This is a genomic window from Chitinophaga sp. 01L420 (genome assembly GCF_056399985.1).
Map to the genome: position 1 here is coordinate 1 of NZ_JBFTSK010000056.1, position 54122 is coordinate 54122.

A 54122-nucleotide genomic window follows, 5' to 3' on the forward strand; every position below is an offset into this window, starting at 1 on the left:
AATTCCTCTCCATTCCAGATCACTTTCTCAGGGGCTTTCCTGTTATAAGCATCAAAAAGTTCAAAAGCCTGCTCTTGTCCGGACGCACTCATTTTAGCCCAGGTTTTTTGCAGAATAACTGTCATCTTCTCTTCGGACTGCTTTTCAATAAGATCGTCATACTGGAATTCAAGAAACACCAGGCAAAGTGCATCTTCCATAGCCTGTACTTCGTTGTCTGTTTTAAGCCTCTTCTTCAGTATAATTTCACATACGCGGTCAATGGTATCCGCATGATATCCCACCGACAGTAATATTTCCGTTGCTTTATGTGCGTGGAATTTGGAAAGGTCGTTTCTCCATGTAAGATACCCCACCCTTCCTTCAGGATAATTACTCCTGGCAATCTCCCATCGTCCAATATGCTGGCACCTGGAGGCGAGCAATAAGGATTCACTGGCATCCGGATGAAGTCTTTTTACCCATTCATGTAATTTGATGGCATAAAAATATTCAGATGGAAATTCCTCTCCATTCCAGATCACTTTCTCAGGGGCTTTCCTGTTATAAGCATCAAAAAGTTCAAAAGCCTGCTCCAGATGGGTCATAAGGATTAATATTTAGTCCGTAATTATATGGTAGGTTCCTATTGACGTCCAAGATACTTAAAAATGAATGGGATAGCAATATATGATCACCAGGAGCCGCGACTATTGTCCTTGCATCAATAATGTTGAGGGTATGCGCTAGCTTTCTTTACATGTATCTATACGCCGTTGCAAGAAATTACGTTCCATAGGATTGCGTGCCAACGAAAGCGCTGTGGAAAAGTGCGTTTTCGCAACCGGGTAATTTCCCCGACGGAGTTCAAGTTCACCAAGCGTAGCCGGGTAAAACGGGTAAGAAGAAAGGCGATGAAGATCATGGATGATACATATCTCCTGCAATCCCCGTTCCGGGCCATCCAGCTGTGCGATGGCAATCGCACGGTTAAGTGCAATGACCGGAGAAGGATGGATGGTCATGAGCATATCATAAAGCGATACTATCTGTTTCCAATCGGTATCCTCGCTTCTGGCGACACTGGTATGCATTGAAGCAATAGCCGCTTCAATATGATATTTTGTCAGTTCTGTACCAGTCGCAGAAAGGTTAAGAAGCGCTTCTCCTTCTGCTATGAGGTTATGATTCCATAAAGACCGGTCCTGCTCAAAGAACGAAACAAGATTACCCGAACCATCTAAACGAGTTGGCAGACGGGCTGCGTTGAAATACATCAATGCAGCAAGCGCATAGGATTGGGGGGTTACTAAAGCAGGCTGTTCGATGAGTAAATTCATAAGCAGCATTGCTTCCTGACAAAGCTCCATGCGCACTGCCGCCTCACGTGAGGATCCATGATACCCTTCGTTGAAAAGCAAATATAATGCTTGCAGAACGGAAGAGAGCCTGGAGGGGAAATCCGAATCAGCGAGATCAAAAAGCTTCGTAGATTCCGCCAATATTTTCTTTGCCCGGGTGATGCGTTTTTCAATAGCGGCATGGCTGCTCACGAAGGCCTGTGCAATCTCCTTTACATTGAACCCGCATAATATGTGCAATATAAGGGCAATTTGCGCCTCTTCAGAGAGGCAGGGATGGCAGCAGGAAAACATCATACGCAGCTGGGAATCTTTCACAGCATGCGCGCTAAACGCCTCCTCTACCGTTGGAACCAGTGTCCACTCCGACTCAAGAAACCGCGTTAGTGCTGGCTCAGACACTCTGGCCGTGTGTTCCCTGCGCAAGATATCCAAGGCACGGTTCTTAGCAGTGGCCATCAACCATGCAGAAGGGTTTTTCGGTAGACCGCGTAATTTCCACGTCTCCATAGCACGGCAGAAGGCATCCTGAGTGACGTCTTCTGCCAATGCGAAGTTACGAACTCCGAAAAGCCGCGTAAGTGTGGCAACAATTCTTCCGAATTCATGCCGGAAAAAATGTTCCTCAATTTCCATCACCTAATTCTAGATGTCCGATTGGACGTACCTCTACAGAACCGCCATCCTCGAAAATAGGGCATCCCAGGGAAAACTCCACAGCCTGTTCAATATCCCTGGCCACAATGATGCTATAACCTCCAACCACGTCTTTAGCTTCGGCATAGGGGCCGTCAATGACCTGCTTTTTTGTGCCTTTGACTACCTTGCCACCAGGGACCAAAGGCTCTCCGAGTGATTTCACATGACCTTTGTCACTGAGATCCTTAAGCCAGATCATCCACTTGGCCGTTTTTTGCTGCATTTCCTCAGGAGATGCAGGTTGTTCATAACCTCGATAGAGGTATACAAATTCAGTCATAGTAGTTTTTTTTATGTTGATGTTTATATAGTTTTTTGTCAACGGATACTAGTCGTCCAGGGCTCCCATGGTCAGATTGACGGTCGTTCCCATCACCCCGCTAGCCTTATCGGAAGCCACAAAGGCCGCTACATTTGCCACCTCTGCGAGTGTCATGAAGCGTTTGGGATGGTTCATACCTGCAAGATAACGGGTGAACTGTTCCCAGGTTAGCCCCGCTGGCTTTGCCTTACTTTCAAATATTTCCCTTATTGTTTCTGTCTCCGGCATGCCGTGCGGCTGCAGACAGACCACACGGATGCCCTGAGGCGCGAGTTCAACTGACAGGTATCGGGTAAGCGCCTCCTTGGCAGCCTGTGATGGACCATACCCTCCGTTTGGCGTGCCTATTTTTGCGGGAGGTGCAGTAACGGTCATGATCACCCCGGATTTATTCGGGAGCATGTACCTTGCCGCTAAACGCGCAGTCAGAAAGTAGGATGTGGTATAGCTCGTGATCGGCATGGAAAATTGTTTAAGATCCATATCGACCAGCGATGCCCCCAGATACTTGGTTGGCGAGTTCCCCATTGCATTGAACGAAATATCGATACGGCCTGCCTTAGCCACTACAGCATGCAGATGCTTATCTATAGCCTGCTCATCAAGGGCATCAACTTCCGCTACCTCGGCAACGCCACCAGCAGACACAATGTCCCTGGCAACCGCTTCCACAGGCGCCAAGCGGCGCCCGGTAAGAAAAAGCCTGGCTCCTTCCCGTGCGAAAGCACGTGCAACAGCGCCGCCGATTTCGCCGCCTGCCCCATAGATCACGGCCACTTTGTCTATCAATTCATTCATAATTTTTTTTTAAACGTTGAGAAATTATACGTGAATACTTCACGCTGCATAACTAAGACGTTTGGAGTTAACGTTTCCGGACATTTTCCGGACATTTTATTTCCTGATTAAGAAAGGAGCAAATGTTTCACAGCTCTTGACTTAGTGGACCAGGTGGCTGAGATAAATGTCATCGCAAAATTATCTTTTTATTTCCAGGTGCTGTGGACACCCATTAAGTAGTAGTTAAGTGGAAAATTTGATCAGCGATTCAAGTGTATGGATGTATGTTTTTGGAAGTTGAATTTCATGTTGAATAAATAACATGACAATTAGATAGGATAGAATGGTAATCGTTGATTGGAAGTTAAGGCCAACAGTCTTCAACATTTCTTTATCTTCCTCTTAGTGATGCAAACGAATTTAATGTAGAATAAAAAATGTCTTTGGGTGATCACCCAATAAATCGTTTACGGATAGTTAAACAAATACAAATGTTTGAGTTTTTTTATGGGGTAATAAACTATTTTTCTCCTAATTTTATCACCTTATTGGTTATTATTATATAATGAAGCATAGAAAGCTTCCAAATTAAAATTACTATGGCTATTAAAATTACAGATGAATGTATTTTCTGTGGAGTTTGTGAATCGGAATGTCCGAATAACGCGATCTATGAGGGTGGCGTAGAATGGGCAATAGCTGATGGCACAACGGTTAAAGGTGACTTTGTGTTGATGGACGGATCTATTATTGATGCCAGCCAGCGCAATGCTCCCCTGGCTACCGATCTGTTTTATATTGTTTCAGATAAATGTACAGAGTGTCAGGGATTTCATGAGGAACCTCAATGTGCAGTTGCATGTCCGATAGACTGTTGTGTACCAGACGAAATGTACCAGGAGTCTGAAGAAGAACTGCTGGCGAAGAAAGATAAATTACATCTTTAATCAGAGAGCATAAAAAATTATCGGTATTGGTCTTACCGAAAATAAAAATGGACAAACCTAAGTTTGTCCATTTTTGTGCCCGGAACTGGAATAATATCGAACCAAATAGTATTGATATTAAAGCACTTACCCATTTCAATGCACCTGTAATTATCCTACATATATGACGGAGATAGGGAATCATCTGGTAGGGTAAGAGCGCTATATTCTATAAAAAGTCCACTCCGAAAAGCTTTACCAGGTCTTTCCATTTCTTCATCTCTTCAGGAGTCTGTTGCTGTGGAGCTAATGTTTTTTCTGTACCACATGGAGCAGACAGATACCAGAAGTATTGATCAAATGCACCAGGTGTCATCACGATCAGGTTTTTCACGTAGTCGCTTTTTACCACAAAATGATGTGGCACCTTCCTGGGGGCAAATACTATATCTCCGGCTTTAGCGTGTATAACCTGGTCTCCAATGTAAAAATCCATTTCTCCTTCTTTGATAATAAATGTTTCATCTTCATGTTCGTGCACATGCCTGGGAGGTTCGCTGCCTTTCACGGCTGTACCATCCATAATGGAGAGGGCATTATTGGTTTCCTTTGAAGTCAGCAGGAAGTTAACAACGGCAGTACTGCCGCGGTATACTCTGCGTCTGTCTGTAGGGGCAAAGGTATCTGGCATCGGGTCCTTAGCCAGAAGTGCTTTTAATTCTTCTGTGATCATTGCTGTATTAATAATTATTATGGCATGGTTACCTGTATCAACTCCCGAAAGCAATTGCAGTTATGCAGTTGTATTTCGAGTAGCAAAGCAATTATATTTTAATAAGAATTAAAAGCCGCAGAACAGATTTCTTACAAGAATCAGTATAAATACGTATCTATGAGTAGAAACTCGTATGGCAATAGTATTGTTGACAAGTGCCTGCTGGTACTAAAAATATTCATCTACCCCGTAGCCGCCTTTTACTATTTTATTCTGACTTGTTTTTTCAATAAGTACTGACATCTTTACGAAATAAATACTGTCAAAATCATAGCTACTTATTTCCTTAAATAAAGCACTTCTTATTTGTTTTTTAGTGATTCTCCCAATGGCTTTTGCTGATCGAATACCAGCAATTAGGGGTATCATTTGATGTGTCAATTATGTGTCAACAATAGTGGGAGAAAGCGGTAAAAAGCGTGATTTTTCGACACTCGCGGAATTAAAAAAGCCTTGTAAGTAATGACTTACAAGGCTTAAACGTGCCCAGAACTGGATTCGAACCAGCACACCCTTGCGAGCGCTGCGACCTGAACACAGTGCGTCTACCAATTTCGCCATCTGGGCAACTGATATCGTGTCAGGGGTTGCAAATATACATACCCATTTTATTTTTCCAAAATTTTACTGCCCTATTTTTTCACCCGGCATATTCATTGCTATTGAATACCAATAGCATAAACAATAACGACCAACTGGTGTTAGTTAGAACAAAACCGCCCTCCTTATGGCTTCCATCATCATTATACTCGTACTCATTGCGCTCAACTTCTACTTCTCCATTGCGGAGATTGGCCTGATATCCGTAGACAAAAATATGCTGCAGCAACAGGCGGATAACGGCAACAGGAAGGCCTTGAACGTACTGAATCTGATAAAAGAACCCGATGAATTCCTAAGTGCGGTGCAGGTAGGTATTACGCTGGTAGGCATTCTGGAAGGGCTTTACGGAGGCGATCTGATGGCGGCATGGCTGGAACCGGTTTTCTCCAAATGGGGGATGCATCCCTATGGGGCGCATTTAACAGCGTTGCTGGTGGGCGTGGGCGGTATTACTTACCTGACCATTGTGATCGGGGAACTGATACCTAAAACCCTTGCACTACTGGACCCGCTCAAAACCTCCTACCTGATCACGCCGTCTATGGTCATCTTCTCCAAAGTAACTTATCCGTTTATTAAACTGCTCACGGCGAGTACCAAGCTTATACTGGGCCTCTTTTCCATTAATACCATCCGGGAAGAGAAACTCACGGAGAACGATATACGTAGTATGCTTACGGCAGCTTATAAACAAGGATTAATCGACAAAGGCGAATTGACGTTACATAAAAATCTCTTTTCTGCCTATGACCTCATGGCGGAAAACATTATGACGCCTGCTTCCATGATCACCTATGTGAAAGAAAGCATGAGCCGGGAGGAAGTAACGGAAACGATTAAACGTAGTATCCACCGCACCTTCCCGGTATTAAACGATAAAAAGGAAGTATTAGGCGCACTGGGTGCAAAGGATTTTCTCCTGTATCCGGATAAAGCATTGACGGATATCCTCGCACCTATTTCTTTTCTGGCGCCCAACCAGGCAGTATATGATATCTTCCAGCAACTGAGGCGGGAAGGCACCAATATGGGAATTGTGCTCAATGAATTCGGGGAATGCCAGGGTCTTCTCTCCTATCATGATATTGTGGCCGGTTTGCTGGGTGGCAGTCTGCCCGGATTCAATGCAACGGAACGCTTCCTGGTACAACAACCGGATAAAAGCTGGCTGACCTATGGCTATACGAAACTGAGCTACATCCGGGAAACACTCAATTATGAGTGGCTGCGGGAATATGAAAAAGAAGATATCACCATCGCAGGTTTGCTGATCGGTAAACTAAGACATATCCCAAAGGCGGGTGAAAAAGTAATGCTGAACCAGGTCACTTTTGAAATCAGGAAAATGGATCACCACCGGATCGATGAAGTGATTATCCGTACGCAAACGCTTGCGCAATAAATGCTGCTCCCATAGTTATTCTACCATAACGTGTTTATCTTAACACAAATATTTTGATTGTTATGGTAAGAAGAATCCTCCTGCTAACTTTGGCTGTCCTGCCAGGCGTGATGGTCGTGGCACAAGACAAAAAAGCAACAACGGCCAGGCAAAAACCCAATATCATATTTATTTATGCCGACGACCTGGGCTATGCAGAAACAGGACCTTATGGTCAGCAGAAAATAAAGACGCCCAACCTTGACCGCCTGTCTGCAGAAGGTATTCACTTCAACCAGTTTTATACCAGTACTCCGGTTTGTGCACCTGCCCGTTGCATGTTGCTTACAGGCCGCCATGGCGGGCATTCCTATATCAGGGGGAATTACGAAATGGGCGGTTTTCCTGATTCACTGGAAGGCGGACAAATGCCTTTACCTGAAGGTACCGTAACCATCGGCCGCATGTTACAACAGGCCGGATATACTACTGCTGCCATCGGCAAATGGGGACTGGGCATGCAGTATAGCAGTGGTGATCCCAACAAACAAGGGTTCAACTATTTCTACGGCTACCTGGATCAAAAGCAGGCACATAACTACTACCCTACTCACCTCTGGGAAAATGGTAAAGCCGACAGTCTGCACAATACCTTCATCAACGTACATAAATCATTGCAGCCCGCAACGGCCACCGACAGCGATTTTGATTACTACAAAGGAAAAGATTATGCGGTAGATGAGCTGACGAAAAAAGCCACTCAGTTTATTAAATCAAATCATTCGGCGCCCTTCTTCCTCTATCTGCCCTATACCATACCACACGTTTCCCTGCAGGTACCTGATAGTGCATTGAAGCAATACATCGGGCAGTTCAATGAAAAACCTTATTACGGACAACAGGGATATACGCCGCATAAATATCCATTGTCGGCCTACGCTGCCATGATCACCTACCTCGATACACAAATAGGTATTATCATGAACCTGGTGGCCAGCATGGGATTGGACGACAATACCATTATCCTGTTTTCCAGCGATAACGGCACTACTTTTAACGGCGGTGTGGATGCTGCCTTCTTCAATAGTGTTGGCGGCCTTAAAGGGCTTAAAATGGACCTTTATGAAGGTGGTATCCGGGAGCCGCTCATTGCCAGGTGGCCAGGGAAAATTCCTGCCGGCAAAACATCGGAGCTGCCAGGCGTACAATATGATATGATGGCTACGTTTGCAGACATTGCCGGCATCTCCGCTCCCGCCAATGACGGCATATCCCTCCTTCCGGAAATGACCGGCAAACACGGGCAACAAGCCAGCAGAAAATATATCTACTTTGAATATCCGGAGAAAGGCGGCGCAGTGGCCATCCGCATGGGCCAATGGAAAGCCATTAAAAACGGATTGAAGAAAAACCCGGACGCAGCCTGGGAATTATATGATCTCAACACCGACAAATCAGAAGAACATAATGTGGCTGCCGCTCACCGGGACCTGTTAGCCGGCTTTGACGCTATTGTAAAAAAGGAACACCGGAATGCCCACATCAACGAATGGGAATTCCTCAACTCAAAAATGACAGGGACAAAGTAAATGTTATAGCTATTACAGGGAGATGGAGCAGGCATCCATCTCCCTGTAAATACAATACCCGTTACTTACTCTCCCACTTAAACCACTTCACTCCCAGTACCACAAAAATGATGGTATAGCCAATGGAAGCCAGCAGCGCATAAGTTGTTTCCAGCTTCCAGGTGGCCGGATCCAGGCTCGCCGCCAGTATTTTTCTTACCACTCCATATGGCGACCAGATCACAACTTTTTCTATGACATCTCCCAACACCCCAAATTCTCCAAACATCCCGATCATAATAAAAACAAAATAAACCAGCCGCGTAGTGGAATTTACGGTATCCGGATTTTTAATGCGGCCTACGATCGCCTGTCCCAAACCCAGGTACACAGCACCTCCCAGTACGGCCATTAATAGGCCGGCTACATAACCGGCAGGCGATATCTTTATATGATCTACAAAATATCCGACTATAAAAACCAATATCGTCATCAGCACAATCATCGCTATCTGTACTGATATGCGGCTGATCATAATTGTCCAGGCGGAAACGGGACCTACCCGTAACCGCTGAAATACGCCCCTGTCGCGATCACGCGCAATGCTGTTGGAATATCCCATCAGTCCGATACTGGTAAGCCCGATGGTAATACAGGCAGAGAGTACAAATACGCCGCCCAGTTTATCGATCAGTCCTTTCCAGGAAACCAATATAATCAATGGTACGATCAGCACCAGGCGAAAAGAGCGGCGGTTGCGCCAGAGTGTGGTGAAATCGGCCCGCAGCAGGGCGGACATCACGGCAGAATTTTTAGGTATTCTTGTTTCCATGTTAAGCGCGTTTAATTATGGGCGAACTGCGGTACCGGTTAAACCAATAAATACATCTTCCAGGGTCACTTTCCCCTTCCTTACTACTTTCAGTACTTCCGGATCATGACGATGCTTTTCTATTAATGCCTCCGGCGTATCAATCGCAATGATATGTCCGTGGTCGATGATAGCGATGCGGTCGCAGATGGCTTCCGCCTCTTCCATGGAATGCGTGGTGAGTAATACAGCGTGGCCGTTGTTACGGAAGTGTTCTATCCTTTCCCACAACTGCCGCCTCGACTGTGGATCCAGCCCTGTGGTGGGTTCATCGAGGAGTACCAGTTGCGGATCGTGAATGGTGGATATCACCAGCGATACCCGTTGTTGCTGACCTCCGGAGAGTTCCGATATCTTTTTACCGGCCGCATCTTCCAGGCTGATCTCAGACAGCTTTTGCTTTACCTTCTCATCATTCAGATCTACCCCATAAATGCTGGCAAAGAGCCGGATAATTTCGGCGATGGTCAGCTCCGGCTGAAAGCTGGTAGCCTGTAACTGCACGCCCATGTTGGCGCGGGCATGCAAGGGCTTTTCCTGCGTATTGAAGCCGGCTACGGAAACACTTCCGGAAACAGGGCGTAACAATCCTTCGATGGCACTGAGTGTGCTCGTTTTGCCGGCACCGTTAGGTCCCAGCAAACCGAATATTTCGCCACCATGTACCGCGAAGGAAACTTCTTTTACCGCCTGGAAAGTGCCATAGCGGACATTCAGCTGACTCACTTCCAGAATGGGGTCAGGCGACTGTTGTTGATTGTTCATCTAAAGCAGATTTGGTTTTAATTGACGATCGAAAATACAACAACACTGCTGACAGCCGGTGACAAAAAGGCGAACGCCTTGGAAAAAGCGGTAAACGGAGGAGTTATAGCGGTAAAACCGGAAGCCATAGCGCAAAAAAGGAACGGGGATCATATGGTATGATCCCCGTTCCTTGTTGATAGTAACACATCTCTACAGCGTTACCAACTGACGGCGTAAAGCTTCCAGCACCATGCCGGTGCGGCTCTGCACGTTCAGCTTATTAAATAATATTTCCCGGTACCCGTCTACTGTTCTTTCTGTTACATTCATTTTAGCGGCAATCGCCTTATAGGTAAGGTCGCTGCAGGCCAGGCTGAGAAACTCCCGTTCCCGGTCGGTAAGCGTTTGTTTTTGCTCTGATTGTAACAGCAGGCGGCGGTAGTTGACATTGGAAGCATCGTTGTAATAGACGCCGGTAGTAAAAATTTCACGTAATGCTTTTTCCAGTTCCGTTGGATGAATATCTTTCAGGAGATAGGCGCAGCAACCTGCTTTCAGCATTTCGATGATCGTAGCATCATTGTCTTTCATAGACAGGGCCACTACTTTAACGGTGGGATATAACTTAAGTACGGCTTCGGTGGTTTTGGCGCCATCCATCACCGGCATGTTTACATCCAGTAACAGAATATCCGGTGCTGCCGGCAGGTGACTTAATTTATCCAGCATTTCCTTTCCATTCATAGCTTCTGCTACTATCTGGAATCCACTAAAGCCACTGATCAGCAAACTGAGTGATTTAAGGAATAGCTGATGATCGTCTGCAATGCCAATGTTGATGTTCATAAAAATTATTCAAGGGGTAATGTGATCAATACTGCAGTGCCACCGGCGGTAGTAACTTCCCAGCGGATATCGCCGCCAAGTAAACTGGTACGGTGCTGCATATTACGGATACCCATACCGATAGATGACATACTGGCTTTATCAAAACCGGAACCGTCATCAGCGATAAGGAGGATGAGTTGTTGATCTGCCGTTCTGATACTGATATCAATCACCTGTGGGCGGGCATGTTTGATACAGTTTTGCATGGCTTCCTGTATAATACGAAACAAAATGATCTGAGGTTCCGCCTGTAGTGGCAGTACCATCAGTTCATGGGTAAACTTCACTTGTATAGCCCTGCTGGAATTGATCCGTTCCACTTCCGCTTTCAGGTTTTCGATCAGACTGAACTGGTCGAGCCATTGCCGGCTGAAAGATTTGGAAAGCGCCCGCAGATGCTGAATAGCCGTACTCAGGGTATCTTCTGCTATTTGCAGGGTGTCCGGAATTTCCTTCATGCTCCGTTGGGTAACATTAATCAGGAGCTTGGTGCTGCTCAGTAGTTGGCCTATATCGTCATGCAGTTCCTGTCCAAGGTGGGCAAAGGCTTCTTCCTGCATTTCAATCTGGGACCACATTAACTGTTTGTCGTAATCTTCCTTCATTAACTTAAGCTGATGTAAGTAAGCATCTTGCTTCTTTTTATAACTAATCACTGCAGATACAACCACCAGTCCCATGATGGTAACCAACAGTGAAATAAAAATCACAGCTACAAAGAGATCCTGTTTGACCGGAAGCATACGACGCCTTTTATCAGCATAATATACAACAGGTAATTGGATAATGAGTTCAATACTGCGAAAAAATGCCTTGCCCTGGCGGTATCATTCTCCAGCAACAGGTTGTAAAAAGCATTTACGCTGACAGAAGCCGCGAAATAAATAAAAAAAGCAAGGGTTAGCCAAAAAACAGGGTGCCGGAATATAGAAGCTTCACTATCCGGGGTTATAGAAAAAAAGGATAAAAGGCACCAGCAGATGACCAGGAAGCTCTCTATCGTGATATTGATGCCAGGAAAGGCATGCCACCCACCTAATACAAAGCTGTAAAAAAGGGACACTATTCCGAATATAAAAATAGAAACGCCCATTAATAACCGCCATCGGTAATCCTTGATTCCTGATCGGAGAATAATTGTTATCAGACTATATTCCAGCACCACAAAGAAATGATATACTATAAAGAAACCTAAACCTTCTGTGCCGATCAACTCAACTATTACTTCTGTAATAATAGATACCCCCAGCAGCACGCTCAATATCTTTACCTCCCTGTGTTCCAGGTGAAATAGGCTGATAATAAAGCAGGCTACAAGTAATACATAATAAGCATACACCCATCCGTTCATCGGCACAAAAGTTTAAATTCTATATCGGTTGAAATAAAGTATCCAGATCCGCAGTAGCCAATGGAGAGCCCTGCGCTTTTAACAAATCAAACAAATGTTTCAATTCAGGAGGTGGCGGATTCTTTCCGTTTCCTCTTTCTTCAATTTTAGGATCACCGGTGAAGTGTACCATGTTGTTGGTAGTGGCTTTGTCGAGTAACGCCGCATAACCTACCTGCGCCATGTTCGCAGTGAGCCCTTCTGCCGAAAGACTGATTTTCTTATTTGCTTCAGGCACAGCAAAATGGAAACGGATGAATTCACATCCTTCCTGGCTGAGAATACGTAACAGCGACGCCTTGCTGAAATCAACAAAGAAAGTTCCCTGAAAAGCTGCCAGCAAAGCCGGATTGCTTAATAGCAATTCGTAAAAGCTGTTTAGCATACCAAAATAAGCCGCCGCAGTAATCGGCATACCAAAGGTTTGCGGATCCTGGGTAAACGGCATGTTGTAGTCCAGCTGTTCGGTGGTAGGGTTCAGGTGGCCCTGGCTATCGCACCCGTAGCCGGCAAGGGACATTTGATCACTCATTGTTAGGTCAGTTTAGTGGAAACAAATATTTAACTTTTTCCTCATGACTGATACCGGGAAAAACCCCGGTAAAGCTTTTTTAGCTGTTAGCCTTTAGCTGTTAGCTTTTAGGCAATGCAGCGGAGATTATCATATATCGTTCTCCGCTRCATTGCCTAAAAGCTAAAGGCTAAAAGCTGATTCGCTGCATTGCCTAAAAGCTAACAGCTAAAGGCTAAAAGCTAATTCGCTGCATTGCCTAAAAGCTAACAGCTAAAGGCTAACAGCTAATTCGCTGCATTTCCTAACAGCTAAAAGCTAAAAGCTAACAGCTACAATTTCAGTAGCCCCAGCTTATGCAGCGTATTAACGGGCTTATTATCCCAGAAGAGTTCAAAATCGTCTAGCCCTGCTGCTTCATAGCTGTCTTTCACTTCCTGCAGGGTATACGTTTTAGGATTGGCTACTGCCAGCTCCTGTAGCATGGTTGTTAACCATACGCCCTGTGGCGGCTGTACGCTGATATTTACTTTTTCTTTCTTACTCTGGAATGTTAAGGAAGACATTTCCCAGGAAGCGCCCTTCTTTGATTTGGTAATAATTTCCATGGACGGCTGTTTGCCCAGGTATACCACTTTGGAAGTTGGCTTAATAGTGCCTGCTTCTTCTTCCATCAGTGCAGTGGTGATAAAATCAGGATGCACAGATGTTTTGGGCACTTTAAATTCAAACCATTTGGAAAGCGGGTAATCAAAGCAGGCACCATGCATATAATTCAGCAGTGACTTTTTCAGTCCATAGCTGAATGATTCGTGATCCGCACCGGTAGGATCAATATGCATGATATCGTTATTGGCAAAGGTGCCGGTTTCTTCCGTTTCTTTTTGCACGCTGAACTTCGCAGGGTCCAGTCCAACAGGGCTGTGCGCCGTCATGGTAAACTGGTGCCAGAAGGCAGATTGCAGGATCCCTGCCTGGAACATCTGTCGCACCATCTCCAGGGCGTCGATCGTTTCCTGCGCGGTTTGCGTCGGAAATCCATACATCAGGTATGCATGCACCATGATGCCTGCTTCCGTAAAATGGCGGTTTACACGCGCTACCTGGGCTACCGTGATGCCTTTCTGTATCAATCCCAGTAAACGGTCGGAAGCAACTTCCAGTCCGCCGGAAATGGCAATACAGCCCGATGCTTTGAGCAACAGGCAAAGGTCACGCGTAAAGCTCTTTTCAAAACGCACGTTGGTCCACCAGCTCACGGTGAGCTTACGGCGGATAATTTCCAGCGCCAGTGCACGCATCAGCGCCGGCGGTGCCGCTTCATCCACAAAGTGAAACCCGTTCTGCCCTGTTTGTGCAATGATCGCTTCCATCCGGTCGCATAACAGCGAGGCCGTGATGGGTTCGTAGATCTTTATATAATCAAGAGAAATATCGCAGAAAGTACATTTGCCCCAATAGCAGCCATGCGCCATGGTGAGCTTATTCCAGCGGCCATCGCTCCACAGGCTGTGCATAGGATTGACTACTTCTATCGCGGAAATATATTTATCCAGCAGCAGGTCGCTGTAATCCGGTGTACCCAGCTGCGCCTGTTTATAATCATGGGTGGCTTTACTGTTGATATACGTCACTTTCTCTTCTGTTAACAGGAAAGTACGTTTCAGTTCTTCCGCTGTCTTTTTCCCATCCAGGAATAGCAGCAGGTTTTCTATCGGGGCTTCTCCATCATCGAGGGTAATGAAATCCACGAATTCAAACACACGGGCATCGGCCAGCGAACGCAGCTCTGTATTAGGAAAACCACCACCCATGGCCACTTTCAAAGCAGGATAGTGCTTTTTCACCCATTGTCCGCAACGCAATGCCGAATAGAGATTGCCCGGGAAAGGCACAGAAATAGCTACCATAGCAGGTTGTACCTGTTCCATGTGCGTAGCCAGCAGGTCTGTTAAAATACTGTCTATATAAGTATACTCCGCCTGTAAGGCATCATACAGTTCATCAAAGCTATTGGCGGAACGGCTTAGTCGCTCTGCATACCGGCTGAAACCAAAATGTGGATCCACGCAGGCCATGATCAGATCCGATAAATCTTCCAGGTACATCGTTGCCAGGTGTTTGGCTTTGTCCTGTGACCCCATGGAACCAAAGGCCCAGTTCAGGTCATCGAGCTGCGCGAAACGCGAGGCCTCCGGTAAATAATCACGTTTACAGATCAGATGTGCCAGCGTAGGATTCTTTCCCTGTAAAAATAAAATAACGGCGTCAATGGATTGTATATAGTCCTCCTGTAATACCAGCATCCGGGCTATATTCTCAGAAGCCGCTACTGGCGGGGCCGCAGCGATATGTGCAAACAACTGTTCCAGTCCCTGTTTTGAAAATAAACGCAAGGTGACTTCAATACCCAGATCCGCCTGGAAGGAGGTAATATCTTTGGTGTTCAGAAATCCTTTCAGGTAAGCAGTGGCCGGGTACGGCGTGTTCAACTGTGTAAATGGCGGTGTTATTAAAAAAACAGAATTACTCAAGTCAGGTTATTTAAAGCGCAAATTTAGTTCTTTTTTAAGGAAATGCAGCGGAGAGGAAGGCCTTCGGCGCTTGTCTTTCTCACTTTTGCTATTAGTCTACAAAATTAATAGACTTTTATTTGGAAATAATAAAAGTCCCCTTTATCTTTGTTTCACCACCGCTGATAAAGCCACCACTCCGTCAGTATTTACCACCAGTTTTATTTGTAGCACCGCTTAGTCGCCCCACCAGGACCGGCATCGACTTGCATTGTTCAACCAATAATATACAATCATGAAAACGCATAAGCATTTATTTTTAACCGGCCTGATGGTGGCAGGATTGTTCAGCAACCACTCGTTTGCTGCCCCTAAAAAACCATTTGTAAAACAAGGTGTCTGGCGCGGTGTATTCACCCTCAGCGAATCCCAGGTACCCTTTAATTTTGAGTTAAAAGGAAAAGACCCTGAACATGCTGTTTTTACACTGATCAACGGCACAAGGCGGGATAACTTCCATGTACAACGCCTCGGCAACGACTCTTTATTTATTAAGATGAATACCTATGATGCCGCCCTGGTGGCGCACATTGAGTCTGACGGCAAAATTTCCGGCGAATACAGAAGCCTCGTACCTAACTTCCGGGGCAATGCATTACCCTTTACTGCAGAACACGGACAAAGCTATCGCTTTGCAGAACCCGGCACAGAAGCCGCTCCTGCCTTTGATATCAGCGGCAAGTGGGAACTGAAAATAGCCAGCAAAGAACCTACTCCCAACCGTATTGGTTTACTGAAACAGGAAGGCAACAAGCTTACCGGCGTCATCATGTCTGTAGTAGGCGACAGCCGCGAACTGGAAGGTACGGTTCATGGCGATGAATTCGAATTGTCCGGATTCACCGGCCCCAGCCCCATCTACATTAAAGGAAAAGTGAATGACGATAAATCACTCACCGGCGAAATCAGCTTAGGCATTTATAATAACATCCGGTTTGACGGAGAAAAAAATGCCGCCGCCGAACTCCCCGATCCTTACAAACTCACTTTCCTGAAAGAAGGCTATAAAAAACTGGACTTCACCCTGCCAGACCTCAGCGGCAACAACGTTTCCCTGAGCGATGACAAGTACAAAGGCAAAGTGGTCATTGTAGAAATCATCGGTACCTGGTGCCCTAACTGCACCGACCAAACCTCTTTCCTGTCGCCCTGGTATAACAAAAACAAAGACCGTGGTGTAGAAGCCATTGCCATTGGTTTTGAACAGAAAGATGACCTGGAATATGCGAAGTACACATTAGGTAAGTTAAAAGAGAAATACAACATACAATATGATATTCTTTTTGGTGGCATTGCTGATAAGAAAGTGGCGTCAGAGAAGCTACCAGCGCTCAACCGCATGATGGCCTTCCCTACCACCATCATCATAGACCGTAAAGGGGAAGTAAGACAAATACATACCGGGTATACCGGCGAAGTGACTGGCCAGTATTACAAAGATTATGTGGCCAAATGGAACCATGATCTGGATGAACTGATAGCGGAAAAATAACTTTAACATTAATTTCCGGATCTCGTAACCGCTAATCCGCCAGTCCACCTTAAATTCGCACCAAATTTAAACACACAACATATGCAACGATTAGCATCTCTGTTCTTTATTGGAGGATCCATCTTTCTGATGTCTTTCACTACACCTGCTACTGTCAACAAAGGAGAAAAACCAACCAAATCTGCCTCAGCCCGGAAAGCAACTGTTTTCCAGGTAGACGCTAAAGAAAGTAAACTGAGCTGGACCGGCAAAAAAGTAACCGGCCAACACCAGGGTACCATCAATGTAGCCGATGGTAAACTGGAAGTAGAAAGCAATGTACTGAAAGGTGGTACTTTTTCACTGGACACCCGCAGCATTGCTGTTACTGATATTAAAGATGAAGGCGGCAACGCGAAATTACTCGGACATCTGAAGAGTGACGACTTCTTCTCTGTAGAGAAATTTCCGGCAGCAACTTTTGCTACTACCAGCGTAACTTCCAAAGGCGGCGGTAACTACGAAGTAACCGGCAACCTGACTATCAAAGGCATCACCAACCCTGTTACCTTTCCTGCAACCGTAACTGTTGCCGGCAACAAGCTCACTGCGAAAGCAGCTATTAAAGTGGATCGCACCAAATACAATATTAAATACGGTTCCAAGAGCTTCTTTGAAGGCATCGGCGACAAAGCCATCTATGATGACTTTGACCTGGATGTAGTACTGGTAGCAACAGCCAAATAATTCGTTCATTTTTTACTACCCCATTATAATAATTCCTGGGGAGCACGGGCACTCCCGCCCATGCTCCCGGGAATGCCAATAACCATTTCTTTTTTACAGCCTCCTTACAGCAACACAAAACTTTAATCGACCAATATTTTTTCGCAACCCCCATGTTGCTACCGGGCATTTTATGTCCTCCATAACTTTTACCACCATGAAGCTGAGAAAAATGATATTCATTTTACCGGGCATGCTATGTGCAGGCGTTATCATCGCGGGATTCAATACCAGCCCACGATCTGGCGATCCACCGGGCAGGGCCCAACTGGGAGAAAAGCTGTTCTTTGATCCCCTGTTGTCGAAAGATCGCAGTGTAAGCTGCGCTTCCTGTCACATTCCTCAATTTGGATTTGCAGACACTATTGCCTTCAGCAAAGGCATCCATCATACACCAACCAAAAGAAACACGCCAGGCATTACCAATCTCTCCGGTCGCCCTAACTTTTTCTGGGACGGCAGAGCAGCCACCCTGGAGGACCAGGCATTACAACCCATCATCAATCCCGATGAAATGGGACTGCCTATTGAAGAAGCCGTACAGCGGCTGAACGACCAGGAAAGCTACCGGCTTTATTTCCAGCAGGTGTTCAACAGTCCGGCCACCACTAAAAATGTACTCCAGGCCATCGCTGCTTTTGAACGTACCCTGGAAACTGCCAACAGCCCCTATGATCGCTACATTGCCGGCAACGACAGCGCGCTAACGGGGTCGGCTATACGGGGTCGCCTTTTGTTTATTGGTAAAGCCAATTGTAATAATTGTCATTCGGGAGAAGATTTTACGGCGGACCGCTTCAAAAACATCGGTCTTTATAACGGTACCAGCCTAAAAGATGCAGGCCGGTATGAAGCCACGAAAGACAGCACCCATATGGGTTTCTTTAAAGTACCCAGCTTACGGAATGTAGCCGTTACCGCTCCGTATATGCATAACGGTATGTTCAAAACATTAAAGGAAGTAATTGCCTATTACAATGAACCCAACAACATTGTACATGATGGCATCAACCGGGATCTGTCGCTCAACAAGCCACTGAACCTGAGCCAGCAGGAAATGACAGACCTGGAAAACTTCCTGGTAGCGCTGACAGATGATCGTTTTAAAGTCACACATCATTAACCATAAAAATCAACCAGGGCATGAAAAAAATTATACTGCCGGTCATCTCCCCTCTGCTGCTGCTCTCAGCAATACTATCAGCACAGGACAAACACCTGACAGATACGACCAAACAACTGGGTGAAGTACAGATTGTAGGCTCCCGCAGTGCGAACCGTACCAAACTGAACTCACCGGTACCCGTAGATGTCATCGATATTAAATCACTGCAGGAAGCGGCCCCGCAAACCAGCATCACACAGCTGTTGCAATACGTATCCCCCTCCTTCCATTCTGTAAACGGCAGCAATGCCGGCGATGCAGGTTCTGCCCTCAGTCTGGCACAGCTAAAAGGATTGGGCGTAGACCAGTTGCTGGTACTGGTCAACGGCAAACGCCGGCATAAAAGCTCCAATGTAAACTGGGGCGGTCTGGGAAACGGCGCCACCGGCTACGACCTTAACTCCATCCCCGCCGGCGCCATAGAGCGCATTGAAATACTCCGGGATGGCGCCGCCGCACAATACGGCTCTGATGCCATTGCCGGCGTGATCAACATCGTATTGAAGAAGCAATCTTCCGATGTGATTGTCAGCACTACCGGCAGCATCCGCCGCAGAGGCGATGGTGCCAGCACCCGTTCCAAAATCAACTATGGCGTAAAGATCGGCTCCCGCGGTGGCTATCTCAATGCCACCGCCGAATTTGCCACCCAGGGCGTATCCCTGCAACCCGGCCGCGATGACGCCGGATTATACAATGGTCCTATTTATGGCGGCGGCGCCAACACCCGCGGCTATGATAATATCTATACCAAAGAAATTGATGATGCCATTCTGAAAAGCCGGGGCATAGACCGGCACTTCTTTGATCAACGCGGCGGAGGTTCCAACAAAGCTAAAGATGCACTACTGTTTTTTAATACAGCCATTCCCGTTAGTGACCATGCAGAAGTATATGCATTTGGAGGTATCAGTCACCGTAACTCCCAGTTTACTGCGGTATACCGCCTCCCTGGCTGGACAGAGCGCAACAACACCTCCCTGTATCCTGACGGATTTTTACCCGCCATGGATAACGCCATCACCGATAAGTCCATTGCTATCGGACTGAAAGCGCAGGCAGGAGAATGGAAATTAGACGTATCCAATGTATACGGCAAAAATGATTTCGGCAACGTGATCAGCAATTCATTAAATGCGAGTCTGGGTGCAAAAAGCCCCACTACTTTTGATGCCGGCAAATACAATGCGTCTCAGAATACGGCCAGCCTGGATATCAGCCGTTACTTCCCCCAGGTGCTGCAGGGCCTTAACCTGGCCTTCGGCGCACAATACCGCACAGAAACTTATCAGATCATCGCAGGTGAAGAAGCGTCGTATAGTAAAGCAGACCTTCGTCCTGTTTATTCCGTAGATACCACCGTGGGGGGTGTCCCTTATCTGACCGACGGAGGACTCATTGCACTGAATGGCCTCTCGCCCGGATCACAAATCCATGCAGGGTTCCGGCCTTCCAACGAAGTGAATGTAAGCAGGGCAATTGTAGCGGGTTATGTAGACCTGGAACTCAATATCACAGAGAAGTGGTTGTTATCCGGTGCGCTGCGCGCAGAAAACTTCTCGGACTTCGGCAATGTTACCACCGGCAAAATAGCTACCCGGTATAGTTTTGCGCCCTGGCTCAGCATTCGCGGATCGGCCAACAGTGGCTTCCGCGCACCCGATCTGGCGCAGTTCTATTATACAGAAACATCTACCAGTTTTCAGCAGGGCCGTGCTATTGACCAAGTAACTGCCTCCAACAAAAATGCCGCCACAAGAGCACTGGGTATCCCTTCTCTTACCCCGGAAAAATCGACCGGATACACAGCCGGCATTACCTCTCAGCCGGCAAGAAATGTAGAACTGAGCGTAGACGCTTATCTTATCGATATCAAAAACAGGGTGGGCAATACCGGTAACTTCTCGGCCAACGATGTTAATCTGCCGGCAGATGTTCGTTCGCTGTTACTGGCCACCGGTACCACGCAGGCAAAGTTTTTCTACAATGCCTTCAGCACACGTACCAAAGGCATTGAATTTACCGGTAGTTATAAAATACCCTTGAACAAAAGCAGTCTCCAGTTGCTGGCAGGTGGCAACTTTGTGAAAAATGAAGTGACGGCTGTCAACACCCCTAAAGGATTGGAACAATACAAAAATGTTATTTTCAGTGAGTCAGAAAAAGCCAGGGTTACGACTAACATCCCTCAGCAAAAAATAACGCTGCAGGCTATACTAAATACACGCCGGTTCAACTTCCTGGCACGTACCATTTACTTCGGCTCCGTAACTACTGCTGCTGCACTCAACGCCAATTTCCCTAAACCTGATTATTATTTCCAGGAGCTGAAACCTGTCTGGGTGACTGACTTCTCCGTAGGATATCATATCAGCAAAGAAGTACAGGTAACAGTGGGCGTAAACAATGCATTTAATGTATTGGGTGATTATTCAGATGCAGCCATTTCCGGGCTGCGTAATCCTTCTATTGTAGGCATACAAAATGGCAGCGCAGGTATACAACCATTCGCCAGGTTATACGCACGTTTTTAATCCTTAAAACATTCTCTCATGAAAAACAATCTTTCTTTCTTCCTGAGCAGCTTTACTATACTGGCTTTCAGCGCCTGCAACAAAACGGACTACCTGGATGTGAATGCAGGCGACCGCCCGCCACTGTCTGCCAATATACGTTTCGTCAATGCACGCACCCAAAACACCGGCATACAATTCTGGACATTTACACAAAAGGTGACTACCACCGCAGTGCTGCCAGGTACGGCATCACCCTATGCAGCCACTACTTTTGGCAATGTACAGATCAACTTTACGGAAGGCAACGGCACTGCCTATAAAGTATCGCGGCAGTTTGGCAACAGCGCCGCATACAGTGCTACAGGAGGTCCTAACGGTCCTATTGCCGGATACTACCATACTGTGTTCGCAGCACCTGCAAAAAATGATGTTACCAAAGATACGCTGCTGCTTTTTTATGATGATCTCTCCGCCCCTGCTGCCGGTAAAGCCAAATTACGCTTTGTGCATCTGGCTCCCGGCATCGCTGGCGTGAGTGTAAAACTCCGGCAGAATGGAACGGAAACCACGCTTTACAGTAACATCCCCTACGGCAGTGCCGGAGGCAGCAACCTTAAAGGAACCGCGTATGACAGTGCGCCGTTCACTAACGTAAACGCTGGTACGATTTCCCTGGAGGTGAGTGCAGGCGAAGGTGCTGCGCCTTTGCCGGTACAGGAATCCGGGCTAAATAATATCACGCTCGGGACCGGAAAAATTTATACGGTGTTTATACGCGGAGATAGCAAGGGGTTGATCAATGCAGGGATTATAACGAATTGAGAATTACGAATTAGGAATTACGAATTACGGATTTGTGGGCAGATAGTAGCGCATCATCTTCGCGTTTACCATCTCCCCACAAATCCGTAATTCCTAATTCGTAATTCTTACAACCGCTCCCACTGTCACCCATCTGCCGGGCATCATCACGGCTCCTGCTTCTACATAAGTCACGTCCAGCAGGTTGCTGGCATCTGCGTATATCTGGTAACGTGATTGCTTATACGCAATACGCGCATCTATCAGCGTATAGTCTTTATAGTTAATACGCATGCAATAGCGTGCCGCAGCAGAAACATTGAAATGCTGCAACAACTCTGTGCGCACATTCGCGGTAAACTGATGCCTTAAACTTTCAATGACGTAACGCGAAATCTTGGTAGACAGGGCATCACCTTTGAAAGAAGGAGAAAGATAGTTATAGCCGGCATTTACACCGATACTATTAAACACGTAATGCGGTTGCAGCGCGGTATTATATCCGGCATTGAGTCTGAATCCGGTCATATCTGCCCGTTGAAAATTCTGTGGCTGCCAGTTGATAGTAGCCGGATTAGCCACACCTGCGGTATCTTTTACATAATCAATAAAGTTGCTGATCTGTCTGTAGAAAAAGGAACCGCTGTAGGAGAATTTACCACTGAATTTACGGATACCCACTTCACCATAGCTGGCCTTTTCAGGGCCCAGGTTTTCATTACCGATAATGCCCTGTCCTTTGTAATAAAGGTCGGTATAAGTAGGCAGTCGTTGTGCAGTACCGGCATTGGCATAGAGTTTCAGATCGGGGGTAATATTAAAGCCCACGTCCGCACCCGGGAAGAATTGCCAGCCATAGAAAGAATTGTAATTAAGATATCCGCCGAGGGTGAAAGTCAAACGGCGGTCTGCTATTGATTTGTATTCACCAGACAGGCCCAGGTTGGTTCTGTCGTGGTTACCCAGACTGGTACTTTTAATATGCTCATACCGTCCTTCCACGCCAGCACCAAAGGTACCGATAGCAGTGGTGAAGGTATTATTCAGTTCTGCTCCCAGCACATTGGTATTATGCAGATTGCGGTACTTATTGGGTTTTATATAGATGTAATCATCTTTAGTATACCGATAGCTGATCCGGGGCGTCATCACCCAGTTGCGGGTAATACGGGAAGTATTGCTGACGGCTGCCAGGAAGGTTTTCACCGTTTCTTCCGAGTTCAGATCTCCCGGAGGAGCATAGAATCCGTTGGCGCCGTAGTTATTGTTAATGAACCCTGCCATTACATTATACTGGTGCTGGGGATCATTGTTAAAGCCGGCCTGGTAAAGAGCACGATAGTTGTCGTATGCGGTGTTATAACGATATCCGTTTCCCTGGTTGCGGCTAATGGATAAAGACTGGCTGTTGCCGCCTTTTACCAGGGCGCCGCTGGCGCCAAGACTATAAGCGTCATACAGCTTATTATTTTCATTCTTTTTAAAACTGCTACCACCGCTACCGTTGATAATAAGGCCGCTTTCGGTGGCTTTACGGGTCACGATGTTGATAGCCCCATTAAGGGCGTTGATGCCGTAAATACGGGCCGCAGCGCCACGTAACACCTCAATATGATCAATATCTACCAACGATACCGGCAAATTCATCATATTATGGCCAGTTTGCGGATCTGTGATCTTTACGCCGTTCAGCAGGATCAGGGTCTGGTCGAAGGTGCCTCCATCGATCCCAATATCCGCCTGGATGCCCTCCGGTCCACGTTGGCGTACATCCAGCCCCGGTACATATGACAATACCTCTGTAATAGAAGATACTGGCATAGCTTCTATCTCCTTACGGGTAATGATGGTAATATTGCGGTTGATGGCCTTCACAGGCGCTGCCAGCCTGTTTTCCTGTACAATTACCTCATCAAGATGGCGGGTGATAAGGGTACTATCTGTCCACTTTTGCGCTGAAGCGCTGCCACAAAGGCCCAGGAACAGGGAAAAAAGTAATTTATTGCTCGAAACTGCTACACGCATCTTTATAAATGATTGCTAAAAGAGCGCAAAAGTAAGCAATTACGAATTAGGAATTACGAATTACGGATTTGTGAGGAGCTAATAGCGAATAATCTTCGCGTTTACCATCTACCCACAAATCCGTAATTCGTAATTCCTAATTCGTAATTCTTTACTGCAATGCGTATACATTCCCATCGGTGCTCCCGAAGAAGAGCACCCCTTCTTCCAGCCAGGGGGTGGATAAGATGCTACCCATGTCCAGGAAATCGGTGTACATCTTTTTATAGTCATCTTTATACCTGGCCATCAGGTCAGGGAATAATTCGCTGGTAGCCTGATTAAAAAAGCGGGCCTCCTGCTGTTTGCTGGCGGCGGTCTGGAAAATAGAGACGCTTTCACCAGTACGCAGACTCATCTTCTGAATTTTACCATCCAGACTTCCCATATAGCCGTAGTCGTTAGTCGATGTGATACTGCTGAAAACATTCAAACGTACAGGCGCCTGCCATTGTAGTTTACCATAGGCGGCCCCAAAGGCAAGGGCGCGGTGAGTGTCGGAGGTAGATACCAGCAGGCGCTTGCCGGCCAGACTGGGCACGCTGGTCCAGCTACCGGGTTCATGATATACCCATAATCCTTTACCCGTGCGAAGATGCAGCGCATATACATTATAATCACGCGCACAGAAATAAACACAGCTGTCTGCCACGACCGCGTGAAACTGCACTTCGCCCACCGGAAAATATCTTTCTCCCATGGTATCAAATTTCCAGCGCAGCGAACCATCTGTGTTGAGTGCATAAAAGAAGCCATCAAAGCTGCCGGCCAGGATAATATTTTCTGCTATAGTAGGTGCCGCATGTACGGCGCCACCAGTGAGATATTTCCATTGCAGCTTACCGGTGCGGGCATTTAATGCATAGATATGACCGTCTGTGCTGCCTACGTATACAATACCCTGATGTACCGTAGCGGAAGATAGAAAATAGTCCCAGGGATCGGTGGCATGCTCTCCTTTTGTTTTGAAAGTCCATTGCAGTTTACCGGTATGCATGTCGAGTGCATAAAAGTTCCCATCTTCACTCATAAAAAATACTGCAGTACTATCGCAGGCCACGGTAGCATTTACCGCTCCGTTGGTTTTAAATTTCCAGTATGGTTTCCCATTATCGCGGTCGAGCGCATACATACAGGAATCTGCTGCGCCGATAAAAAGATAATGCCCGTTGATCACCGGGGAAGACACTACTTTTCCACCGGTTTTAAACTGCCATTTGATGGCTGGTTTATCGCTGATATCTGTGCTGCTGGTATTATTGGCTCTGCTGGGGGAACGGCCCAGCTGTTGTGCTGTCAGGGAGTGGCTCAGCGTAACCAGGATGGTCACTGACCATAACAATAATTTCATAAGCAGGAATATATATTAGCCGGTTAAGATACATTTATCTAACCGAAAAATTTGTAATTTCGTTTTGTTATGACGGCAAATAATAACAGGAAAGAAAAAATTATTAAGTGGCTCAAAAGAATTGGCTTCTGGGGATTCCTTTTCTTCCTCATAAAAGGGCTCTTATGGCTGGTGCTGGGCTATTGGATATTTAAAAAGTAAAGCACGCCCCGGAGAGCGTGCCCAAAAACGTACGGGATGCGTTGACCATTTGTTAAACTACTCCTGATGCTGATGGAAACATTCTTCCTGCCCTTATTGAAACACGCCTGCAAATGATCCTGCCACGGTAATATCGTGTACTACCTTTTTAAGATGATCATTCACGGACCGGTATACACTACCGCCCATACTGATTCTTTTCACACCCGCTTCAGCCAATGCCGCAAAGGACGGCAGCTCCGGCATAGATAACACATTCACCGGTAAAGCAGTAGCGGCAGTTACCTGGCTGATATCAGATAATTCGCGGATGAAAGGCACAAAAATACTATCGGCGCCTGCTGCTTCAAATGCTTTGATGCGTGCGAAAGTTTCGTTGAGCCGGTCCGGCACATTCAGCAAAAAAGTATCTATCCTGGCATTAATAAACAGAGGAATATTTTTGCGGGAAAGTTCGTTTCTGATGAAACTGAGTTTGCGGCTGAACGCTTCTATCGGTGCTAAAACGAGGCTATCTGCCATCACAGAATCTTCCAGGTTAATGCCCACTACACCGATATCATGTAACTGCTCAATATGCTGTACCACCACTGCCGGGTCATTACTGTATCCTCTTTCTATATCTGCTGATAATGGCACCTTGATATGACGGGCTATTTTTTCGATGATAAAAAGTAATTCAGCAAAAGGAATCTGTTCTCCATCTTTATAACCCAGGGTATCGGCGATAGCTGAACTGGAAGTGCCGATAGCAGTGATGCCGTTATCCTCCAGGATCCGGGCACTGGCTACATTCCAGGCATTGCCTAACAACAATGGGGCGTTTTGGTAATGCAGGTCTTTAAATAATTCGTACTGACTCATGTGTTGGGTTTTATGATGGTCAAAAACTATATACGGAAAATTCCTTCAATCACGGTGATCGCCTCTCCCTTCAGCAATACCCTATCACCCTGCAGCACCACTTTCAGTTCACCACCACGTGCAGATGCCTGGTAGGCGAAGAAATCATTTTTATGAAGGCGTTCGGCCCAGTAGGTAGCGAGACTGCAATGTGCGGAGCCTGTCACCGGATCTTCGTCTATGCCTATGGGGCCTGCAAAAAAGCGGGAAGTAAAATCGTACGGGGAGCCTGCTGAGGCCCTGGCAGTGATGATACATTTATGTGCGAGCAATAATTGCCGGTCCGGTTTAAAATCAGCCACTGCTTTGTCGGATGCTAATTCCACAATATAACGGTCCACGCTATACGCCACATTCACGATCGTTTGTGTAAACATAGGTTGCCAAAGATCCGGCAAAACAGCTGGTTCACTGTCCCTGGCAGGAAAATCCAGTTCTATCCAGTCGCCACTGCGGCTGGCTGTCAGCACGCCACTCAGCGTATAAAATTGAATGGTTACCTCCGGCGGCACTAATCCGGCTTCCCATAATACATGCGCGCTGGCCAGGGTAGCGTGTCCGCAGAGCGGAATTTCCACCAACGGAGAAAACCAGCGCAAACGATATCCTTCCTGCTCCGGTAGCAGGAACGCGGTTTCGGCGAGGTTATTTTCTGCGGCGATGGCGGCGAGCGTAGCATCGTCCGGCATGCTTTCCAGCAGGCATACGCCCGCCTGGTTGCCTTTGAAAGGCTGATTCGTAAATGCGTCTACCTGGAAAAAACGGATATCCATATGTCTCTGGCTATTAATATCTCACAAAAGTGCAATTATTTACCTTGCAAAAACAGGTGCAAAAGTGGCTATTTCGACCATATCAGATGGAGTATATTAAAATGAGAACAGGCTCAGAGCAGCTGGTTGTAACCGCTTCCCTGAGCCTGTAAGTATCCTTGTTATTCACTATTTTTTAGGAGGCAGTGCAAATGCTACCGCATCATGCTCGAAATGACCTTTGTGAGAACCATCGCAAAAAGGTTTGTTGGCAGACAAACCGCAACGGCAGATGCCTACTGCTTCCCGACCACCCAGATCGTAGTTGTTGCCGTTTTTGTCCACGATTTCAAACTCACCTTCTATTCTAAGTGACCCATTGTTGTTAACTGTAATCTTAGTAGCCATAAATTTTCCTTATTTAGCGGACAAAAATAGGAAAAACTAAGCGAACCCACTTTTATTTCCTTATTAACTGCCGCCGGCCATCCTCATAAACCATCACCCGTGCATCCGATGCCGGTCCCCAGCCCGCCCACACATAATGTGTACGATTGTATTGTTCCATAGCTATGCTATCAATCTTTCCATCTTCTTCCAGGTTATATACATAGTAAGGATCATAACTAAATATAGTTGTATGTTGGCTATCGTCACCACCCTCTCTCTCTGATACCCCCTTACCTATCAGAAGTACCTGATGCCGTGCATTATCGTCCCCTACGGCTACGGGGAAATCTATTTCTGTCTGCAGGATCATTTCAGGCTGACTATCCTCAATGCGTATAACGACCGTTGGTTCACTAGACGAAGCATCCCTTTCTCCAAAAATCAATACCCAGGTTTGCTTCTTTTTTTTGTAGATAAAAACATCGGCAGATGCAACCGCATTATTGTTCGTCTTCTGAAAACTACTATCTACCTGGCCCCAGCAGCCATCCGAAAAAATCTTTTTCCCTCCCCGTGTCAGGGAAAAAGCAACTTCATCTACACAGTAAAAGTTTCCATTCTTTCCCGTGGTGGCCAAACGGATAGTGTCTGGTTTATGATCCTGATCCAGGTCGTAAATAATTGTTTTTGGTGAAGGTGGAGGAGCACTCATGATTTCCGCGGAGATGGCACTGTCTTTATTTTGGAGCCCTTCCTCCGTTGTAGCGGCGGACATGTTGTTCACAGAGGGATGACAGGCCATACAGCCGGATAATAACAACAGACTGGCAGTGGTATAAGTATGCATGATGCTTTAGGTAAGAGACGAGCCTTGAAATTACTAAAAAAGGTTGTACCGCCAGACGCAGTACAACCTTCTTCATAAAAAAATAACGCTTAGTTCAGCGGTAATATCTGGTAAATATTATTATCACCTTTGGTGATAGTTTTAGTCAGGTCTTCAAATTCTTTGGTATGACTTTCATCGCCGCCCCATACTTTACGACCTGCGAGCCAGTCAGCAAAATAATCATCCCATGTTTTAAAATCTTTGCGGGCCAGCGGTAAAGTAGCGCTGATATATTTCTCTGCTTCCGGTTTTCCGATATAACCCGCAGCATAACCCATGCAGGCATTGTTGACGAGACGTGCATAGTCCCAGGCGCGATGCGGATTTTTAGCATCTCCTGCTGTCAGTTCTTCCAGGCTTTTCAACAGCGTGGCTTTATCTGTGATACCCCAGGCATCTTTGAGCATGCCTTGCGCACCCGCTGCATCATCCGGTTTAAAAGGAAATTCGAGTATTTCCTTGTAGCCGTCAATGATAGCTTGTTTATCAGCACCTGTGATCCTTTTGCTTACTTCTTCCTGACCACCGTAGCCGTTAATAAAATAAATACCTCCCAGCATAAAACCACTGAGCTTATCATCTTTCAATGCTACTTTGGAAGTTGATGTCGCCGTGCTGTCATTAGCTGGTTTACTGCCACCACCACAGGCTGCAAATCCAATTGTCACCGCCATGGCCGCAGAAAATAAAATTGTCTTGTTCATTGTTTTTTGATGTTTAAAGTATGAGGTTGTAAAGAATACAGGTTATGGGCATGTCACAAACATGATACATTCACATGATAACGGCCCGAATGTAAAAAATTATATTTGAAAAAAAATAAAATAATAAAACAATAAAGCCGGTGTGGATGATAGCTTTTAGCTTTTAGCTTTTAGCTTTTAGCTTTTAGCTTTTAGCAAAATGCAGCGAAGAGGAACATTTATGTTCTTCGCTGCATTTTGCTAAAAGCTAAAAGCTAAAAGCTATCATCCACACCGGCTTTATAACACGTACTATCTTTTCTCCTCCTTACTGGCTAACAACGGAAAGTATGTTCCCAGCGGGGTCTGTAAACCAGGCAACAGTAGGATCACTATCTCCGCGGTGAATACCTTTTGCATCTGTTTTGATGGCTCCCTCATACTGTAAAAATTTAACGCCTGCCGCCGTCAGCTTATCTACTGTCTCTTCCACATTACTCACGGGAAAATTAAGGATGGTAAAAGTAGCGGGGGTATGATCCGGTTTCAGATAGATCAGTATATTATTACCACCGGCAATTTTTAAGGTCAGCATATACTCCCCGTTTCCTTCCACTTCCAATCCTAATTTTTGCTGATAAAAATCTTTTGCCTGTTGCAGATTATTTACAGAAAATCCACTGTATGCTTTTGTGTTCCTGAACATAAAAAATATTTTTCTGGTGAAGAATACAAGCCGCAGCGGCCTGTTCAATAAAGACGCTCCTGTAAATCTACCATCATTTCATCAATAGTAAAGGGTGCAAACAAGGCAAAGTAAGGGGTATTATGCGACAACAATTGTTATATGATTTGTTTCCGGCAATGGACCGCTGATTTTATCATCTTACTAAAACTCATTAACAGCGGATAAAAGAGAAATGCCTGTAAAATACCGGTAGCCTCAAACCAGAAATCACCTGGTAATTCATAAACTGGTGGCGGAAACAGCAACCGGAAAAAAGAATTGTTACCGGTTACTAAAAAAACAATATTTTTAACCAGGTGATTATATGCGCCCTCGTATAAACCAATGATCAGCAAAGGAAACAAGAGTACCGAAAGCAGATAGCACACCAAAAGCGGATTACTATCCGGATACTTCCGCAACAGCCGGTCCAGCAGGTATACCAGTAACATATCCGGTATGGCTACAAACAGGACATGCAGCCGCCAGTGAGTATGATAGATAATAGCGCCATAAACGTGATGAACAGCGGTTAGTAATAACAGCAGGGCCGTAAAAAAAGTGGTTCTTTGTAGTGGTTTCATCGTATAAATTTCTACAAAGTTGTTGCTAATCGATGGAAGCACCCATAGGTAACCAAAAACTCACTTAGCCACTTTTATAGTTACCTGCTTTAAAATGAGAGGAATATGAAAAAAGAGATTTCCCCGGTTTTAATATATCCACCGGCGTTATGCCCGATGGCACTTACACTGAATATTATAGGCGGCAAATGGAAACCGATGATCCTGCATCTGATTACACAGGGCATTAACCGGTTTAGCCTGCTGGAAAAGCAATTACCGGGTATCAGCCGCAAGATGCTGGCTAATCAGCTGCGGGAACTGGAGCAGGATGAACTACTCACCCGTGAAATATTTGCGGAGATTCCACCCAGAGTGGAATATACACTTACGGCCCAGGGGCATTCCCTGATAGCGGTGGTGATGCCCCTGTATGATTGGGGTGTACAGCACCTGGCGCATAAACAACCGCGGCACAGCGCTGTTATTTAAGGCTCAAACTGTTTAACCGCATTGCCCAGGTCATATGTTTTCACCTGGTCTTTTAATGCGGCGGCAATGATACTACTACCAGCTGCACTACGGTAGCCACCGGCACAATGTACTACTACGGGCCGGTTTACAGGAATTTCGTTGGTACGTTCCCGTAATTCATCCAATGGAATTGATATGGCGGAATCGAAAATTTTGTACTCCGCCGCTTCTGTGGCCATGCGTACGTCTACAATGGTATAATTTTCCGGATGTGCCCTGAAATCTTCCAGGGGTATAGCATCTATTTGTTCCGATCCTCCGGTATACACCGCAGCCTCTTTTATAAATGATTCATAGCCAATTTTAGCGGTCTTCCTGATTACGCTTTGCAAAGCAGCCTCCTCTCCTGCCAGCAGGTAAAAAGATTCCCCGGGAGCCACTATACTCCCCAGCCAGGTTTCGAACTTACCGCCATCCTGCAGATTCACCGCTCCGGGCAAATGTCCCTGTTTAAAAATGGCTTCCGGCCGGGTATCAATAAGTATCGTTCCTGCATCAAACACAGGCGCTCCGGAAATAACCGGCACCTTTGACAGAGATGCTTCCAGTGCCGCAGCCCCCGTTCTGTTGATGTCTACATCATAGGGGAAATATTTTGGAATAAATGGCTGCATGGATAGCAGCTCCTTCACAAATTCCGTTTCTGTCAGCTCATCGAGACTCCAATTGCTTACTTTCTCTGCTGCAATGGTGCTGCTGTCTTCCTCACTGAGCGACTTACCACAAAGTGTACCGGCGCCATGTGCAGGGTATACCAGCACATCATCGTCCAGCACCATTAATTTTTCCCGGAGAGAATGATACATCATACGCGCCAGTGCTTCCCTGCCGGCAGTGACATTACCCGCACTCTCCCGCAGATCCGGCCGGCCGCAATCACCAATAAACAAAGTATCTCCCGTAAACACCACCCTGTCTTCTCCCGCATAGGCCAGCACAATACTGATACTATCCGGCGAATGACCAGGCGTATTCAATGCTTTGAGTGTGATATCTCCCAATATAATTTTATCTCCTTCATCAAAGCCGGTATGCGGATAGGCAGCACCCACCAGCTGGGAGCAATAGATCTTCGCACCGGTAGTTTCGTGCAATTCCAGGTGGCCGCTGATAAAATCGGCATGCGGATGCGTTTCAATTACCCCGCTGATTTTTGCATTCAAGGAGGCTGCATAATCCAGGTAAGGCGCTACATCCCGGGAGGGATCTATCAAAATGATTTCATTGACTTTTTCGCTGTAAATAGCATAAGAGTAATGCGCCAGTCCTTTATCTTCAAACTGTTGGATGTCCATTTTTTCTGCCTTTTAATGATGCTGAAATGTATGATGCCTGTGTGCCGGAGTATGCTTATCTCCGGTGTACTGCCTTATAACGGTTTCAGAGAGGAAAAGTTTGATGGCAGCACAGGATATTTAAAAAACAGTATCCCTATATGCTGTTGGCAGAAGAAGCGGGCGCGCCTGTGGGAGTAGGTTGGGAATGGTGGTGGAATGCCGGGAACGTTTGAAACGGGTTAACCGGCTTTGTCAGGATGGGCCGTACAAACAGGCATGATACTGTCTATACGGCTTATCATCCTTATTTTATTTCGCTTGCACAAATCGTTCTTCCAGGTAAGGTGCTAATCCGGGGAGCTTCACTTTGTACCGGTATATGCCACCAAAACTATCTTCTTCTTTCAACAGCTCATGACCGGACTTGCTGATCCAGAAAATCTGGGTATAATGCCCCCTTGGAGAGTCTCCTTCTGTAAATAATTTCCAACAATCTGTTTGCTGACCATTCAGCGTTTGTAATACCTCACTACCGGTTACCTTATACGTCACGTATTTTGGAGGCTCCAGGCCCGCATCGTAAAAGTTGATCAGGAAGGTTTTGCCGGCAGCCAGGGGCAACATTTCAAATGTTTCTATGTCCAGGTGCCAGTTGTAATTAGGGCGTTCAAAACTGAGTTTAAAATCTGCCGCCTTATTATCGGGGGTATTATCACCTGTAATGCCGGTTTGGGACCAGTTATAGGCCTTCTGCATCGTCCCCCTGGTTTCTGCATGGTATAAGGGAGAAAAGTCCGCCACGGTGTTAAGGGAGCTGAATACTGCATACCGGGCTGTATCTTCACCGTACCAGTGCTGCGTAATCCGGAATACGGGTTCATTATTTCTGCTGGTCTTTTCAATTTCACGCACCCACAAACTTACGTTCAGCTTATTGGCATGTGCAGGGCTTTGGAAATACACCAGGTATTGTTTTACGCCTGGCTTCAGGAAGCTGGTGTTCAGCCGATGATGCTGCTGATCTATCGTATCCGTTTGGGCTGTAACGGAAGAGGTGATCAGCAAACACACAATAACTGCCGGTAAAAATATTTGTTTACAGGACTTGAGATACATACTTGTTGGGATTTTAAGTTGAATAATGAAGAATGATCCGTAGCCGGATGCATAGGCGATGAACCAGTATCAAAGTTTTCCTGTTTTCGGGACATTTGAAAATACATTCAATGTCCCCTGCTATATTTTAAATGGTTGCATTTTCCGGGCACCACCTGGTAATGGTTGAAAATATCCCTGAAGCGGTTGAACCTCCATCGCCATTCGTTGAATAATGAGGACCGGGCGATTATTTAAAAGTGCTACCCTGCCGGATAAGTTCAAAACCTTCGTAAATTGAGGCATGCAATTTTTCAGGGAGATGACAACGAGTACCCGTCTGCAATGGCTACTATGGCTGATTGTACTTTTAATGATGTTCTTTTCGATGTTACCGGAAGACGGCTTTAAACAAGCCGCCGTTTTTTCCTCCATGAATGGGCTCTTTTATGTAGTCATCATCTATGGCAACATTAGCTGGCTGTATCCGAAGTTATATTTGAAGGGTCGCATAGTGGGGTATATTTTTGCGGTATTACTATTTTTACTGGTAACAGGATTAATTCGCGCATACCTGTCGAGCTGGATCTATAACACCTGGTTTACCACCATGCCCAAGCCGATAACACTCCCCATACTGCTGCGGTACCTGGCAGGAATACCACTACTGTTTTTGCTCAGCTTTATYTTCAGGATGGCCATCGTATATTTTTCGCTGAAACAACAGGCAGCTGCGCTGGTACTGCAAAATGCAAAAACGGAATTGAACCTCCTGAAATCACAGGTGCAGCCACATTTCCTGTTTAATACGTTAAATAACATCTATTACGAAGCTTACCGGGAAGCACCCCGCACAGCGGTGTTGATAGAACGTTTGTCTGAAATTATGCGATATTTTGTAGATGAAAGCCCGAAAGACCTGGTATTTTTATCTGCCGAAATAAATTTCCTGGAGAACTATATTGCCCTGGAGAAGATCCGCATCCGGCATGAAATAACCCTTAACTTCACCCGTGAGGTGGCAGAAGGCTGCAGTATTCCTCCTATGTTGCTGATGACCTTTGTAGAAAATATTTTCAAGCACGGCATTGATAAAACCAGTATGCATAATGTCATCAATATTTCGCTGACACAACAGGATAACCGCTTGCTTTTCTCTACACAGAATGGTTTGCCGGAAGATACGGCTGCCCATAGCCGTGGTTCCGGTATTGATAATCTGCGGAAGCGGTTAACACTGTTATACGGTAACAACTATACGTTGCAGACGGACAAGTCAGCGACTCATTTCACCGCCTTTTTATCTGTTCCCATATGAGTTTGAAATGTATCATAGTAGATGATGAACCCAATGCAGTCAACCTGCTGGAGCTGCATATACAGCAAACGACCGACTGGCAGCTGCTGGCAAAATGCTATAACGCATTGGAGGCCCTGGCTTTTCTGAAAACCAGTAAAGCCGACCTGATCTTCCTGGATATCAACATGCCCAAACTGGATGGCATGGAGCTGGCGGGCTTATTGCCACCGGATTTAAAAATTGTATTTACTACTGCATATACAGAGCATGCCGCCGCCAGCTATAATTTCCAGACCATCGACTACCTGCTGAAACCCATTACACTGAAGCGTTTCCTGGCTGCCCGGCAAAAAATAGAAACAGCGTTGAGCCATCCCCGTTTGCCGGATATGGCGGCGCAACAAACAGATGCCGATTACTTTTTTGTAAAATCCGGTAAAACATTGCAACAAATCCGTCTACCGGAGTTATTATACTTTGAAGGAGAAAAGGAGTATGTACGGGTGGTGACCATTAAGGGAGAAACGCTGGTATATAAACGCCTGAAAGATATTGCAGAACAACTGGGTCCTCCTTTTATCAGGGTACATAATTCCTACATCGTGAACACTGGCCGGATTGATAAGATCCAGGACAATCACGTATTTATTGCAGGTAAAAGTATCCCGCTGAGTGACAAGTTCAGGGCTGCTTTCATGGAGTTGATCCAACAACGTTTTCTGTGACCGTTGTTTAATTAAAGTGCTGATACGGCCTGTCAGGCATTCCCCGGGGATGTCTCCCTGCGATATTGAATTAGTATTCCGTGATGAAAAATAGCTTAATTTAAGGGGAATACTCATCAATAGCCAATACTATGAAAACCATTCTTTTTACCTGCATGATAGCGCTGTGCTGCTTCGCCTGCAAACAGCCCGGGCATTCAAACGAAACAGTTGTTTCACTCACTTACCAGCAAACGGATATCCAGAAACAGTTTGACACCCTATATAATCATCAGCAAACGACGGCTGGTGTATACAATGGATTTATAGAACAGGCGCTGGCCATCTGTCATGGGAGCGACAGCAGCCGTTCCATTACCCAGGATGTATTTTCCAGCATGTATCTAAACGGTCATAGTGGCCAGTACGATTGTGTAACAACCACCGTCTTCCAGTTTCCTGATGGCAGCATTGCTGCTACCGGTGTATTTAATTTAACTCCCGGCGACACCATTGCTCCGGATCATGATTTCCCGATTACCGGTGGCTCAGCGGCTTACCATCATATTACCGGTACCTACACCCGTAAATACCGGAATGGCGTGTATCATGTACAGTTACGCTATCATGCTGCGCCATAGTGGGAAAAGTATAAAGGACAATCTGGCCTAAATTGTATAATTTATGTCAGTCTACCGGCAGCGGTATTACGCGGATGGAAGAAAATACCATCCATGGCAGATGGGGCAATTAAACGATCCTCACGGATGCCGGGGAACAGTTGCCAATAACAGTGCTGCCCTGGCTTCCATACCATCAGCCTGGTGATTGAGCTTATCTGCTTTCACGGCGTTGGCACAGGCCCATTGCAGTAATGTGGTATCTTTTTTCGCGGCGGCCAATTGTGCTATCCGGTAATACGTATAGGCCAATAGTTCCGGTGCGCGCGACACGCATTGCAGGGAGCGTTGGTAATAAGCCAGGGCTTCATCCGGCTTATTTTGCACTGCAGTCATACGTCCCAGCTGATACAACAGTGTGAACTCTACTCCGGCGCTATCATCCGGAATACCTTCCTTCAGGTAGGATTGCGCCAGGCTGATGGCTTCCGCACTTTTGTCCTGCATGCGTAAATTCTGCACCTTTATCACTTTGGCCTGCGACTTTGCAATCGGCACCAATGCTTCTTCCCAATGTAATACCTTAAAGTAAGGATCTAACTGAACAGCTGTTACGGAGCCATTTACAGGCAGTTGTAAGGTATGACTGCGATCACGGATCGTAATATGTTGCAAAGAGGTAGTACCATTGCTGTACCTGATCATTACCTCCAGCGGCAGCTGGTAAATACTGTCTTTTTGTGTCACCGTCAGCTGCAATTTATTTTGCTGCTGCTGCCAGCTGCTTTGCCATTCGGGTGCACCTGTTCTTTCGAACCATTGGTCAAAAAACCACTGCAACCGATGCCCGTATGCCTTTTCTATCTCCCCTTGAAAATCCTCCCAGCTAACGCCCCTGCTGCTATATTCTTCGCCGATCACCTGCATGGCCTTATTAAATACCGGTTTGCCCACTGTGGCTGATAACAGTTCCAGCGCCAGGAAACCTTTACTGTCAGCAAGGATATGATCATTGGCGCCAGTCAACGCTACCAGCGGCTCGTCATTTCCGGCAGCCACATTCTTCAGATAGCCCAGTCCGCATTGATCTCTGATATAGCCTGGATAGCCCGTTCTGCGGTAATCTACCGCATGGGCGCTATCGAAATGATATACCACCTGCAATGAGCTGTATTGGGCCAGGGCTTCAGAAATGATAGATGCACCCCGCTCTCCTCTTGACCTCACTTTATTCCCCCACCACTGATGTCCTATTTCATGACCAAAGAGCGCATAATTGAATTGCCGGAGGGCGGCAGTGGGCATCACTACCCCACCCAGGATACTGGCTCCGCCAATGCCGGTCAGCTCCGACACATACTCCGGGAATTCAATAATGGAAAAGTTTGGAATAGTTAGCGGACCAAATTGAGCGGACAGGAAATCCAATACGGCAGCGGATTTGCGTGATAAATCTTTGCCATCAATGGCTGTACTTAAACTATAAGTATAAAAAGAACGATTGCCTTTATACTCCTGTCGGGAATAATTTCCGATATAGAGAGAGAAGATATCCGGCTGGGTATAATGGAAAGTGTACGTGCGCTTATCTGCCACAGTAGTCGTGTTCAGCGTACCAGCCGCCATCACGGCCATGATATTGGCCGGTGTAGTAACAGCAATGGTGCCGGTTCCCCGGGTATAACTGCCGGTACTATCTTCCTCCCGGGAAATCACCTGTGGATACCATGCCGATCCGTAACCACCAGCCATACAGAAGATGCTATCCAGGTAGTATTGAAAAGTGGGTGCGCTGCCCCGCTCATAAGCGTAGGTGAATCGCAACCCGGTACCTGCAGGCAGCGCATGACTAAAATACCAGCGATATACCTTATCGCCGTTTGCATTGACACTGGTATCCATGCGGCCCGTWGTCCCCTCCAATTGCAGCTTCACCTCTCCTACGCCTCTGCTGATGGTAATATCAACAGAGTCTGCACTGGTCTTCGTTGTTTCAAAAGAAAGACTTCCCTGCACCGCAAATGTTTTCTGCAACAGATCTACCTGTACCTGCAACTGGTAATCCAGCTTATGCTGGGCAGATAAACACAACGGCAATAACAGACAAATAACGGCAATAACGGAACGCATACTTTTTTTTTACAAAGTAACAGCACCGGGCACAATTAAAATGGTACCAGATTAACTTTTCAGGAGTGACCTGAACCTGCGGGGAGTAGCCAGGTAAAAGAAACGAAAAGATCTGACCAGGTGGGAGGCGTCAGAAAAGCCCGCGGCGAAGGCAATATCTGTCACCGGCAACGTGGTGGTAAAAATAAGTGCCATGGCTTTTCTTACCCGCATTTTGAGCTGGTATTCACCGATGGTCATCCCCTCTCTTTCCTTAAAAGCGCGGGCCAGGTAAATGGGATGTACAAAAACCCTGGCAGCAATAGATTTAATCGTATGATGAGTGTCGAATTCATTTTCCAGGATCGCTTTCACCTTGGGTAACCAGGGCAAACGTACAGGAATGTGATCGGTAGTATATGCTGATAGCCAGCTTAAAATGTATTCTTCCGGCAGGGAGATACCGGGATCCTGGGAAAAGAAATACAAAAGCCGGTATAAATAATCAAATGTGCCGGCCTTATATACGGTCATTTTATCCGGCAAAGGCCCCCTCCATTCCAGCTCCTGCAAACCGTTTTGTTTAAATTCAATATTCAGGCATCGGCCACCTGTGTCGTGGAAATGATTCGCATGATTGTATCCGGCAGGTCTGAACAACACTTCACCGGGAGTAATTCCGCTGCTGGTCTTTTTGTTTACTTCCTCATAACTGCCGTTGATCAGTAAGCTCAGGTAGGCATTTTCATGATAATGTTCATGGATCTCCACTTGCGGCTGATAAGCCGTAATATTCAGTTTAAAGGAAGCATTCTCATTAAACTGCTGCTCTTTTCCAAAGTAATGACCCGGTGATAGAATAATGCCCATACAATAGCTAGCAATAGTAATCAAATATACTTTTTTAAAGAGATCTTACATAAAGCAAAAATGCCGGCAGATCATTGCCGGCATCTTTGCTTTCGTCTTCATGATTTATTAGTTAGCAGTACCTGTAAAAGTAATGACGCTGCTGGCGGGAACGGTTAATACAAAGCTACCATTTGTTTGCGGTGCAATAGCGGCACTCTGCTGCCAGTGTGTGCCGGAAGCTGCTGACGTTACATAGGAAGTAACGCTGCCTGCAGCGAAACCAGACAGATTCAGCCGGCAGTGTGTTTCATTGCCGCCCGGGTTAACAATTACCAGGCTGAACTTACCGGTAGCCGGATCTTTAAAGGCCGATATTTTCAGGGTAGAATTATTAGCCAGCATACTGTTGAAGCGATAGTAACCTGCATGTACAAAACGGGAATACTGCCCCATTACATCATATGTTTTAGGGTAAGAAATAGAGCCATCACCATTGGTACCCAAAAGGGATTCGTTGTTATTAAAACTCAACATTCCGAGCCAGTACACATAGGCGTTCACGTTACACTCCGCAAGGAACTTATGCATGTTGATGGCCAGCTTCAAACCTCCTGTCATGGTGGCATCGTAGGTCCCACTATCATCAGAAGCTTCTGTCATCCATACCGGTCTGTTGCCGGTGGCATAATTCCAGGTAACCGGGTTCTGATTCAGGCCTCTCTTGCCTAAAATCAGGTCCCCTATTTCTACATAACCATGACCTGCGAGAATGTCTACATTACTTTTATCCATGCCGGAGAGGAAGCTGTTAGCGGTTCCCCAGGCAGCATTTTCAGAAGAGATGATCTTCGTGGTATTCAGTGACTGTGCATTTAACGCCGGACGGAGATTATTGGTAATAAATTGTCCCAGGTGTGAGGCTGTCCAGTAGGAAGAAGCCCAGTCGGAGAAAACGTTTTCAGGTTCGTTGGTGGGCGAAATACCATAGAAGCTGAGTCCTTCATTCTGGTATGATTTTACAAATCCTGCCAGGTAGTTGGCAAAATCGGTGGAACAGCAACTGTAATTAAGTCCGTTGAAATTTTTTGCGCTCTCACTGCTGGTGTTTGTTTTCATATACAACGGCGGCGTCCAGGTGCTGGCAAACATGATCGGTACCTGATAGCGTTCTTTCACTTTCTTAAGAATCCAGAGTTGTGCCAGCTGCTCTTTCTGATCGGCCGTCAGTGCCAGGTAAGCGGCGCTATTGGCAGCATCATCGATACTTACGCCTGCAGGCTTGATCGTTACCACACCAGATGGCTTGTCAAACGGATAAGTATGCAATACTTCGCCACGGATCATATTCAGCTGCAAGCCCGGTTCTCCCCAGAGCAACTGCATGAAACTATCACGCTTGGCGGCTTCAAAGAAAGGGACGGCACGGCCGGCAAACGATCCGAAGCCATCTATTTTCTGATACACCGTACCCCAGTTCAGCGTGATGGTAGCGGTGTCAATGGTGAGCGCAGCAGCGGTAACTCCGCTGGCTAATTTGTTCACGTCTGACTGGAGCGGGTTACTTGTCAGATTTTTTGTGCAGCTGCTGGCTAATAAAACAGCTAATGCGGGCAAGGCAATTCCTTTCAGATTTTTTTTCATTGTCTTTGGATAGATTTGGGTTTATAAATCATTCATTCGAATGGGCAAAAGGATCGTGACTGAATCATTTTTATTCAGCAAAAACATGCATTCAAAAGCCGGTAATCTATCCAGGCATACTTCACAAAATCCTGGTTTGGAAACAGGTTAAATCATACGGCAGATAATAAAAAAATGGATACATAAGGGTTTAGTGCGACTACACTTTCATTTTTCATGCTCACTAACGGATGGAAACTGGCATCCTTCTTCAAACCTCCATTTAACGACTATCACTCATTCTACAGGTTATCTATTCAAATATAGGAAATTTTATGTTTAGAATATATATACTCTGGTTCACAAAATACGAGGTAACTTAAATTTAATACCTGGGAGTGAAAAAATATCGCAGTGGGAGTAAAATGCAGTATAGCTTACATATAACGGGGCCGGGTATCGTATACCCGGCCCCGTTATATGCAGCCACTAATAATTATGTTCTTCTAACGTATGATACAATTAAAAAGCTGACCCGGAAATTTTATCCTGCCGCGCTATCCGGATCCAGATCATCTTTGGGTTCCCAAAGCTCAATAACGTTCCCTTCCGGATCGAGCACATGGACGAATTTGCCATAGTCATATTCCGCAATCTCATCAACAATGGTCACGTTTTCCTTTTTCAGTTCTTCTACCAGCTCAACAATATTTTCCACCCGGTAGTTAATCATAAACGGCTTGGTAGACGGATCAAAATATTTAGTATCCTTCGGAAACGTACACCAGGCGGTAGTTCCTTTTTTCGACGAATCATCGGCATGCCGCCACTCAAACGTTGCTCCATACTCACTGGTAGCCAACCCAAGATTTTTGGCGTACCATTCGTTCATACTTTGCGGATTGTCGCATTTAAAAAATACGCCGCCAAGGCCCGTTACTTTTTTCATATTTAAACGTGTTGTACGATTAAAGAAGTGATATAAAAAGGAAAGAAAAAGCTGCGTATTGTATTGAGACTAAATATAGCAAAAAATATTAAATACCTGCTAAAACCGGGTCCTGGTTAGGCCCCGACAAAGAACAAACAAAAAACTAAAAACGAAGTGGGATATTAAGATCGCCAGTCCCATGCCACTACATCCCATTCGGTGGTAGCATCTCTGTGGGTATGTATCTTCTGAAAACCTACCCTGGCATGGGCTGCCTGGGAGCGAAGATTATCTACCGCAATTTCTGTGATCATACAATCAAAGTCGGGAGAGAACAATGTTTTATGAGCGGCATATAATGTATCGAATAAACCATTTCCGCGCCAGCCTTCCCGGATGCATATCTGCCCCATAAAATAATGCCGCAGCTGCGACACCGGGCTGCCATTCAGGGTCAGTTCATTGGCCATCTTTACCAGGGGCCGCATTAATTCAATTTCTTCTCCTGCCCGGATGGATGTCGCCAGCGCATAGCCTACCAGGGTTTCTTCAGATATGATTACTGGCTGCGACATATCTGTCATCATTCTTTCCAGTACGTCCCTGGTATATTCAAATGTCAGGAAACCCTGTGTTTTAGCGGTTTGGGAAGAGACATGCTGCACCAGGTTATTCCGTTGCAGTTGCAATAAACTATCTATATCAGCAGGAGATAATACCGTTGCTTCAAATACTTTCATGTTAGTCAGATTGTTCAGATACTTCCGGCTAAGTTGCGTTTTTTTGATAAAAAAACAAGCAGGATTTATTTTTGAATGATCGTCTTCAATCCCCTGATGCCCATGTCCACCACTTTCTCCCCTTCTATCGGATCGAACTTACCATTTGCATTTTTATCCTTCCATTCAAAACTGCGGTTCACCGATAACGAAACCGTAATCACGATATCCTTTGTTTCATTACCGGTAATCTCAAATGAATTGCCTAATGTACCCGTCACCACACAGGAACCTRCTGGAACCGGAGAAGTGGCGGCCAGCGGGTTTGGGACAGTGGTGGCGCCGGCAGGTGCCTGACCGGTGAGCACTCTTCCGGCTACCTCGAGTCCCCAATAGCCCTGTGGCCTGTTCCCTTTAACGGTAATGGTGCTGTCTTTGATCTTATAATGATCTATATAGCTCTTATACCCGATGAAAGAAGCCAGTCTGCCCGTAACTTCCCGTTTAAGGGCGGCGATATTGATTTGAATATCGTAAGACTGATAAGCCAATGATACCCGGAGGTATTGGTATTTTCCCGGTTTCACATCTTTCAGCGGCATTTCAAAAAAAACACTGTTATCTGTTCCTATCACCGCCTTACTGAAATCAATGGCTGCGGAGCCACCAGCATTTGTTTCTTCATTTTTATACAACACGGTTCCTCTCCCCAGCATGGTCACCGGCAGAGGCGCCAGTTCAATGTAATGTGCACTGAGTCCTCTCATCACGGGCGACTGGGCGGCATTACCGGCAGCAATAGTAGCAGGTTTACCCAGATTATTCAACCGTTCCTGGGATGCATCAAACTTGTATTTAAAGATGAGTTGGGGGCTGGCAGCGGGTTTGTCATCTTTAGAACAGGAAAATAAAAGGACGCTGAAGGCAGAGAATAACAGGATCGTTGCTTTCATAGAGCGGGATGTTTGCCGGTTTATTAAATCTTCCTGCAAACATATATCAAAAAACAGATAACTTACATCATCCTAAAAATTCTATGCGTAATGAAAAGAACTGCCTGGTTTGAAAGAGTATTCCCCTCCATTGAAGACAATGGGCTGATGCCTTCCATTATTGAACGTTTAAGTGGTACCCCTGCCCGGGCCGAAGAAATGGCCGGTAAACTGGCCCCTGCTTTACTCACCCATAAGTTAACCGATCGATGGTCCATTAAAGAAGAAATAGGCCATCTTTCTGATCTGGAGCCCCTGTGGTCTGGCCGGGTGGATGATTTTATCAAAGGACTGCCTGAGTTAAGGGTAGCCGATTTATCGAATCAAACCACTCATAAAGCCAATCATAATGCTACTGAGATCAGGGTATTACTGAAGCGGTTCAGGGAACACAGAAGACAATTCGTCGCCAAACTCTCGAACCTGGATGAAACACAGTTAGTCAAAACTGCGCTACATCCCCGTCTGAAAACACCGATGCGGGTAATTGATCTGGCACATTTTGTAGCAGAACACGATGATCATCACCTGGCCAGCATCAGAGAAATACTGGCGGAGATAAGCTGATGTATGTAGTCGTCATTATTACCCCTTGCTTATATCCTCATCCCCATGAAAGAAAAAACCCAACAACAAAATGCTGTACTGCTTTGGAAAATATTTCGTGACAGATACTCCATGACATTCAAAAAATACCTGAAGTAAATCGCGTATAAATACAAAAGCCCGGTCAGCCGATATTATCAGCTGCCGGGCTTTGACATTAACAACACCCCTCTATTCTGCCAGTTCGCTCAGTTTAGTAATCTCAATACAAATAATACAATAACAAAAACCATTTACACAGGCACAATCGTATACCTTTCCGTTGCATTCCCTGGTGGTACAATCAGTACAGCCTGCAGGCCGGTTAGCAGATTGTAATATCTCTACAATGCGCTGCTGATCTCCCAAATACTTATATACTTTATGATCCTTTTTGAAAGAAACTTTCATTCCTTTTAATTCACTGTCTGATGTGACCAGCTTAAACAATTTGGGGTCTAATACTTTTTCGTTGCCGTTATTTACAAATAGGGTGTTTAAAAATTCAACATCTTCTTTGTATGGACGGGAAACGCCTTTTTCTGAAATACCTTTCGCCGCCGGCTGGTCTTCGTTTTTACGACCACCGGTGTAGGTACGTTTGTCTTCTGCAATAGCCGTAGCAGCATTGGTAGCACTATTTTCCACAGGTGAAGTCTCCAGGTTAAGCGTACCCGGTTTGGTGACTTTACCTCTTAAGCGATGCCTTTGTACGGCGCTGCCACCGTTCACATGACCTGTCCTGAAAGTATAGCGGAGTCCAACTCCGGCACTCATGTATTTATCTGGTCCTTTGGTAGTGCTGATAATGTAGGGTTGATTGGAAAGCTGTGCGCTCAGCTCCTTGCCATTTCCGGTAAAATCAACGTGACTAAGATCTCTGTAGGAGATGGTAGTTTCCTGTTGCCCGGGCTGCAGCAAGTACTGCACATTGGCCACCACTGCCCAGCGACCGGAGATATTACAAGCGAGACTTATTCCCGGCTTCAGCGTAAAAACATTATTGGCGTCATCGGCTGGCGGCTGATAAGCCATAACGTTGGTACCGGAAATATTATCTACGATCGCGAATTCCGGAGCAGTACGGTGGGTGATCCCTCCTTTCAGAGAGAGCGTAAGTGCCAGCGCACGCTTACGAAAAGTATATTGCGGCCCGGCGAGCACGTAGGTACTGGTCCATTTGTTGCTGCCGTTATGAATGCTGAAAGCATCCATTCCTTTTAATGCTTCACTGTATTGATGGAACGCGTTGTCCATTTTACTGGTAAAAATGCCTGCATCTGCTCCGATTCCAAATCCGCCCCAAAACAATTCCAGGCCTATATTAGGATTAAAGCTCCAGCCATTAGATACGCCAGTGGAAGAAGAAGTACCTCCGTTGGCCGATAATGAAATATTTCCTCCGGGATTTTTGCCTCCCTTTACGATAACACCTTTTATGGGTTGTCCTGGCTTGTTTTCCTGTGCCAGCAGGTGTATACTACTGTAAATTATAAGTGCAATGGCAATAGTAATTGTTTTCATGATCGGGTGTTTTGTTGTTATGTACAGGTATATCAACAAACCGGACAAATTGTTACCCCCATCACGAAAAACGGGCATAGCAGACGCTATACCCGTTGTAGTAATGGTGTATGATGCTGATGGTTGGTTACAATTCTTCCAATACCTTATCCAGGTGCCATAAAAAAGTATCAGCATTCTCTTTATTAAACACCATGGGTGGTTTTATTTTTAATACATTATGTAATGGTCCATCTGTGCTGATCAGGAATCCGCGGTCTTTCATCTTTTCTACTATTACATCTATTTCCGGCACAGCAGGTTCCTGGGTATCCCTGTTGCGTACGAGTTCAGCCCCAATAAATAAGCCATGCCCGCGTACATCACCGATAATAGGATGTTTATCCATCAACAGCCGCAGTCCATGTAAAAAATGTTCTCCTGTTTCCAGTGCATGTTGCTGCATCCCTTCTTCCTGTATCACCTGCAATACTGCTCTGCCGCAGGCCATAGATACAGGATTGCCACCGAAGGTGTTGAAGTACTCCATGCCATTATTGAAGGCATCTGCAATGGCTTGTGTAGTAACAACTGCTGCCAGCGGATGACCGTTGCCAATAGGTTTACCCAATACAACGATGTCAGGTACCACGTCCTGCAGCTGGAAGCCCCAGAATTGATTACCAACACGGCCAAAGCCTACCTGTACTTCATCTGCGATACAAAGACCACCAGCGGCCCGCACATGTTGATATACCTTTTCCAGGTATCCCGGGGGCAGCGGAATTTGTCCGCCCACACCCAGCAGCGTTTCGCAGATAAAGGCGGCAACACCTTTTCCTTCGCCCGATAATCTTTCAATGATGTCTGCTATATCCTGTGCATAGGCGGCGCCGGCATTTTCGTGTCCATACCGGTAAGGCCCCCTGTACAGATCCGGGTTGACGGCTTTATGCGTATGGGCAGGTTTACCAAAACCACCTTTGCCGTCGAACTTATAGGGACTCAACTCCATGGCTACCGTAGAGGTGCCATGATACGCGTGGTCCAGGACAATCACATCCTTTTGTTTGGTAAAATGACGGCTCATGCGGATGGCCAGGTCATTGGCTTCACTACCGGAGTTGGTAAAATAGCAAACTTGCAATGTTTCCGGCAAGGTAGCGGTAAGCTCACGGCCATAGGCTACGAGGTCATCGTGCAGGTAGCGGGTATTAGTATTGAGCCGGGCAGCCTGTTGCTGGATGGCCTGCACTACGCTGGGGTGGCAATGGCCTACATGGCTTACATTATTTACACAGTCGATATACGTACGGCCTTTATCATCATACAGGTACTGCAGCGCACCTTTCCATATCTTGAGTGGCTGCTGATAGCTGATGCTGAGGTTACGCCCGATATGTTGTTTTCTTTCCGCCAACAGGGAGGTGTACTTGTCTTCGGGGATAATTTCAGGAGAAAGACCGGCGGCTACACGGAACGCATCTGTGGCGGCCATTGGGTTTATCTTTATCAGCTGATATAATAATCTCCAGGCAGCCTTTTCCGTGATAAAATGAAAAGGGTTACTGCTTCCTTCTGCGGTATGTTTGGCTGAATTGGTAACGCTGATGCATAAACGCGCAGCGATCAGGTAATACAGACTGGCAATTTCGGGTGCTGTTAACGGCCATTCCTGATGGTAGCCTTTCACTACCATTGCGGCGGCAGCCAGCGGATCTTGCTGATGCAACATAGCATAGGTGCAGGCAATAGCCAGGTTATTCACCAGCTGTGTATATACCATGTCGCCAAAATCTATCAGGCCGGTGACAGCTTCGTTTTTCACCAGCACGTTATAATCATTGGCATCATTATGTATCACAGCCATCCGCAAATGCGGCAGCTGCGGCACTATTTCCGTTTCAAACTGCAGGAGGAAGTAAGCGGCCATCCGGCGGCGTTCATGGTCTTTAATGGCGCTTAAATGCTCCTTTGCCGCCATGGTATTACGAAGGTCCCAGCTGCAGATACGGTAGGCTGCCGGATGCGCAAATCCTTCCAATGCACGATCCATGCTACCCATAAATTGCCCCAGGCTATTTAAAAGCGATGGGGTATGCGCTATTTCTTCTGCCCATATCTTCCCTTCCAGGAAAGTAAGTATCCGCATGTAGCCTGCAGTCGTAACCGTTATCGCCTCACCACTACGGTTTAACTGCACCTGTTGAAAACCTTCAACAACCGGTGTATCTGCCAGGTGCTGCAATATCTTCACCTGGGCATCCAGCAGATACCAGTTACTGTCCATACCTGCTACCTTGCAAATGTAGCGACGACCGGTATTATCTGTCAGGAGGTAGTTGCTTTCTTCATAGCCGTCCAACGGTTGTACACTTACCTCCATTCCGTAGTGCTCCTGCACCAGGACTTTCATTTCTGCTATATCCATGATGTTTAATTTACTCGCGCAATAACAATAAAGTATGTGCTGCCGACCAGCTAAAATTCGGTGCATTCAACCCTTTGCCGGTCAACGGATGATAGTTTTCATACAGTGGCAACTGATCATTCATCCCGGTGGCATGCTGCCATAGCTTACCTAAAAATTCATCTGCCAGCTGATCGTATCCATATGCCTTCAATCCCGCCACCGCAAAATAAAACTGGTCCAGCCACACAGGACCGCGCCAGTATCCTTTCAAAGGATCAAAGTTGGGATGGTCAGCACTTAACACCGGCAAAGGAACGGTGGTATTAAATTTCTTTTCCTGTTTCAGCACTGCCGCTACTGATGCTGCCTGCTGCGGATTGGCGATGCCTGCCCACAGTGGTATCCAGCCTTCTGCGCCGGCAACTTTTACCAGGGATGTATGACGATCGTAGTAAAATCCAGTCTCAGCATCATAATACTGCTGATTGATTTTTTCTTTTAACGAAGTCGCCTGTAATGTCCACTGATCCTGCAAATGCAGTAGCGCAGCCATTTTACCAAGATACAATTTTTCTGCATAGAGGTACGCGTTCAGGTCTACAGACGACTGATCGAGTGACCACGCATGCGCATTATTCTGTTGCATCCGGGCATGATCAAAACGCACGGCATTGTCCATGCCGCTTTCCCAGGCGGCGGCAATGCGGGTACCATCAGTGGCGCCGTATTCACAAAGACTATCCCCATCATGATCTCTGTTGGCATACCACCAATGATGATATCGTACCAATGGTGCATACATCTCTTTGATAAAAGCAGTATCCTTTGTTTGCCGGAACACTTCCCACACCGCCCATGCAGCAAGCGGTGGTTTGGTATCCCGTGCATTATTTTCTTTACTGTTGGTATAAATACAATCCACTACCATCCCATCTGCCTGCTGATAATCAAACATGGCGCGGATATTATCTTTTGCCAGCGCAGGATTAAACACACATACTGCAGCGGCCTGTTTCCAGCTATCCCATGCCCAGAAGCCATAGAATCCCTGGTAGCTGGCGGAAGGAAAAATGCCGTCATGTTTCAGATCACCGGCAGCGCTGCGCCAGTTGGTGATCAGCGTCATGATACATTTCACCATAAGGCGGCGCTGTGTGGTATCACCTGTAAAACATGCCTGCAGGTAATTATTCCAGCGTTGCCTGTTTTGTTGCAAAGCCGTGGCGAAATCTTTTGTACCCGACTGTTCCCGATAGCTCTGCAACTGTGTTTCCTGCCAGGTTCCCTTTGCCGGCAGGCCGATGGTTTTGACGGCGGAATAACTACTACCCGCTGATTTTATTTTCCATTTATCCGCCGACAAATACGTCATATAAAACGTATGTCCGTTGCCGTTAATCTCCAACTGCTGGTCCTGCTGCTGCCATACCTGGTTGCGCAGCGCTACCGTCCCCTCCCACTCCAATGATAATTCCCTGCGCCGGTTAGCCTGATTGGTAATGGTAGCCTGAATCATTGCCGTATTGGCACTGCTGAAAATCAGTTGTAAACGGATATCCATCTCCGTTAGCTGATAGCTTTGTGCTATCAGCCCCGGATAGTAATGAGGTGTTCCTTTCTCCGGCAGCAACTCTTTCCCTGCTTCAAACACATGGAGCTTAGCAATAGCATTGCTGAGCCAGCGACCGTCCATATCCATGAGCAGCGGACCGATGAAAGCGCCGTAGTCCTTTGTTCTGGCAGGCAGTGCATAGGCATGCCATGCACCCATATCTGAAAAAAAACTAACCCCTACCTTGGAAGTATCTGCTACAAAATGTTTGATGTCCAGTACGTCTGTAAACTGCTGCCTGTCTGCCTGCTGCGCTTTTACCCCGAGGGTGCTGCAACACAATAACCACCACCATTTCCTCATATTATTCGAATCTTTGTTTAGCTTGTTGTACCGGTTCAGTGCCGGGCATTAATCGTCTTAATGTAAAAGTGTATTGATAAGTACGGCAGGGCAACTGGTATTCCGGATGTGCTTTGGCACCCCAGCTGTTATCGCCGCCCACGCCTTGTTGCAGATAATCGATATTCCACCAGATCAGGTTTTCATTCAATATAGAATGCCCGTGTTTATTCTGCCTACGATCGAAATCCAGGTTATCCATATTAAAATGTAATACCCCTGCGCTGAGTAAAGTGTCGGAGAAAAACAGCCATCCGGACTTGTCTTTATCCTGCAGCGCCATCCAGCTGATATCCGTGCGGTGACCACTTTCCTGCGCACGTGGATAAGGATGGAACAGTTCATCTGCCGGCAGATGGTATACATCTACATCGGCGGCATATTTCCGGTCCTGGTAATTATCGAAAGGTCCACGACCCAGCCAGCTAACCTGGTCATATGCTGCCGGCAATATCATGCGCATACCCATGCGGGGAATTTCCGGCAGGGTGGTATCGGCCGGTGTAAACTGTACGGCTACGGTAATGTCTCCATTCACCGCAATGGTATAAGTGGTGGCGTAGGTAACTTTTACTTTCGGGAGATAGTGAACTGTTTTCACCTGCGTACGCGTAGTACTCAGGGGCGTGACTTCAAACTGCTTTAACGTTGCACCTTCCAGCGCATGTTGCCAGATGCCGCAGCGCACCTGCAGGCTGTTGCCGATATCATTGTCGGTAGCAGCACGCCAGAAGTGTGGCAACAAAGGCCCCTGCATCAGCGGCTTGTTATTGGACGTATATGTTTCCAGCCAGCCGGTGCTTTTATTAAATCCGGCGCTGAATAAAACATTGCCAATACTGCCGTCTGCTTTTACTTCCAGTGGTGGACCGGCAAGGGCACTTTTCGCCATCGGCAGATACGCCGGCAGCTTATACTGCTCCGTGGCGACGATGGCATTTTTCTGATCTGCTACTTCAAAATGAAGGTAGTACACCGTTCCTGCGGTTGGTGTGATATCAGGCAGGGCGATGCTCATCAGTGTATCTTTACCGGGATCCAGCGATAACTGCGGACAATCCCCTGCTGCTATAATAGCTCCGTCTCCTTTAATTTTCCAGCGAATCGTATATGCCTGCAGGTTAGTAAAGTCAAAGCGGTTGCTGACCCGCCATTTACCTGCTTCGGGTTTCACCTGTACATTCTGATAAACTTTCTTTACTTCAAATGCCTGCGGATGCGGAGTACGATCCGCGGCCAGCATGCCGTCTGCGCAAAAGCTGGTATCGCTGGTAGCCCCTACAGTACCCATATCACCGCCATAGGCCCATATCTGCCGGCCGTTGGCATCTCTCTTTAAAAAAGTCTGGTCGGCAAAGTCCCAGATAAAGCCTCCCTGTAACCGGGGGTGCTGATACATCATTTCCCAGTCGTCCTGCAAATTACCGCCGCTGTTGCCCATCATATGCGCATACTCACATTGAATAACCGGGCGATTATCTTTCGCCTGCAGGTATTTTTGTAAGACGTAAACAGATTTGTACATCGGGCATATAATGTCCGTCCACTCGTTACTGCCGGCAGCTTCATACTGTACCGGTCTTGTATTGTCTTTTGCTTTGATGTATTTATAGGTGGAGATAAAATTCTGTCCGAAGCCACTTTCATTGCCCAGCGACCAGGTAACGATGCTGCAATAATTCTTATCTCTTTCCACCATACGTTTGGTGCGATGCAGGTAGGCCTGCTCCCATTCCGGTTTATCAGAGAGTGTTTGCCATGGATGAAAAGACATGCCATCACACTCTATGTTGGCTTCATCTATCACGTAAATGCCATACTCATTGCAGAGGTCATACCATTCTTCCGTATCAGGATAGTGGCTGTTGCGCACTGCATTAATATTGTATTGTTTCATCACCTCCAGGTCTCTGCGCATGCCTGCGGATGAAACTACGCGGGCACGATACATATCATGTTCATGGCGGTTCACACCTTTGAAACGAATGGCTACTCCGTTGAGTAAAAACAAACCACCCTTTATTTCAACAGTGCGGAAACCAATCCGCTGTGCCATACTTTCTACCACAGCACCTTGCTGATCGAGGTGTGTGATCACCATGGTATACAGCGCCGGATGCTCTGCGTTCCACGGTTTCACGTCTTTCAACAAGGCTTCCATCTCCCAGGTACTATCTTTCCCTATTGTCCATTCTTTGGTCAACAGCGCCTTTCCTTCATCCAATAACTGCACCTGCATCCGCTGCCCTGCTTCCTTAGCCAGGGGCAGTCTGTTCAATGTCAGAGCCAGACTGAACTGCCCATCTTTATATTGATTTACCAGTAATGGCTTTGCGAAGAAATCGTACAAACATAGCTTTGGCCTCGCCACGAGGTATACACTGCGTTCTATGCCGCTCAGCTTCCACATGTCCTGCCCTTCCAGGTAGGAGCCGTCATTAAAACGGAATACCTGGATCGCAACACTGTTGGTGCCGGATTGCAGGTATGGAGAGATATCAAATTCAGACGGGGTTTTACTGTCTTTACTAAGACCTACATATTGTCCGTTTATCCATAAGTAGAAAAATGAATTCACGCCGCCCAGGTGTATCCATACCTGTTTATTTTTCCAGTTGGCTGGTACCGTAAAATCCCGGCGATAGGAACCTACCGGGTTAAAGTCTGCCGGCACTCTTGGCGGATCTGGCGGAAAAGGATATTCAACATCTGTAAAAATGTAACTATCATATCCTGCTGTTTGCCAGTTTTCCGGTACCCGTATTTTTTTCCATTGGGAGACATCAAAATGCTTCTTATAAAAGTCTCCGGGGCGTGCAGCGGGATTGCGGGCAATATGAAACTGCCAGGTGCCATCCAGCAACAACACAGCTGCACGCGCGGAATCCCGGCGTACAGCTGCTGCTGTGTTGATATAGGGTATGAAATGGGCATGCGGTGGCAATACATTTTCGGCTACCTTCTGCGGGTTCTCCCAGTCATTCGTTTGTGCGCAAATGGGAGTAATGCCCGGTAGCAGCGCCAGTAACAACAGTAATTTATAGTACATACATCCGCTTATTGAGCCATAGGATTATTAACCGTTTCTTTCAGCGGAAGTGGATAAAAAGCTTTGTCTGCCGGGAACGAGCGGCCGGCTTCTTTCATCTTTGCCTCCAGCAAACCCCATCTGCGCAAGTCATAGTAGCGGCTACCTTCCATGGTAAACTCCATCACTCTTTCATGCACTATCTGGTTAAACACAGCAGCTTTGCCGGTGATGTTCAAAGCAGGCATTTTCGCCCTGTCCCGCACAGCATTCACGAGGTCCATAGCGCCGGACTTACCTAATTCGTTCAATACCTCTGCCTGCATCAGCATCACATCTGCCAGGCGGATCAGCGGCACGTTGATGGCATTGTCATTACCCAAACGATCGAGCGAAGCAGGTACCCATTTCCGGAAAGCGATCACACTGGTGCCAGCCCCGAAAATATCATCGTAAGTATAGCCATAAGCCCTTGGCGTAGTACCATCATTAAAATAAGGATCGTTGAAAACGATGCTGGCATATACGCGGTGATCATACAACTGATCGCTGGCGGTTCTGCCTTCTTTCAGCATTTCTGTCAGCAACCGCGGTGTGCCATAAATCTCTCCATAACCACCCATTTGAGAAGCGGCTACCCAATCACCCAGGTAAGAACCATAGGCTGCACCATTATTAACATCAGAGGACTGCTGTAATTCAAAAACGGATTCCTGGGTGTTCTTGGCAGCACCATTGAACATGCTCATAAAATTGCTCTCCAGGTGATACTGGTTAGAACTGATCACTTTACTCAGCCATTCTCCTGATTCAGTGAGCAAAGCGGTGGCTGTTCCTTTATCCTCTCCTGCACGATACAAATATGCCTTTCCTAACAGGGCCTGTGCAGTTCCTTTGGTCACACGACCCAATTCCGCATCCGGACGCTCGCTTCTCAGCGGCAGTACTTTCTCTGCAGCCTTCAGCTCATTACAGATAAAGTCCCACGTTTCTTTTCGCTCAGATAATCCTTTGGGCAGGTCTGCTTCTTTCAAAGGCACTTTATCCCTGATAATGATTTTCTCAAAATCGACAAGCAGCTTGTAATGATAGTAAGCACGGAGAAAATGTGCTTCTCCGAGGATCATGTTGCGGGACGCATCATCTATCATTTCCGGCTTCATCGCCGTTACATTTTCCAGTACCTGGTTGGTATAATAAATGCCACGGTAGTTTTCCCGCCATAACAAATCGATGGCGTAGTTACCGGA

At 46.4% G+C, this 54122-nt stretch carries 48 protein-coding genes and 1 tRNA gene; 14 read left to right on the forward strand and 35 right to left on the reverse strand.

The genetic code is table 11. The annotated features are described in order from the left end of the window. From AC1DP6_RS32180 to AC1DP6_RS32195, 4 genes are all read right to left on the reverse strand, one after another. Positions 1–587: DUF4202 domain-containing protein (locus tag AC1DP6_RS32180; protein WP_477058533.1), on the reverse strand; the 587-nt coding region annotated here is incomplete at its 3' end. Positions 588–725: 138 nt separating this feature from the next. Beyond that, a complete protein-coding gene (locus AC1DP6_RS32185) occupies positions 726–1976 on the reverse strand; it encodes an RNA polymerase sigma factor (RefSeq protein ID WP_477058534.1) in 1251 nt (416 codons plus the stop codon). Next, on the reverse strand, positions 1966–2319 hold the full coding sequence (locus AC1DP6_RS32190) for a YciI family protein (RefSeq protein ID WP_477058535.1): 354 nt from the start codon (positions 2317–2319) through the stop codon (positions 1966–1968). The genes AC1DP6_RS32185 and AC1DP6_RS32190 overlap by 11 nt, the downstream gene beginning before the upstream one ends. A gap of 48 nt (positions 2320–2367) precedes the next feature. Further along, the gene (locus AC1DP6_RS32195; RefSeq protein WP_477058536.1) at positions 2368–3159 is read right to left on the reverse strand and encodes an SDR family NAD(P)-dependent oxidoreductase; all 792 of its coding nucleotides are present in this window, start codon (positions 3157–3159) and stop codon (positions 2368–2370) included. A 581-nt stretch (positions 3160–3740) separates the two neighbouring features. Here AC1DP6_RS32195 and AC1DP6_RS32200 point away from each other — a divergent pair. Next, positions 3741–4088: a 4Fe-4S binding protein gene (locus AC1DP6_RS32200; protein WP_477058537.1), complete on the forward strand. Its 348-nt coding sequence runs from the start codon at positions 3741–3743 to the stop codon at positions 4086–4088. Between the two features lie 208 nt (positions 4089–4296). On the opposite strand, the gene AC1DP6_RS32205 is transcribed toward AC1DP6_RS32200, so the two are convergent. Further along, complete coding sequence (locus tag AC1DP6_RS32205) at positions 4297–4800, reverse strand: cupin domain-containing protein (RefSeq protein ID WP_477025801.1); 504 nt, start codon at positions 4798–4800, stop codon at positions 4297–4299. A gap of 525 nt (positions 4801–5325) precedes the next feature. Then, positions 5326–5409 (reverse strand) — tRNA-Leu (locus AC1DP6_RS32210). A 160-nt stretch (positions 5410–5569) separates the two neighbouring features. Between AC1DP6_RS32210 and AC1DP6_RS32215 the strand changes: the two genes are divergently transcribed. Beyond that, positions 5570–6847, forward strand: coding sequence for a hemolysin family protein (locus AC1DP6_RS32215; RefSeq protein WP_477058538.1), 1278 nt, complete (start codon positions 5570–5572; stop codon positions 6845–6847). Positions 6848–6909: 62 nt separating this feature from the next. Next, positions 6910–8415 (forward strand): arylsulfatase, encoded by a 1506-nt coding sequence (locus tag AC1DP6_RS32220; RefSeq protein ID WP_477058539.1) that lies wholly within the window; start codon positions 6910–6912, stop codon positions 8413–8415. 61 nt (positions 8416–8476) lie between these two features. Here AC1DP6_RS32220 and AC1DP6_RS32225 read toward each other — a convergent pair whose 3' ends face one another. The 7 genes from AC1DP6_RS32225 to AC1DP6_RS32255 form a co-directional block, all read right to left on the reverse strand. Then, positions 8477–9226 carry an ABC transporter permease gene (locus tag AC1DP6_RS32225; RefSeq protein ID WP_477058540.1) on the reverse strand — a complete coding sequence of 250 codons (750 nt, stop codon included), beginning with the start codon at positions 9224–9226 and terminating at the stop codon, positions 8477–8479. A gap of 15 nt (positions 9227–9241) precedes the next feature. Continuing rightward, positions 9242–10030, reverse strand: coding sequence for an ABC transporter ATP-binding protein (locus AC1DP6_RS32230; RefSeq protein WP_477025796.1), 789 nt, complete (start codon positions 10028–10030; stop codon positions 9242–9244). Positions 10031–10222: 192 nt separating this feature from the next. Further along, positions 10223–10858 (reverse strand): response regulator, encoded by a 636-nt coding sequence (locus AC1DP6_RS32235; protein ID WP_477058541.1) that lies wholly within the window; start codon positions 10856–10858, stop codon positions 10223–10225. A gap of 5 nt (positions 10859–10863) precedes the next feature. Continuing rightward, positions 10864–11643 (reverse strand): sensor histidine kinase, encoded by a 780-nt coding sequence (locus tag AC1DP6_RS32240; protein ID WP_477025794.1) that lies wholly within the window; start codon positions 11641–11643, stop codon positions 10864–10866. Continuing rightward, positions 11613–12251, reverse strand: a complete 639-nt coding sequence (locus AC1DP6_RS32245) for a hypothetical protein (RefSeq protein ID WP_441577088.1) — start codon at positions 12249–12251, stop codon at positions 11613–11615. Before AC1DP6_RS32245 ends, AC1DP6_RS32240 begins: the two co-directional genes overlap by 31 nt. Positions 12252–12270: 19 nt before the next feature. Next, complete coding sequence (locus AC1DP6_RS32250) at positions 12271–12822, reverse strand: hypothetical protein (protein WP_477058542.1); 552 nt, start codon at positions 12820–12822, stop codon at positions 12271–12273. Between the two features lie 311 nt (positions 12823–13133). Next, positions 13134–15335: a B12-binding domain-containing radical SAM protein gene (locus AC1DP6_RS32255; protein WP_477058543.1), complete on the reverse strand. Its 2202-nt coding sequence runs from the start codon at positions 15333–15335 to the stop codon at positions 13134–13136. Positions 15336–15609: 274 nt separating this feature from the next. Here AC1DP6_RS32255 and AC1DP6_RS32260 point away from each other — a divergent pair, with 274 nt between their 5' ends. The 5 genes from AC1DP6_RS32260 to AC1DP6_RS32280 all read left to right on the forward strand — a co-directional run bounded on the left by AC1DP6_RS32260 (position 15610) and on the right by AC1DP6_RS32280 (position 22134). Next, on the forward strand, positions 15610–16866 hold the full coding sequence (locus tag AC1DP6_RS32260) for a peroxiredoxin family protein (protein WP_477058544.1): 1257 nt from the start codon (positions 15610–15612) through the stop codon (positions 16864–16866). Positions 16867–16947: 81 nt separating this feature from the next. Continuing rightward, positions 16948–17592, forward strand: a complete 645-nt coding sequence (locus AC1DP6_RS32265) for a YceI family protein (protein ID WP_477058545.1) — start codon at positions 16948–16950, stop codon at positions 17590–17592. 196 nt (positions 17593–17788) lie between these two features. Beyond that, entirely contained in the window at positions 17789–18754 is a 966-nt protein-coding gene (locus tag AC1DP6_RS32270) for a cytochrome-c peroxidase (protein ID WP_477058546.1), read from the forward strand. 20 nt (positions 18755–18774) lie between these two features. After that, the gene (locus tag AC1DP6_RS32275) at positions 18775–21330 is read left to right on the forward strand and encodes a TonB-dependent receptor plug domain-containing protein (RefSeq protein WP_477058547.1); all 2556 of its coding nucleotides are present in this window, start codon (positions 18775–18777) and stop codon (positions 21328–21330) included. An 18-nt stretch (positions 21331–21348) separates the two neighbouring features. Further along, complete coding sequence (locus AC1DP6_RS32280) at positions 21349–22134, forward strand: DUF4397 domain-containing protein (RefSeq protein ID WP_477058548.1); 786 nt, start codon at positions 21349–21351, stop codon at positions 22132–22134. 93 nt (positions 22135–22227) lie between these two features. Here AC1DP6_RS32280 and AC1DP6_RS32285 read toward each other — a convergent pair whose 3' ends face one another. Both AC1DP6_RS32285 and AC1DP6_RS32290 read right to left on the reverse strand, forming a co-directional pair. Then, the gene (locus tag AC1DP6_RS32285; protein WP_477058549.1) at positions 22228–24138 is read right to left on the reverse strand and encodes a TonB-dependent receptor plug domain-containing protein; all 1911 of its coding nucleotides are present in this window, start codon (positions 24136–24138) and stop codon (positions 22228–22230) included. Positions 24139–24289: 151 nt separating this feature from the next. After that, positions 24290–25528 carry an outer membrane protein assembly factor BamB family protein gene (locus tag AC1DP6_RS32290; RefSeq protein ID WP_477058550.1) on the reverse strand — a complete coding sequence of 413 codons (1239 nt, stop codon included), beginning with the start codon at positions 25526–25528 and terminating at the stop codon, positions 24290–24292. Positions 25529–25597: 69 nt separating this feature from the next. Here AC1DP6_RS32290 and AC1DP6_RS32295 point away from each other — a divergent pair, with 69 nt between their 5' ends. After that, the gene (locus AC1DP6_RS32295) at positions 25598–25729 is read left to right on the forward strand and encodes an alanyl-tRNA synthetase (RefSeq protein ID WP_477058551.1); all 132 of its coding nucleotides are present in this window, start codon (positions 25598–25600) and stop codon (positions 25727–25729) included. Positions 25730–25822: 93 nt separating this feature from the next. On the opposite strand, the gene AC1DP6_RS32300 is transcribed toward AC1DP6_RS32295, so the two are convergent. From AC1DP6_RS32300 to AC1DP6_RS32330, 7 genes are all read right to left on the reverse strand, one after another. Continuing rightward, positions 25823–26593, reverse strand: coding sequence for an isocitrate lyase/PEP mutase family protein (locus AC1DP6_RS32300; RefSeq protein ID WP_477058552.1), 771 nt, complete (start codon positions 26591–26593; stop codon positions 25823–25825). Between the two features lie 26 nt (positions 26594–26619). Next, complete coding sequence (locus AC1DP6_RS32305) at positions 26620–27405, reverse strand: PhzF family phenazine biosynthesis protein (RefSeq protein ID WP_477058553.1); 786 nt, start codon at positions 27403–27405, stop codon at positions 26620–26622. 168 nt (positions 27406–27573) lie between these two features. After that, a complete protein-coding gene (locus AC1DP6_RS32310; protein WP_477058554.1) occupies positions 27574–27792 on the reverse strand; it encodes a CDGSH iron-sulfur domain-containing protein in 219 nt (72 codons plus the stop codon). Between the two features lie 52 nt (positions 27793–27844). After that, on the reverse strand, positions 27845–28621 hold the full coding sequence (locus AC1DP6_RS32315) for a hypothetical protein (RefSeq protein ID WP_477058555.1): 777 nt from the start codon (positions 28619–28621) through the stop codon (positions 27845–27847). An 89-nt stretch (positions 28622–28710) separates the two neighbouring features. Beyond that, a complete protein-coding gene (locus AC1DP6_RS32320; protein ID WP_477058556.1) occupies positions 28711–29367 on the reverse strand; it encodes a DUF1266 domain-containing protein in 657 nt (218 codons plus the stop codon). Positions 29368–29674: 307 nt separating this feature from the next. After that, positions 29675–30052, reverse strand: a complete 378-nt coding sequence (locus AC1DP6_RS32325) for a VOC family protein (RefSeq protein WP_477058557.1) — start codon at positions 30050–30052, stop codon at positions 29675–29677. A gap of 137 nt (positions 30053–30189) precedes the next feature. Beyond that, complete coding sequence (locus AC1DP6_RS32330; RefSeq protein WP_477058558.1) at positions 30190–30657, reverse strand: hypothetical protein; 468 nt, start codon at positions 30655–30657, stop codon at positions 30190–30192. Between the two features lie 105 nt (positions 30658–30762). Here AC1DP6_RS32330 and AC1DP6_RS32335 point away from each other — a divergent pair, with 105 nt between their 5' ends. Then, complete coding sequence (locus AC1DP6_RS32335) at positions 30763–31128, forward strand: winged helix-turn-helix transcriptional regulator (protein ID WP_477058559.1); 366 nt, start codon at positions 30763–30765, stop codon at positions 31126–31128. Here the strand turns inward: AC1DP6_RS32335 and AC1DP6_RS32340 are convergent. Further along, positions 31125–32465, reverse strand: a complete 1341-nt coding sequence (locus AC1DP6_RS32340) for an MBL fold metallo-hydrolase (protein WP_477058560.1) — start codon at positions 32463–32465, stop codon at positions 31125–31127. The genes AC1DP6_RS32335 and AC1DP6_RS32340 overlap by 4 nt on opposite strands. 291 nt (positions 32466–32756) lie before the next feature. Continuing rightward, a complete protein-coding gene (locus tag AC1DP6_RS32345) occupies positions 32757–33563 on the reverse strand; it encodes a DUF3108 domain-containing protein (protein WP_477058561.1) in 807 nt (268 codons plus the stop codon). A gap of 301 nt (positions 33564–33864) precedes the next feature. Between AC1DP6_RS32345 and AC1DP6_RS32350 the strand changes: the two genes are divergently transcribed. The 3 genes from AC1DP6_RS32350 to AC1DP6_RS32360 all read left to right on the forward strand — a co-directional run bounded on the left by AC1DP6_RS32350 (position 33865) and on the right by AC1DP6_RS32360 (position 36187). Further along, positions 33865–34860 (forward strand): sensor histidine kinase, encoded by a 996-nt coding sequence (locus tag AC1DP6_RS32350; protein ID WP_477058562.1) that lies wholly within the window; start codon positions 33865–33867, stop codon positions 34858–34860. Next, entirely contained in the window at positions 34857–35567 is a 711-nt protein-coding gene (locus AC1DP6_RS32355; protein WP_477058563.1) for a LytR/AlgR family response regulator transcription factor, read from the forward strand. Before AC1DP6_RS32350 ends, AC1DP6_RS32355 begins: the two co-directional genes overlap by 4 nt. A gap of 131 nt (positions 35568–35698) precedes the next feature. Beyond that, the gene (locus AC1DP6_RS32360) at positions 35699–36187 is read left to right on the forward strand and encodes a hypothetical protein (RefSeq protein ID WP_477058564.1); all 489 of its coding nucleotides are present in this window, start codon (positions 35699–35701) and stop codon (positions 36185–36187) included. Between the two features lie 120 nt (positions 36188–36307). Here the strand turns inward: AC1DP6_RS32360 and AC1DP6_RS32365 are convergent, their stop codons facing one another. From AC1DP6_RS32365 to AC1DP6_RS32390, 6 genes are all read right to left on the reverse strand, one after another. Continuing rightward, positions 36308–38296, reverse strand: coding sequence for a M1 family aminopeptidase (locus AC1DP6_RS32365; protein WP_477058565.1), 1989 nt, complete (start codon positions 38294–38296; stop codon positions 36308–36310). 51 nt (positions 38297–38347) lie between these two features. Continuing rightward, positions 38348–39169, reverse strand: a complete 822-nt coding sequence (locus AC1DP6_RS32370) for a helix-turn-helix transcriptional regulator (protein ID WP_477058566.1) — start codon at positions 39167–39169, stop codon at positions 38348–38350. Positions 39170–39253: 84 nt separating this feature from the next. Beyond that, positions 39254–40768: a glycoside hydrolase gene (locus AC1DP6_RS32375; protein ID WP_477058567.1), complete on the reverse strand. Its 1515-nt coding sequence runs from the start codon at positions 40766–40768 to the stop codon at positions 39254–39256. Between the two features lie 523 nt (positions 40769–41291). Continuing rightward, the gene (locus AC1DP6_RS32380; RefSeq protein ID WP_477058568.1) at positions 41292–41696 is read right to left on the reverse strand and encodes a VOC family protein; all 405 of its coding nucleotides are present in this window, start codon (positions 41694–41696) and stop codon (positions 41292–41294) included. A 164-nt stretch (positions 41697–41860) separates the two neighbouring features. Continuing rightward, positions 41861–42418 (reverse strand): N-acetyltransferase family protein, encoded by a 558-nt coding sequence (locus tag AC1DP6_RS32385; RefSeq protein WP_477058569.1) that lies wholly within the window; start codon positions 42416–42418, stop codon positions 41861–41863. A gap of 65 nt (positions 42419–42483) precedes the next feature. Continuing rightward, positions 42484–43350: a hypothetical protein gene (locus AC1DP6_RS32390; RefSeq protein WP_477058570.1), complete on the reverse strand. Its 867-nt coding sequence runs from the start codon at positions 43348–43350 to the stop codon at positions 42484–42486. A gap of 90 nt (positions 43351–43440) precedes the next feature. Here AC1DP6_RS32390 and AC1DP6_RS32395 point away from each other — a divergent pair, with 90 nt between their 5' ends. Beyond that, positions 43441–43956 carry a DinB family protein gene (locus AC1DP6_RS32395; protein WP_477058571.1) on the forward strand — a complete coding sequence of 172 codons (516 nt, stop codon included), beginning with the start codon at positions 43441–43443 and terminating at the stop codon, positions 43954–43956. A gap of 210 nt (positions 43957–44166) precedes the next feature. Here the strand turns inward: AC1DP6_RS32395 and AC1DP6_RS32400 are convergent, their stop codons facing one another. The 5 genes from AC1DP6_RS32400 to AC1DP6_RS32420 all read right to left on the reverse strand — a co-directional run. Further along, the gene (locus AC1DP6_RS32400) at positions 44167–45498 is read right to left on the reverse strand and encodes a hypothetical protein (protein ID WP_477058572.1); all 1332 of its coding nucleotides are present in this window, start codon (positions 45496–45498) and stop codon (positions 44167–44169) included. Between the two features lie 127 nt (positions 45499–45625). Further along, positions 45626–47908, reverse strand: a complete 2283-nt coding sequence (locus tag AC1DP6_RS32405; RefSeq protein ID WP_477058573.1) for an aminotransferase class III-fold pyridoxal phosphate-dependent enzyme — start codon at positions 47906–47908, stop codon at positions 45626–45628. Positions 47909–47918: 10 nt separating this feature from the next. After that, positions 47919–49805 carry an MGH1-like glycoside hydrolase domain-containing protein gene (locus tag AC1DP6_RS32410; RefSeq protein WP_477058574.1) on the reverse strand — a complete coding sequence of 629 codons (1887 nt, stop codon included), beginning with the start codon at positions 49803–49805 and terminating at the stop codon, positions 47919–47921. Between the two features lies 1 nt (position 49806). Continuing rightward, on the reverse strand, positions 49807–52893 hold the full coding sequence (locus tag AC1DP6_RS32415) for a glycoside hydrolase family 2 TIM barrel-domain containing protein (protein ID WP_477058575.1): 3087 nt from the start codon (positions 52891–52893) through the stop codon (positions 49807–49809). Positions 52894–52901: 8 nt separating this feature from the next. Next, positions 52902–54122: RagB/SusD family nutrient uptake outer membrane protein (locus AC1DP6_RS32420; protein ID WP_477058576.1), on the reverse strand; the 1221-nt coding region annotated here is incomplete at its 5' end.

Bases quoted from the DNA above. Each gene is read 5' to 3' on its own strand.
- AC1DP6_RS32330 (WP_477058558.1), bottom strand. From the start codon at position 30,657: ATGAAACCACTACAAAGAACCACTTTTTTTACGGCCCTGCTGTTATTA.
- AC1DP6_RS32375 (WP_477058567.1), bottom strand. From the start codon at position 40,768: ATGAAAAAAAATCTGAAAGGAATTGCCTTGCCCGCATTAGCTGTTTTA.
- AC1DP6_RS32355 (WP_477058563.1), top strand. From the start codon at position 34,857: ATGAGTTTGAAATGTATCATAGTAGATGATGAACCCAATGCAGTCAAC.
- AC1DP6_RS32310 (WP_477058554.1), bottom strand. From the start codon at position 27,792: ATGGCTACTAAGATTACAGTTAACAACAATGGGTCACTTAGAATAGAA.
- AC1DP6_RS32315 (WP_477058555.1), bottom strand. From the start codon at position 28,621: ATGCATACTTATACCACTGCCAGTCTGTTGTTATTATCCGGCTGTATG.
- AC1DP6_RS32340 (WP_477058560.1), bottom strand. From the start codon at position 32,465: ATGGACATCCAACAGTTTGAAGATAAAGGACTGGCGCATTACTCTTAT.
- AC1DP6_RS32185 (WP_477058534.1), bottom strand. From the start codon at position 1,976: ATGGAAATTGAGGAACATTTTTTCCGGCATGAATTCGGAAGAATTGTT.
- AC1DP6_RS32230 (WP_477025796.1), bottom strand. From the start codon at position 10,030: ATGAACAATCAACAACAGTCGCCTGACCCCATTCTGGAAGTGAGTCAG.
- AC1DP6_RS32235 (WP_477058541.1), bottom strand. From the start codon at position 10,858: ATGAACATCAACATTGGCATTGCAGACGATCATCAGCTATTCCTTAAA.
- AC1DP6_RS32240 (WP_477025794.1), bottom strand. From the start codon at position 11,643: ATGCTTCCGGTCAAACAGGATCTCTTTGTAGCTGTGATTTTTATTTCA.
- AC1DP6_RS32360 (WP_477058564.1), top strand. From the start codon at position 35,699: ATGAAAACCATTCTTTTTACCTGCATGATAGCGCTGTGCTGCTTCGCC.
- AC1DP6_RS32380 (WP_477058568.1), bottom strand. From the start codon at position 41,696: ATGAAAAAAGTAACGGGCCTTGGCGGCGTATTTTTTAAATGCGACAAT.
- AC1DP6_RS32265 (WP_477058545.1), top strand. From the start codon at position 16,948: ATGCAACGATTAGCATCTCTGTTCTTTATTGGAGGATCCATCTTTCTG.
- AC1DP6_RS32225 (WP_477058540.1), bottom strand. From the start codon at position 9,226: ATGGAAACAAGAATACCTAAAAATTCTGCCGTGATGTCCGCCCTGCTG.
- AC1DP6_RS32190 (WP_477058535.1), bottom strand. From the start codon at position 2,319: ATGACTGAATTTGTATACCTCTATCGAGGTTATGAACAACCTGCATCT.
- AC1DP6_RS32415 (WP_477058575.1), bottom strand. From the start codon at position 52,893: ATGTACTATAAATTACTGTTGTTACTGGCGCTGCTACCGGGCATTACT.
- AC1DP6_RS32270 (WP_477058546.1), top strand. From the start codon at position 17,789: ATGAAGCTGAGAAAAATGATATTCATTTTACCGGGCATGCTATGTGCA.
- AC1DP6_RS32305 (WP_477058553.1), bottom strand. From the start codon at position 27,405: ATGGATATCCGTTTTTTCCAGGTAGACGCATTTACGAATCAGCCTTTC.
- AC1DP6_RS32345 (WP_477058561.1), bottom strand. From the start codon at position 33,563: ATGTATCTCAAGTCCTGTAAACAAATATTTTTACCGGCAGTTATTGTG.
- AC1DP6_RS32285 (WP_477058549.1), bottom strand. From the start codon at position 24,138: ATGCGTGTAGCAGTTTCGAGCAATAAATTACTTTTTTCCCTGTTCCTG.
- AC1DP6_RS32295 (WP_477058551.1), top strand. From the start codon at position 25,598: ATGACGGCAAATAATAACAGGAAAGAAAAAATTATTAAGTGGCTCAAA.
- AC1DP6_RS32320 (WP_477058556.1), bottom strand. From the start codon at position 29,367: ATGAACAAGACAATTTTATTTTCTGCGGCCATGGCGGTGACAATTGGA.
- AC1DP6_RS32205 (WP_477025801.1), bottom strand. From the start codon at position 4,800: ATGATCACAGAAGAATTAAAAGCACTTCTGGCTAAGGACCCGATGCCA.
- AC1DP6_RS32405 (WP_477058573.1), bottom strand. From the start codon at position 47,908: ATGGATATAGCAGAAATGAAAGTCCTGGTGCAGGAGCACTACGGAATG.
- AC1DP6_RS32410 (WP_477058574.1), bottom strand. From the start codon at position 49,805: ATGAGGAAATGGTGGTGGTTATTGTGTTGCAGCACCCTCGGGGTAAAA.
- AC1DP6_RS32290 (WP_477058550.1), bottom strand. From the start codon at position 25,528: ATGAAATTATTGTTATGGTCAGTGACCATCCTGGTTACGCTGAGCCAC.
- AC1DP6_RS32335 (WP_477058559.1), top strand. From the start codon at position 30,763: ATGAAAAAAGAGATTTCCCCGGTTTTAATATATCCACCGGCGTTATGC.
- AC1DP6_RS32220 (WP_477058539.1), top strand. From the start codon at position 6,910: ATGGTAAGAAGAATCCTCCTGCTAACTTTGGCTGTCCTGCCAGGCGTG.
- AC1DP6_RS32395 (WP_477058571.1), top strand. From the start codon at position 43,441: ATGAAAAGAACTGCCTGGTTTGAAAGAGTATTCCCCTCCATTGAAGAC.
- AC1DP6_RS32215 (WP_477058538.1), top strand. From the start codon at position 5,570: ATGGCTTCCATCATCATTATACTCGTACTCATTGCGCTCAACTTCTAC.
- AC1DP6_RS32245 (WP_441577088.1), bottom strand. From the start codon at position 12,251: ATGAACGGATGGGTGTATGCTTATTATGTATTACTTGTAGCCTGCTTT.
- AC1DP6_RS32195 (WP_477058536.1), bottom strand. From the start codon at position 3,159: ATGAATGAATTGATAGACAAAGTGGCCGTGATCTATGGGGCAGGCGGC.
- AC1DP6_RS32200 (WP_477058537.1), top strand. From the start codon at position 3,741: ATGGCTATTAAAATTACAGATGAATGTATTTTCTGTGGAGTTTGTGAA.
- AC1DP6_RS32385 (WP_477058569.1), bottom strand. From the start codon at position 42,418: ATGAAAGTATTTGAAGCAACGGTATTATCTCCTGCTGATATAGATAGT.
- AC1DP6_RS32325 (WP_477058557.1), bottom strand. From the start codon at position 30,052: ATGTTCAGGAACACAAAAGCATACAGTGGATTTTCTGTAAATAATCTG.
- AC1DP6_RS32280 (WP_477058548.1), top strand. From the start codon at position 21,349: ATGAAAAACAATCTTTCTTTCTTCCTGAGCAGCTTTACTATACTGGCT.
- AC1DP6_RS32300 (WP_477058552.1), bottom strand. From the start codon at position 26,593: ATGAGTCAGTACGAATTATTTAAAGACCTGCATTACCAAAACGCCCCA.
- AC1DP6_RS32250 (WP_477058542.1), bottom strand. From the start codon at position 12,822: ATGAGTGATCAAATGTCCCTTGCCGGCTACGGGTGCGATAGCCAGGGC.
- AC1DP6_RS32275 (WP_477058547.1), top strand. From the start codon at position 18,775: ATGAAAAAAATTATACTGCCGGTCATCTCCCCTCTGCTGCTGCTCTCA.
- AC1DP6_RS32400 (WP_477058572.1), bottom strand. From the start codon at position 45,498: ATGAAAACAATTACTATTGCCATTGCACTTATAATTTACAGTAGTATA.
- AC1DP6_RS32260 (WP_477058544.1), top strand. From the start codon at position 15,610: ATGAAAACGCATAAGCATTTATTTTTAACCGGCCTGATGGTGGCAGGA.